Source organism: Pseudoxanthomonas indica (assembly GCF_900167565.1).
GTDB classification, from domain to species: domain Bacteria; phylum Pseudomonadota; class Gammaproteobacteria; order Xanthomonadales; family Xanthomonadaceae; genus Pseudoxanthomonas_A; species Pseudoxanthomonas_A indica.
This window is the reverse complement of the sequence record NZ_FUZV01000001.1, coordinates 1,411,448-1,467,713: the sequence shown is the minus strand read 5'-3', so window position 1 is coordinate 1,467,713 and position 56,266 is coordinate 1,411,448. Positions and strand designations below refer to the sequence as shown.

Annotated in this window: 52 protein-coding genes and 2 tRNA genes (1 of these 54 only partly in view); 33 read left to right on the top strand and 21 right to left on the bottom strand. The window is 65.3% G+C overall.

Features of this window, described 5'->3' with window-relative positions; translation table 11 throughout:
* Positions 1-1,291: the 3' portion of a sensor histidine kinase gene (locus B5X78_RS07075; RefSeq protein WP_079723718.1), read on the top strand. It extends 89 nt beyond the left edge of the window; 1,291 of the gene's 1,380 nt are visible here — the last part of the coding sequence; its start codon lies beyond the left edge, outside the window; its stop codon occupies positions 1,289-1,291.
* 45 nt (positions 1,292-1,336) lie between these two features.
* Here B5X78_RS07075 and B5X78_RS07070 read toward each other — a convergent pair whose 3' ends face one another.
* Positions 1,337-1,549, bottom strand: coding sequence for a hypothetical protein (locus tag B5X78_RS07070; protein ID WP_079723717.1), 213 nt, complete (start codon positions 1,547-1,549; stop codon positions 1,337-1,339).
* Between the two features lie 135 nt (positions 1,550-1,684).
* Positions 1,685-2,308: an arylesterase gene (locus tag B5X78_RS07065; protein ID WP_280522563.1), complete on the bottom strand. Its 624-nt coding sequence runs from the start codon at positions 2,306-2,308 to the stop codon at positions 1,685-1,687.
* 136 nt (positions 2,309-2,444) lie between these two features.
* Between B5X78_RS07065 and B5X78_RS07060 the strand changes: the two genes are divergently transcribed.
* Both B5X78_RS07060 and B5X78_RS07055 read left to right on the top strand, forming a co-directional pair.
* Positions 2,445-3,149 (top strand): ABC transporter ATP-binding protein, encoded by a 705-nt coding sequence (locus B5X78_RS07060; RefSeq protein ID WP_079724462.1) that lies wholly within the window; start codon positions 2,445-2,447, stop codon positions 3,147-3,149.
* Positions 3,146-5,641, top strand: coding sequence for an ABC transporter permease (locus B5X78_RS07055; RefSeq protein ID WP_079723715.1), 2,496 nt, complete (start codon positions 3,146-3,148; stop codon positions 5,639-5,641). The genes B5X78_RS07060 and B5X78_RS07055 overlap by 4 nt, the downstream gene beginning before the upstream one ends.
* A gap of 12 nt (positions 5,642-5,653) precedes the next feature.
* On the opposite strand, the gene B5X78_RS07050 is transcribed toward B5X78_RS07055, so the two are convergent.
* From B5X78_RS07050 to B5X78_RS07030, 6 genes are all read right to left on the bottom strand, one after another.
* Positions 5,654-5,941, bottom strand: coding sequence for a hypothetical protein (locus tag B5X78_RS07050; RefSeq protein WP_079723714.1), 288 nt, complete (start codon positions 5,939-5,941; stop codon positions 5,654-5,656).
* Between the two features lie 163 nt (positions 5,942-6,104).
* Positions 6,105-7,322 carry an RtcB family protein gene (locus tag B5X78_RS07045; protein WP_079723713.1) on the bottom strand — a complete coding sequence of 406 codons (1,218 nt, stop codon included), beginning with the start codon at positions 7,320-7,322 and terminating at the stop codon, positions 6,105-6,107.
* A gap of 90 nt (positions 7,323-7,412) precedes the next feature.
* Entirely contained in the window at positions 7,413-8,534 is a 1,122-nt protein-coding gene (locus B5X78_RS07040; protein WP_079723712.1) for a slipin family protein, read from the bottom strand.
* Positions 8,535-8,876: 342 nt separating this feature from the next.
* Positions 8,877-8,943, bottom strand: a tRNA-Ile gene (locus B5X78_RS07035).
* A 3-nt stretch (positions 8,944-8,946) separates the two neighbouring features.
* Positions 8,947-9,014: transfer RNA gene (locus tag B5X78_RS18610), tRNA-OTHER, on the bottom strand.
* A gap of 712 nt (positions 9,015-9,726) precedes the next feature.
* Entirely contained in the window at positions 9,727-10,008 is a 282-nt protein-coding gene (locus B5X78_RS07030) for a hypothetical protein (RefSeq protein WP_079723711.1), read from the bottom strand.
* Between the two features lie 221 nt (positions 10,009-10,229).
* Here B5X78_RS07030 and B5X78_RS07025 point away from each other — a divergent pair, with 221 nt between their 5' ends.
* The 5 genes from B5X78_RS07025 to B5X78_RS07005 all read left to right on the top strand — a co-directional run bounded on the left by B5X78_RS07025 (position 10,230) and on the right by B5X78_RS07005 (position 13,718).
* Positions 10,230-10,538, top strand: coding sequence for a hypothetical protein (locus B5X78_RS07025; RefSeq protein ID WP_079723710.1), 309 nt, complete (start codon positions 10,230-10,232; stop codon positions 10,536-10,538).
* Positions 10,539-10,573: 35 nt separating this feature from the next.
* On the top strand, positions 10,574-11,023 hold the full coding sequence (locus B5X78_RS07020) for a hypothetical protein (RefSeq protein ID WP_217698643.1): 450 nt from the start codon (positions 10,574-10,576) through the stop codon (positions 11,021-11,023).
* Between the two features lie 341 nt (positions 11,024-11,364).
* A complete protein-coding gene (locus B5X78_RS07015; protein WP_079723708.1) occupies positions 11,365-12,420 on the top strand; it encodes a class I SAM-dependent methyltransferase in 1,056 nt (351 codons plus the stop codon).
* Entirely contained in the window at positions 12,417-13,127 is a 711-nt protein-coding gene (locus tag B5X78_RS07010) for a pseudouridine synthase (RefSeq protein ID WP_079723707.1), read from the top strand. The genes B5X78_RS07015 and B5X78_RS07010 overlap by 4 nt, the downstream gene beginning before the upstream one ends.
* A gap of 111 nt (positions 13,128-13,238) precedes the next feature.
* Positions 13,239-13,718 (top strand): REP-associated tyrosine transposase, encoded by a 480-nt coding sequence (locus B5X78_RS07005; RefSeq protein WP_139381434.1) that lies wholly within the window; start codon positions 13,239-13,241, stop codon positions 13,716-13,718.
* An 8-nt stretch (positions 13,719-13,726) separates the two neighbouring features.
* Here B5X78_RS07005 and B5X78_RS07000 read toward each other — a convergent pair whose 3' ends face one another.
* Together B5X78_RS07000 and B5X78_RS06995 are read right to left on the bottom strand one after the other, a co-directional pair.
* Complete coding sequence (locus B5X78_RS07000; RefSeq protein WP_079724461.1) at positions 13,727-14,260, bottom strand: DUF1415 domain-containing protein; 534 nt, start codon at positions 14,258-14,260, stop codon at positions 13,727-13,729.
* 34 nt (positions 14,261-14,294) lie between these two features.
* Positions 14,295-14,777: a YajQ family cyclic di-GMP-binding protein gene (locus B5X78_RS06995; RefSeq protein WP_079723705.1), complete on the bottom strand. Its 483-nt coding sequence runs from the start codon at positions 14,775-14,777 to the stop codon at positions 14,295-14,297.
* Positions 14,778-14,884: 107 nt separating this feature from the next.
* Here B5X78_RS06995 and B5X78_RS06990 point away from each other — a divergent pair, with 107 nt between their 5' ends.
* On the top strand, positions 14,885-15,763 hold the full coding sequence (locus B5X78_RS06990; RefSeq protein WP_079723704.1) for a DMT family transporter: 879 nt from the start codon (positions 14,885-14,887) through the stop codon (positions 15,761-15,763).
* Positions 15,763-16,365: a CcdC protein domain-containing protein gene (locus B5X78_RS06985; RefSeq protein ID WP_079723703.1), complete on the top strand. Its 603-nt coding sequence runs from the start codon at positions 15,763-15,765 to the stop codon at positions 16,363-16,365. The genes B5X78_RS06990 and B5X78_RS06985 overlap by 1 nt, the downstream gene beginning before the upstream one ends.
* A 24-nt stretch (positions 16,366-16,389) precedes the next feature.
* Here the strand turns inward: B5X78_RS06985 and B5X78_RS06980 are convergent, their stop codons facing one another.
* Positions 16,390-17,028, bottom strand: a complete 639-nt coding sequence (locus tag B5X78_RS06980; RefSeq protein ID WP_425478693.1) for an OmpW/AlkL family protein — start codon at positions 17,026-17,028, stop codon at positions 16,390-16,392.
* Positions 17,029-17,329: 301 nt separating this feature from the next.
* On the opposite strand from B5X78_RS06980, the gene B5X78_RS06975 reads away from it, so the two are divergent.
* From B5X78_RS06975 to lpdA, 12 genes are all read left to right on the top strand, one after another.
* Positions 17,330-17,779 carry a DUF1801 domain-containing protein gene (locus B5X78_RS06975; RefSeq protein WP_079723702.1) on the top strand — a complete coding sequence of 150 codons (450 nt, stop codon included), beginning with the start codon at positions 17,330-17,332 and terminating at the stop codon, positions 17,777-17,779.
* Positions 17,780-17,783: 4 nt separating this feature from the next.
* A complete protein-coding gene (locus B5X78_RS06970; RefSeq protein WP_308933134.1) occupies positions 17,784-18,872 on the top strand; it encodes a LacI family DNA-binding transcriptional regulator in 1,089 nt (362 codons plus the stop codon).
* Positions 18,873-19,119: 247 nt separating this feature from the next.
* Entirely contained in the window at positions 19,120-22,134 is a 3,015-nt protein-coding gene (gene pgmB / locus B5X78_RS06965) for a beta-phosphoglucomutase (RefSeq protein WP_176140792.1), read from the top strand.
* Between the two features lie 68 nt (positions 22,135-22,202).
* On the top strand, positions 22,203-24,740 hold the full coding sequence (locus B5X78_RS06960) for a TonB-dependent receptor (protein WP_079723699.1): 2,538 nt from the start codon (positions 22,203-22,205) through the stop codon (positions 24,738-24,740).
* Positions 24,741-24,865: 125 nt separating this feature from the next.
* A complete protein-coding gene (locus B5X78_RS06955) occupies positions 24,866-26,116 on the top strand; it encodes an MFS transporter (RefSeq protein ID WP_229730844.1) in 1,251 nt (416 codons plus the stop codon).
* Between the two features lie 14 nt (positions 26,117-26,130).
* Entirely contained in the window at positions 26,131-28,179 is a 2,049-nt protein-coding gene (locus tag B5X78_RS06950) for a hypothetical protein (protein ID WP_079723698.1), read from the top strand.
* 14 nt (positions 28,180-28,193) lie between these two features.
* The gene (locus B5X78_RS06945) at positions 28,194-29,258 is read left to right on the top strand and encodes an alpha/beta hydrolase (RefSeq protein ID WP_229730842.1); all 1,065 of its coding nucleotides are present in this window, start codon (positions 28,194-28,196) and stop codon (positions 29,256-29,258) included.
* 71 nt (positions 29,259-29,329) lie between these two features.
* Positions 29,330-29,797: a DMT family transporter gene (locus B5X78_RS06940; RefSeq protein ID WP_079723696.1), complete on the top strand. Its 468-nt coding sequence runs from the start codon at positions 29,330-29,332 to the stop codon at positions 29,795-29,797.
* Positions 29,776-30,327, top strand: coding sequence for a DNA-deoxyinosine glycosylase (locus tag B5X78_RS06935; protein ID WP_079723695.1), 552 nt, complete (start codon positions 29,776-29,778; stop codon positions 30,325-30,327). The genes B5X78_RS06940 and B5X78_RS06935 overlap by 22 nt, the downstream gene beginning before the upstream one ends.
* Before the next feature lie 81 nt (positions 30,328-30,408).
* The gene (locus B5X78_RS06930; protein ID WP_139381433.1) at positions 30,409-31,173 is read left to right on the top strand and encodes a DUF2884 family protein; all 765 of its coding nucleotides are present in this window, start codon (positions 30,409-30,411) and stop codon (positions 31,171-31,173) included.
* A 113-nt stretch (positions 31,174-31,286) separates the two neighbouring features.
* Complete coding sequence (locus B5X78_RS06925; RefSeq protein ID WP_079723694.1) at positions 31,287-32,735, top strand: dihydrolipoyllysine-residue acetyltransferase; 1,449 nt, start codon at positions 31,287-31,289, stop codon at positions 32,733-32,735.
* Between the two features lie 14 nt (positions 32,736-32,749).
* Entirely contained in the window at positions 32,750-34,576 is a 1,827-nt protein-coding gene (gene lpdA, locus B5X78_RS06920) for a dihydrolipoyl dehydrogenase (RefSeq protein WP_079723693.1), read from the top strand.
* 138 nt (positions 34,577-34,714) lie between these two features.
* Here the strand turns inward: lpdA and B5X78_RS06915 are convergent, their stop codons facing one another.
* Together B5X78_RS06915 and B5X78_RS06910 are read right to left on the bottom strand one after the other, a co-directional pair.
* Complete coding sequence (locus B5X78_RS06915) at positions 34,715-34,921, bottom strand: DUF2061 domain-containing protein (RefSeq protein ID WP_079723692.1); 207 nt, start codon at positions 34,919-34,921, stop codon at positions 34,715-34,717.
* A gap of 97 nt (positions 34,922-35,018) precedes the next feature.
* Positions 35,019-35,834, bottom strand: coding sequence for a hypothetical protein (locus tag B5X78_RS06910; protein WP_079723691.1), 816 nt, complete (start codon positions 35,832-35,834; stop codon positions 35,019-35,021).
* Positions 35,835-36,308: 474 nt separating this feature from the next.
* Here B5X78_RS06910 and B5X78_RS06905 point away from each other — a divergent pair, with 474 nt between their 5' ends.
* The 9 genes from B5X78_RS06905 (at position 36,309) to B5X78_RS06865 (ending at position 43,437) form a co-directional block, all read left to right on the top strand.
* Entirely contained in the window at positions 36,309-36,677 is a 369-nt protein-coding gene (locus B5X78_RS06905) for an ATP synthase subunit I (protein WP_139381432.1), read from the top strand.
* 9 nt (positions 36,678-36,686) lie between these two features.
* Positions 36,687-37,511, top strand: coding sequence for a F0F1 ATP synthase subunit A (atpB, locus tag B5X78_RS06900; RefSeq protein ID WP_079723689.1), 825 nt, complete (start codon positions 36,687-36,689; stop codon positions 37,509-37,511).
* 58 nt (positions 37,512-37,569) lie between these two features.
* Complete coding sequence (gene atpE / locus B5X78_RS06895) at positions 37,570-37,857, top strand: F0F1 ATP synthase subunit C (RefSeq protein WP_079723688.1); 288 nt, start codon at positions 37,570-37,572, stop codon at positions 37,855-37,857.
* A gap of 102 nt (positions 37,858-37,959) precedes the next feature.
* Positions 37,960-38,430, top strand: a complete 471-nt coding sequence (locus B5X78_RS06890) for a F0F1 ATP synthase subunit B (RefSeq protein ID WP_079723687.1) — start codon at positions 37,960-37,962, stop codon at positions 38,428-38,430.
* Positions 38,431-38,445: 15 nt separating this feature from the next.
* Entirely contained in the window at positions 38,446-38,973 is a 528-nt protein-coding gene (locus B5X78_RS06885; RefSeq protein WP_079723686.1) for a F0F1 ATP synthase subunit delta, read from the top strand.
* Between the two features lie 72 nt (positions 38,974-39,045).
* Entirely contained in the window at positions 39,046-40,593 is a 1,548-nt protein-coding gene (gene atpA / locus B5X78_RS06880) for a F0F1 ATP synthase subunit alpha (RefSeq protein WP_079723685.1), read from the top strand.
* A 43-nt stretch (positions 40,594-40,636) separates the two neighbouring features.
* Complete coding sequence (atpG, locus tag B5X78_RS06875) at positions 40,637-41,500, top strand: F0F1 ATP synthase subunit gamma (protein WP_079723684.1); 864 nt, start codon at positions 40,637-40,639, stop codon at positions 41,498-41,500.
* A gap of 95 nt (positions 41,501-41,595) precedes the next feature.
* Positions 41,596-43,002, top strand: a complete 1,407-nt coding sequence (atpD, locus tag B5X78_RS06870) for a F0F1 ATP synthase subunit beta (protein ID WP_079723683.1) — start codon at positions 41,596-41,598, stop codon at positions 43,000-43,002.
* 9 nt (positions 43,003-43,011) lie between these two features.
* Positions 43,012-43,437, top strand: a complete 426-nt coding sequence (locus B5X78_RS06865) for a F0F1 ATP synthase subunit epsilon (RefSeq protein ID WP_079723682.1) — start codon at positions 43,012-43,014, stop codon at positions 43,435-43,437.
* A gap of 55 nt (positions 43,438-43,492) precedes the next feature.
* Here the strand turns inward: B5X78_RS06865 and B5X78_RS06860 are convergent, their stop codons facing one another.
* The gene (locus tag B5X78_RS06860; protein ID WP_079723681.1) at positions 43,493-43,876 is read right to left on the bottom strand and encodes a GtrA family protein; all 384 of its coding nucleotides are present in this window, start codon (positions 43,874-43,876) and stop codon (positions 43,493-43,495) included.
* 116 nt (positions 43,877-43,992) lie between these two features.
* On the opposite strand from B5X78_RS06860, the gene glmU reads away from it, so the two are divergent.
* The gene (glmU, locus tag B5X78_RS06855) at positions 43,993-45,357 is read left to right on the top strand and encodes a bifunctional UDP-N-acetylglucosamine diphosphorylase/glucosamine-1-phosphate N-acetyltransferase GlmU (protein WP_079723680.1); all 1,365 of its coding nucleotides are present in this window, start codon (positions 43,993-43,995) and stop codon (positions 45,355-45,357) included.
* Between the two features lie 62 nt (positions 45,358-45,419).
* Here glmU and B5X78_RS06850 read toward each other — a convergent pair whose 3' ends face one another.
* The 7 genes from B5X78_RS06850 to B5X78_RS06820 all read right to left on the bottom strand — a co-directional run bounded on the left by B5X78_RS06850 (position 45,420) and on the right by B5X78_RS06820 (position 53,999).
* Positions 45,420-46,760 (bottom strand): sensor histidine kinase, encoded by a 1,341-nt coding sequence (locus B5X78_RS06850; RefSeq protein WP_079723679.1) that lies wholly within the window; start codon positions 46,758-46,760, stop codon positions 45,420-45,422.
* Positions 46,757-48,094: a sigma-54-dependent transcriptional regulator gene (locus tag B5X78_RS06845; RefSeq protein WP_079723678.1), complete on the bottom strand. Its 1,338-nt coding sequence runs from the start codon at positions 48,092-48,094 to the stop codon at positions 46,757-46,759. Before B5X78_RS06845 ends, B5X78_RS06850 begins: the two co-directional genes overlap by 4 nt.
* A gap of 2 nt (positions 48,095-48,096) precedes the next feature.
* A complete protein-coding gene (locus B5X78_RS06840) occupies positions 48,097-49,371 on the bottom strand; it encodes an ABC transporter permease (RefSeq protein WP_079723677.1) in 1,275 nt (424 codons plus the stop codon).
* Positions 49,371-50,597 carry an ABC transporter permease gene (locus B5X78_RS06835; protein WP_079723676.1) on the bottom strand — a complete coding sequence of 409 codons (1,227 nt, stop codon included), beginning with the start codon at positions 50,595-50,597 and terminating at the stop codon, positions 49,371-49,373. Before B5X78_RS06835 ends, B5X78_RS06840 begins: the two co-directional genes overlap by 1 nt.
* Positions 50,598-50,614: 17 nt before the next feature.
* Positions 50,615-51,916 carry an ABC transporter permease gene (locus B5X78_RS06830; protein ID WP_079723675.1) on the bottom strand — a complete coding sequence of 434 codons (1,302 nt, stop codon included), beginning with the start codon at positions 51,914-51,916 and terminating at the stop codon, positions 50,615-50,617.
* Between the two features lie 10 nt (positions 51,917-51,926).
* Positions 51,927-52,661 (bottom strand): ABC transporter ATP-binding protein, encoded by a 735-nt coding sequence (locus B5X78_RS06825; protein WP_079723674.1) that lies wholly within the window; start codon positions 52,659-52,661, stop codon positions 51,927-51,929.
* Positions 52,662-52,727: 66 nt separating this feature from the next.
* Positions 52,728-53,999, bottom strand: a complete 1,272-nt coding sequence (locus B5X78_RS06820) for an efflux RND transporter periplasmic adaptor subunit (protein ID WP_079724458.1) — start codon at positions 53,997-53,999, stop codon at positions 52,728-52,730.
* Positions 54,000-54,196: 197 nt separating this feature from the next.
* Here B5X78_RS06820 and glmS point away from each other — a divergent pair, with 197 nt between their 5' ends.
* Positions 54,197-56,023, top strand: a complete 1,827-nt coding sequence (gene glmS / locus B5X78_RS06815; protein ID WP_079723673.1) for a glutamine--fructose-6-phosphate transaminase (isomerizing) — start codon at positions 54,197-54,199, stop codon at positions 56,021-56,023.
* The last annotated feature ends 243 nt before the right edge of the window (positions 56,024-56,266 follow it).

The following is a 56,266-nucleotide window of genomic DNA, read 5'->3' as shown; positions in this document are numbered from 1 at the left end:
GGTGTACTTCACCGTGTCATCGCTGCTGTATGCCGATGCACGCGAGGTGATCCGGGTCGACGCCGCCGGCCTGGCCGATGTGTATCAGCAAGGCGGCGAGGAAGCACTGATCGCCGAACTGCGCCAGCGCCTGGCGCAACCGGCCGATGCCGACGCGTTGTATGGCTTGCGGCGCTGGCCCGCGGGCGAAAGCCTGGCCGGCAACATCGCGGCCTTGCCACGCCTCACCCGCGCCAAACCCGTGTGGGAACGCCTCCGCGTGCCGGCCGATCCGACCGATGCCAATGCGGGCGCCGACGACGCCAACGTGCCCAGTCTGCTGCTGCGCCAGCGCCTGGGCCCAAACCTGGAATTGATCACCGGCCTGCGCCTGCGCTCGGAGTCCGGCTTCCTGGCGTTGGGCATCCGCACCATCTGGATCGCCTTGCTGCTGGCGGCAGTGCTGGGCGTGCTGCTGGGCGGGGTGATCGCGCGCTGGGTCTCGCATCGGCTGCGCCGGATCGAAGACACCGTGGCGCGGGTGGGTGAAGGCGACATCGATCGACGGGTGATCAGCGATGGCAGCGGCGACGCCTTCGATCTGCTGGCGCTGCGCTTCAATCGCATGCTGGATCGCATCCAGGTGTTGTTGTCGGGCGTGCGCGAAGCCACCGACCATATCGCCCATGACCTGCGCACTCCGCTGACCCGTTTGCGTACCCGGCTGGAAATGCTGCGTGCCGACTCGCCGTCATCCGCCGCGGCGCTGGAACCAGCCATCGCCGAGGTCGATCAGCTGCTGCAATCCTCGCAGGCGCTGTTACGGCTGGCGCGGGTGGAAGCGCAACCGCCAGCCAGCGACGATCCCTTGCGCGACCTGGAACCGCTGGTGCGCGATGCGATGGAGCTGTATGAGCCGATTGCCGCCGAGCGTGGCATCCGCCTGGGCGCGCAGTTGGAGCCCGTGCCGGTGCAAGGCGATGCCGATCAGTTGTTCCAGATGCTGATCAACCTGCTCGACAACGCGGTGAAGTATTCACCCGCGGGGCAGCAGGTCACCGTCAGCCTGGCGCTGGACGCCGGCGGCGCGCGGCTGGAAGTGGCGGATCAGGGCTCGGGTATTCCGGTCGAGGATCGCGAACGGGTCTTCGATCGTTTCCATCGCCTGGAAAAGCACCGCGGTTCGCCCGGCACGGGCCTGGGCTTGAGCCTGGTGCGCGCGATTGTGCTGCGCCATCGTGGCCAGATTCGCTTGGCCGACAACCAGCCCGGACTCAGGGTGGTGGTGTGGCTGCCGCGCGCACGTGGCTAGCGGGGTGAGTCAATCGTGACGGGTCAATCGTGAAATCGTGACGGGTCAGCCGTGACGGGCCAGCACCACGGCTTCGCGTCCGGCCATGTCCATGACCACGGCGGTGGGGATGCCGTGGTGTTCGAACAGCGTCGCCGCCAGCAGCTTGGCATTGTCACGCGCGTCGCTGAGGGAATCGAACGAGGACCGGCCATGCTCGCCCTCATACAACTGCCAGCCCTGGTGCGAGGCGGCGATGGTGAAGAGCAGGCGTGGCATGGGAGGACTCCGCGAGCGGCAACGGCGCATGGCTGCGCGACACCTGCAGAGTGCCCGTTTGCGCCACGCAAAACACTCGGGAGACTCCGCCTTGTCGTGTAGGAAAAACCCTACACGAGCCCTTCACGCGATCCGCTATTTCAGTAGCGGCGCCAACGCCGTCCACACATGATCACGCAGCTTGGGCTGTGCACTGGCGATGGGATGCAGGTTGTCGTCCTGGAAGTTGGCCCGATCGCGGGCGATGGGCTCCAGCAGGAACGGCAGCAGCGCCACCTTGTACTGCCTGGCCAGGTCGCTGTAGTTGGCTTCAAAGCCACGCGTGTAGTCCGGCCCGTAGTTGGGCGGGATGCGCATGCCGATCAGCAGCACCTTGGCCTTGGCTTGCTGCGCGGCGCGGATCATCTTGTCGAGGTTGGCGCGGGTCTGGGTCAGCGACAGGCCACGCAGGCCATCGTTGGCGCCCAGTTCGATCACCACCACCGCCGGCTTGTGCCGCTGCAGTTCGGCGGCGATGCGCGAAGCGCCGCCCGCGGTGGTCTCGCCACTGATGCTGGCATTGACCACCCGCCAGCCGGGTTGGGTCTTGTTGACCCGATCCGCGGTCAGCGCCACCCAGCCCTGCGCAGTCGACAGGCCATAGGCGGCGGACAGCGAATCGCCCATCACCAGCACCGTGCGTGTCGCAGCGGAGGGCGAGGTCGAGGCTTTCGCAGGCGCCTGCGCGAACACCGGCACGGCGGCCGTGAATAGCAGCAAGACCCACGCCATGGCAGAGTGCAGGGACAGCGTGAAGCGTGCGCGGACAGACTGACGCGTGAACGCAGGGCGAGAAGTTTTAAGAAACATTTAAACCCGGCTCCAGAAGATGGAGGACACCAGCATAGAGATGATCATGGCCGATTCCAGCGCAGACCGTATTTCCACCACAGAGACGCTTCAGGTTGAAGGCCTGGGCAAACGCGTGAAGCTGCCCGATGGCGAGCTGACCATCCTGGAGGACATCGGCTTCCGCATCCGTCGTGGCGATACCGTCGCCATCGTCGGCGCCTCGGGTTCCGGCAAGAGCACGCTGCTGTCGTTGCTGGCCGGGCTGGATACGCCGTCCAGCGGTCGCGTGTTGCTGGATGGTGCGCCACTGTCGGAACTGGACGAGGACGGCCGCGCGCGGGTGCGTGGCGAGAAGGTCGGCTTCGTCTTCCAGAGCTTCCAGCTGCTGCCGTCGCTGACCGCCTGGGAAAACGTGATGCTGCCGCTGGAACTGCGCGGCGATGCGCAGGTGGAAGCGCCGGCCCGGCAAATCCTGGAAAAGGTTGGCCTGGGCGAACGCCTGGGCCACTATCCGCGCCAGCTGTCCGGCGGCGAACAACAACGCGTGGCACTGGCGCGCGCCTTTGTCACCGCGCCGTCGCTGCTGTTTGCCGATGAACCCACCGGCAATCTCGACACCCATACCGGCCAGGCGATCATCGACCTGCTGTTTGCGCTCAATGCCGATGCCGGCACCACCCTGGTGCTGGTCACCCACGACGAACACCTGGCCTCCCGCTGCACACGCCTGCTGCGCCTGGACAGCGGCCGCCTGGTCGATCAGGCATGAAGATTCTGCGCATGGCCTGGCGGCAGTTGCGCCGCGATCTGGCCGCCGGCGATATCCGCATCCTGTTCGCCGCGCTGGTACTGGCGGTGGTGGCGGTGACGGCGGTGGGCTTCGTCACCGATCGCGCCGAGCGTGCGCTGGCCATCGAAGCCAATCGCCTGCTCGGCGGCGACGTGGTGATTCGGGGTGATGCCGTGATCGATCCGGCGCTGTTGAAACTGGCCGACGATGCCGGCCTGCAACGCACCGGCACAGTGGAAATGCAGAGCATGATCCGCGTCGGCGAGGAACTGAAACTGGGCGACCTGCGCGCGCTGCAACCTGGCTTCCCGCTACGCGGCAGTTTCCTGATCACCGATGACGGCGGCCACGAGCGCGCCGCCAAGGCGATTCCGGATCCCGGCAACGTGTGGATGAGCCAGGCCGGCGCGGAAACCCTGGGCGCCAAGCTGGGCGATGCCATCGCCATCGGCAACAGCCAGCTGCGGTTGAGCGCGCTGGTGGTGCAGGAACCGGATGCGGCGCTGGACTACTTCAATGTCGCGCCCAAGGTCTTCTTGAATGTCGCCGACCTGCCCGCCACTGGATTGGTGCAGGAAGGCAGCCGCATCCGCTATCGACTGGTGGTCGCCGGCGATGCCGCGGGCGTGGAGCGTTTCACCAACGCCGCACGCGAACAACTCGCACGCGGCCAGCGCCTGGAAACCATCCAGGACGCGCGCCCGGAAATCCGTTCCGGGCTGGATCGCGCCGGGCGTTTCCTCGGTCTGGCCGCACTGGTGTCGGTGGTGCTGGCGGCGGTGGCGGTGGCGATGGCCGCGCGGCGTCATAGCGAGCGGCATTTGTCCGGCACCGCGGTGATGCGTTGCCTCGGCGCGAGCCAGCGCACGCTGGTGGGCGTGCACGTGGGTGAGTTGCTCTTGCTCGGCGTGATCGCCTGCACGGTGGGCGTGCTGATGGCCTTTGGCCTGCAATGGGCGATTGGCGACTGGCTGCAGTCGGCCATGGCCATCTCGATTCCGCCTGCGGGTTGGCTGCCTGCGGTGCAGGGCTATGCCGTGGGCTTGATCGTGCTGCTGGCCTTCGGCGCGCCGCCCGTGCTCGCCTTGCGCCGCGTGCCGGCACTGCGCGTGTTGCGCCGCGATCTGGACAGCACCGAGCCCAGCGCCTGGCTGGTAGCGATCACCGGCTTCGCCGGCCTGGCTGGACTGCTGTGGTGGAAAGCCGGCTCGGCCGCGCTGGGCACGGCCATGCTGGTGGGCATCATCGCCACGCTGGCGGTGCTGGCCGCGCTGGCCTGGCTGCTGATTTTCGCCGTGCGCCGCCTGCGTTCGCGCCTGCGCGGCAGCCTGCGCTACGGCCTGGCCAACGTCAGCCGCCGCGCCGGCACCAGCGTGGCGCAGATCAGCGCCATGGGCCTGGGCTTGATGGCGTTGTTGTTGCTGACCTTCGTGCGCACCGATCTGCTGGATCGCTGGCAGATGGCGCTGGCCGCCGATGCGCCCAACCGCTTCATCATCAACGTGCAGCAGGATCAGCTGGATCCCGTGCGCGACTTCCTGCGCGCGCAGGGCCTGGGCGAGGCGCAGCTGTATCCGATGATTCGCGGCCGGTTGACCGCGCTCAACGGCAAGCCCAGTAGAGCCGAGGACTATGCCGAGGCCGACGAGCAGACCCGCCGTCGCGCCGATCGCGAGTTCAACCTGTCGATGGCCGATCACCTGCGCGAGGACAACACCGTCACCGAAGGCACGTTCTGGGGCGCGCAGCCCACCGCCACCCCGGAACTGTCGGTGGAAGAAGGCTTCGCCGAATCGTTGGGCTGGAAAATCGGCGACAACGTCACCTTCGATATCGCCGGGCAAAGCTTCGAAGGCCGCATCACCAGCCTGCGCAAGGTGGATTGGGAAAGCTTCCGTCCCAACTTCTTCGTCATCGCCTCGCCCGGTGCGTTGGATGGCTACTCGGCCAGCTACATCACCGCGGTCAGCGTGCCGCCGCAGCGCAGCGCGTTTACCCGCGATCTGGTCAATGCCTTTCCCAACCTCTCGGTCATTGATGTAGAGGCGGTGCTCAAGCAGGTGCGCAGCACTGCCGATCAGGTGTCGACCGTGGTGCAGGTGGTGTTCTGGTTCTCGCTCGCCGCTGGCGTGCTGGTGTTGCTGGCCGCCGTCAGCGCCAGCCAGGACGAACGCCTGCTGGAAGGCGGCGTGATGCGCGTGCTCGGCGGCAGCCGTCGCCAGTTGCGGCTGGCGCAGGCATCGGAGTTCGCCGCCATCGGCCTGCTGTCCGGCCTGGTGGCGGCCGTTGCGGCCTCGGTGTTGTCCGGTGTGGTGGCCACGCAGGTGTTCGACCTGCCGTGGCGGGTGAACTGGCAACTGGCCGCCGTGGGCGGCGGCATTGGCCTGATCGCAGCCTTGCTGGCGGGCCTGTTCGCGACGCGGCGCGTGCTGGACGCGCCGCCCTCGGTGACCCTGCGCGAACTGAACTGAGGCGGCAGCGCCTCAGTTCGCCGCCGGCACGCCCGTGATCGCCGGCGGCCGCTTGGGCGTGGCATCGAAGCGGCGTGCATAAGCGCGTTCTTCGATCACACGCTCCACTTCGTCATCGGCCAGGTCCGGTGCGCCGTACACCGCAAACACTGCGCGGCCGCCGTCGCCTTCGCCGACAAAATGCAGCCGGTAGCGCGGATGGCCGCCGCCGCTGTTCTCCGGATAGTGGATGGGCGGGCGACCGTCCTCCAGGTCCACTTCCTTGTTGTCGATGACGCCGCCGACGAACAATGCATGCATGGGAACATCCTCACGTGCTGGGGGAATCGAAAGGCTGCCGCAAGCCATGTTGGCGTCGCGCGAAAGTTGGGCGCATTGCGTGGTAGCGGCTGCTGTGTCGCGGCTGAAGCCCCTCCCACAGAGGCCAGCAAGTGGCACGCATGAAAAATGGGGTGAGCCAGGCTCACCCCTTGATGCAGACCACCTGGCGCAAGGTGTGGACCACCTCGACCAGGTCGCTCTGCGCGGCCATCACCGCGTCAATGGACTTGTACGCGGCCGGTGACTCATCGATGACCCCGCTGTCCTTGCGGCATTCCACGTGCGCGGTGGCCTCGCGGTGCTGCGACAGCGTGATCTGCTGGCGCGCGGCGGTACGGCTCATCACGCGGCCAGCGCCGTGGCTGCAGCTGTGGAAGCTGTCCTCGTTGCCCTTGCCGCGCACGATGTAGCTGCGCGTGCCCATGCTGCCGGGAATGATGCCCAACTCGCCGGCACGTGCGCTGACCGCGCCCTTGCGCGTGACCAGCAGCGACTCGCCTTGATGCTGCTCGCGCTGCACGTAGTTGTGGTGGCAGTTGACCGCCATCTTCTCCAACTGGAACTTCGGCAGGCGGTGGCGCATTTCCGCCAGCACCCGCGCCATCATCGCCTCGCGGTTCTGACGGGCGTAGTCCTGCGCCCACGACACCGCCTCCACGTAGTCATCGAACAGCGGCTCGCCTTCCAGGAAGAACGCCAGGTCCTTGTCCGGCAGGTGGAAGCCCAGCACGCGGTGTTCCAGTTGCTTGCGTGCCTGCTCGATGAAGTAGGTGCCGATCAGGTTGCCGGTGCCGCGCGAACCGCTGTGCAGCATCACCCACACCGCGTCCTGCTCGTCCAGGCAGATTTCGATGAAGTGGTTGCCGCCGCCCAGCGTGCCCAGCTGGTTGGCCATCTTGTCGGTGCGGACGCGGCGGTGCTTGTCCTTGATGGCGTCCAGGCGCTCGACCAGCCCCGACTGCGCCATGCGCGTGTCGATGCTGTCCGGGCGCTTGCGATGCTCGCCGCCGCGGCCATTGCCCACCGGCACACTGCGCTCGATCGAGCTGCGCAGTTGCGCCAGGCTGTCCGGCAGATCCTTGGCGCGCAGGGTAGTGCGCACCGCCGCCATGCCGCAGCCGATATCCACGCCCACCGCCGCCGGAATGATCGCGCCGCGGGTCGGAATGACCGAACCCACCGTGGCGCCCTTGCCCAGGTGCACGTCGGGCATCACCGCCACCCACGGCCCCACGAACGGAATGGCCGCGATGTTGCGCAGTTGTTCATGGGCTTGTGCTTCCAGCGGCACGCCCTGCACCCAGCCCTTGATCGGCGTGGTGCTGCCCTCGGCGTGCAGCAGTTCGAATGAAGTGCTCATACGTTCCTTCCTTGATAGCACGGCCACTGTTGCGCGCCCGTGCGGATTCTCCTGAACCATCGCGGCCGCTTCCCTGCGGCCGCCATGGCTTTACTGCTTGATGGTCACCAGTTGCTTCAGCACGCCCTCCAGGCCGCCGAACACGGTGAGCTTGTCGATCTTCTCGGTCACCTTCTCGAGTGCCTCCAGTTCCTTCAAACGCATCAGGACCGGGCTCTCCTCGATCAGGCGGGCGGTGTTCAACAGCGAGCGGGTGGCGTTGGCTTCTTCACGACGACGGATCACATTGGCCTGGGCGGACTTCTCCGCCTGCACCACGCCGTTGAGGATGTCCTTCATCTCGCCCGGCAGGATCACGTCCTTCACGCCTACGCCCAGCATCTCCACGCCGTAGCCGGTCAACTGGCCACGCGCGTAAGCAAAGATGTCGGCATCCAGCGAGGCCTTGTCGCCCAGCAACTCGTCCAGCGTCTTGGCGGAGACCGCCTTGCGCAGGCCGAACTGCAGTTCGCGGTAGACGTAGTCGCTGATCTTGGCCACCTTGGTACGCGCCACCACGACATCGGTCACGCGCATGCTGGCGGCCAGGTTGACGCGCAACGAGACCTTGTCGCGCGTCAACAGCTCCTGGCCCGACACTTCGATGGACTGCACGCGCAGATCAAAGACTTCCACCGCCACGTTCTTCTGGAAATTCCAGAAGGCGTACGCGCCGGCCGGCAGCACCCGATCCAGCTTGCCGTCGATGAACACCAGACCGGCCGACTCTGCCGGCACATCGGCGACCACCGCCAGCTTGGACAACACGCCGAGCTGACGCAGACGACGCGCCACCGAGGCCTCCACTTCGAGCGAGGCCAGCGAGACCGCCTCCACCTCGACCTTGATCAGACCCTGCCAGTACAGGCGCCGCGTGGCCGGAGCCAGCACGTCCTCGAGCTTGCCGTTCTTGCTGACCAGGCCGACCTGGTCCTCGCCGATATCGACGAGCACGAAGTACGGCGCCAGCTTTCCGCCGAGGCGCTCGATCAGCACATCGGCATCGTTGCCCTGGTACTCCGGGCGGGCGATGTTGTGCACGGCGATTTGCACGCGGTTGAGCGGGTCGAAGAACGTGTACACGCCCGGCAGCAACACCTGCTCGATTTGACGGTTGCGATACACCAGGCCGCGCTCGCCGTCTCCGATCACGACCCTCTTGGTCCAGAACATTGGTCTACTCCTTGTAGTGGATGGGCTCTGGTGATCCGTTCCCTTGGATTTGCACAGGTCGTGGCGGAACGGTTGCCGCGACCTGCGATAAGAAGAAGGTGGAAACGCCCGTGGACAGCCACGAGGCGGGAAATCGGCGCTGGCGAAGGCGAGTCAGTCGGCGGCGTCATGCGTTCCCTGCATGAGCGCAACCGACGCAGGCCTTCGTCAGGGCGCGCGTCCGGCACACGTGGCCGCTGCGTTGCACCTCGCCGCCCTTCCTGGCGAATCGATGTGCAGTGCACCGGGCGTTTCCGGTGTTGGGACTTGCGTCCCGACAGTTCATGACGTGAAAGGTCATGTTTCAGAGCGGGAATCGAACCCGCAACCTTCGGTTGATTAGACCGATGCTCTACCCAATTGAGCTATCCAAAGCGACGAGCCGGAATCGAACCGACCTTATGCCGCCGAAGCGGTGCCCTCTCCAGTGGGCGCTCGTCGTGGTGGAGATGCTTGCTTTCCACGCCTCGGCATACGCCACGGCAAAGCCGCGCGCACCAGATGGGTTGCACCCCATACCGCTGTGACGTGTTCCAAAAGCATCCCCGATTGCGGACTGTCGCCAATCCGCAATGTCGTCAGGCGCAAGGCGCCTTGTTCGTTGTTCCCTTTCCGTGCGCCGCCCGCGTTGGAGCATCACCACGCAGCGCACATGCGCCGGTTGCAGTCGCGCCCCCGCAACGGGCGCGCGCCAGCGCTACCCGGATGCTCCTGGGCGAAGAATGGAGGTCTTCGAATTGAAAGAGACAAAACCTGGTCGATGCATGAGCATCCTTGTGCGAACGCCAGAAACAAAACGCCCCCGGGACTTGCGACCCGAGGGCGTTCGCGTTGCCTCGGGAGATCGGGGTGGCCGATCTCCCAGGGAGAATCGACCGTTAGTGGGGGTACCGCTTGCTTTCGAAGCGCGCATCACACGCGCGCAGATCCGCGCCGCGGGTTGGCCGCAGGGCAAGCAGATTGGCGTGGGTGGCGGGGCGGTTCATTGGAATTCGTTGACTCGAAAAAATGCGGAACAAGGTCCGAAGGCCGCGCACGATACGCGGGTTGTTTTCAGGATGCAACAACTTTTTTACAAAGATTTTGAGGCAGAAGAAACAGTGCCACCGGGTTTTGAAACCCGGCATGCGATGCCGGGTTTCGACGTGCGGTATCAGGCGGGCACAAGATCTTCGCCCCCCTCCTTGAGTGCCTCGGCCAGCTGGCTGCTGAGCAGGTGCAGGCAGCCACTCCACTGTTCGGGCGCGATGATCGGGTCATCGTCGCGGGCGAGGGTCAGCAGGTAGAGCAGGTGCAGCGTTTCCTGCACGGTCCAGAGTTTGTCGCGCGGCGACTCCTTGCCGGGAGTGGGCGCCGGAGGGAAGGGCGGGAGGAAGTGGAAGTTGCCGTCGGTGGATGGCTGAGGCGTGGTGCTTGTAGGATGGAGGCTAGCCATGATTGGTACCTTGCTTACTGGTTGTGGTTAGCGGGCCGTTTGAGGTGCTAGCTCAGACGGTCCGCGCTTTTGCCCTGCAGCTGGGGAATGGAGCGGGGCGCTGCGGGGTGAGATGCCCTGCAGGAAAACCTAGAACCTGTTGGCTGGAAATGCACCTATATCGTGGGTGATTCTTCAGGCGCTTCATTGTTGGTTGTGTTGGAGCAGAGCGAGGGGAGTCGATGGGCATCACTACACAGGCAATCGGAACGCTCACCTTGGATCGCACGGATTCCGCCGGGGAGCCGGGGCGTGAAGTGCGTATAGAGCATCGGCTGATGGCGAAAGCTCCTGATGAAGAGCTTTGGTTTGGATTCGTCCTGACGACGTCGAGTCAGCAGGTGATAAGTCCCGGCGGCGAGAGTCAGGTCGGAGTTGCATTCTTGAACGACGTGGAAGCCAGAGCCACGTTCAAGGCGCGAACGCCCATGCGGTTCGGTGATGGCGTGAGGGTGCGCGGGACTCTGGTGCTTGAAAAATACATCGACTGACTCGCATCGCACGCACGTGAGGGTTCCGGATGGCTATGAAGATCGCCATGAGGTTGGTTTCGGGTGGATGCGCTCTCCTGGCATGCACGACGTGCTCCGGCAGCCGTTCGGAGGATGCCTACTGCAAGGCAGTGCTATCCGGCTCGCCCAGTCTCGGCGTCCCGGTCAAGGATCTTCACGTGTACGGCACCTTGCATCACGGAGTGATGGCGCTGTCCTCGCAGTGCATACGGCCGGTGTTCTACTTTTCAAGCATTGATAACCCTGGAGAGGGAAGTGAAGCCGCTGCGCGCATGACGGCATTCAATCGCGCCATGTTCATGACGCCCTCCAAGTACAGCGGGATGTTCGCGCTTGAAGGGCGGGTCGACGTTCGTCCCGGCGAGAATTTGGTGGTCCTGGTCGATGTGCACGACTTCCATGAGGTCAGCGACGCCGAGACCGACAAGATTCTGGACGCGGTGCATGCAAGCAAGGGCCAGTAGAATGAGAAGGAATGCGCAGGGGCACCGACCGGGAGTCAACCAAAGCAGGATGCTGCTGATGCGCGGCTTACATCTCGAAGGCGCGGGCCTTGCAAACGGAGACGTTAATCCGTGACTCATTATTTTCGGCCGGGAGATTTGGTTTGGGTTCGGGCCGCCCTCGCTGAGGAAAGCAGCCTCGTACCTCATCTCGTTCGGCTGTGCATTGGTTGCGATGTATGTCCTGTTGGTACTCACTGATCCGCGCATTGCGTAACCCATGCGCTGAGCCCTGAAAGTTTCCAAAGGGCGCGGGCACGCAGGGAACGGTAGAATCCCCACCCGCCTCCGGTACCACCCCGATGTCCACCCCCCACCACGACCCCGCCCTCGACGCCCTGCTGCTGCCCTTCAAGCGCGGCGATCTGGCTTGGCCTGCTGCCGGCATCCACTTCCTGCGCGCACGTGACGGCGCGGCGCTGCGGCAGTTCCCGCTCGCCCCGCTGACCTGCGAGCAGAGTTTCAAGCCCGAGGCCGAGGCCCTGCAGCGCGCCGGCCTGCGCGTCTCCGATGGCGTGGATGAGGCATCGCTGGCCAACTCCGCGTCTCTAGTCTTGTTGCTGCCGCCGCGCCAGCGCGAGGAAGCTCGCGCGCTGATGGCGCGCGCCTACGCCGTGCTGGAAGCGGGCGGCACGCTGGTCTGCAGCGTGCCCAATAACGAGGGCGCCAAGAGCTGCGAGCAGGATCTGGCTGGGTTGGCCGGACTGAGCGGCAGCCTCACCAAATTCCATTGCCGGGTGTTCTGGACCACGCGCGGGGCGAATCCGGTGGATGCGGACCGCCTGGCGAAGTGGCAGGCGCTGGATGCGCCGCGTCGCATCCTGGGTGGGCAGTACCTCAGCCGACCCGGTGTATTCGCCTGGGATCGCGTGGATGCGGCCTCGGCGCTGCTGGTCGAGCACCTGCCCACGGACCTGAAAGGCGAGGCGGCGGATCTCGGCGCCGGCTATGGCTACCTGTCGCGCGAGCTGCTCACGCGCTGCCCGGGCATCACCCGCCTGGATGCCTACGAAGCCGAGGCGCGTGCGCTGGCCTTGGCGCGCATCAATCTGGAAGACGCCCGCGTGCCCGTGACGTTCCATTGGCACGACGTCTGCGCCGGCATCAGCGCGCGCTACGACGTGATCATCACCAACCCGCCCTTCCACGCACAGGGCCGCGGTGATCGCCCGGATATCGGCCAGCAGTTCATCCGCGTGGCGGCGGAAGCCCTGAAGCCCGGTGGCCGCTTGTGGCTGGTCGCCAACCGCCACCTGCCTTACGAGCACGTGCTGGATGGTCGCTTCGCCAGCGTGCGCGAAGTGGCCGCGCGCGAAGGTTTCAAGGTTGTCGAAGCGGTGAAGAGCGCACGCCGATGAAAATCGTCAAGCACCTGGCCAACCTGGGTTACGGCAGCCGCAAGCAGGTGGCGATGATGTTCCGCGAAGGTCGCGTGACCGATGCCGAAGGCGAGGTGCTGTACGCCGACGATCCGGTGGACCACGACAACATCCGAGTTGATGGCGAACCGCTGGACGCCGCGCCCGGCCTGCTGCTGATGCTCAACAAGCCGACTGGCTACACCTGCTCCACCAAGGACATCGGCCGGCTCATCTACGATCTGTTGCCGCCGCGTTATCGGCTGCGTTCGCCGGTGTTGTCCAGCGTCGGCCGGCTGGATCGCGATACCTCCGGCCTGCTGCTGATGACCGATGACGGTGGCTTGCTGCACCGGATCATCTCGCCGCGCGCACAGCTGCCCAAAATCTACGAAGCCGAGCTGGCCCATGACCTGCGCGGCGACGAGGTGGCACTGTTCGCCAGCGGCACGCTGATGCTGGAATCGGAAACCACGCCGCTGGCCCCGGCCGGGCTGGAGATTGTCGATGCGCGCCATGCCCGCATCACCCTGATCGAAGGTCGCTATCACCAGGTGCGAAGGATGTTCGCCGCCGTCGGCAATCACGTGAACACCCTGCATCGCAGCCGGATGGGCGGGATCGCGCTGGGCGATTTGCCGTCCGGTCAATGGCGCGCGTTGAACAATGCGGATCAGCAGCTGCTGTTCCGCACCGACATCAGCTGAGTGGCGCCGACGTTGCGCGATTGAGCCAGCCACCGGCATACGGAACTTTCCTACATCCACGCGCGGAGTCGCCTGATATCCGCGCCCAGGCCGGCAGCGCATCCTGTCGGCATGAACCCTTCAGTACACGATTGCAGTGGGCGCGAGTACGCGCCGCTTTACATGGGCCGCTACGCGGTGGAAGGCCAGGTCTATCTGGTCAGCTTTTCCACGGCAGGCAAGCGCAGCTTGTTCTGTGACTACCTCACCGCCTCCACGGTCTGCCGGTGCATCGTGGATCCGCGTCTGTGGTATCGCTCGCGGTTGCTGGGCTGGATGTTGATGCCCACGAGCTGGCATGGGCTGATCCGGGTGGCGCACTTCGATGACCTGGCCATTCTGGTCCAGCGCATCAAGACCCACACCACGCGGGGCTTGCGCCGCGAGCGCCCGGGCCTGGGGCGCATCTGGGAGACCGGTTTCGAAGATCGCCAGTTGAAGACCGAGCACGAGCTGCTACGGACGGCGCGCAGCGTGATGGCGCAGCCGGTCCGTGCCGGCATCGTGGCGCAGGCAGGTGACTATCCGTATTGGAATGCCGAATGGCTGTGAAACCCCGCTCAGTGTTCGAACAACGCCCGCCAGCCGGCATGGCCCAGGCGTTCGAGCGTCTGCAGGTTGCGCTCCACGATCACGTCTGGATCCGGGAACGCCGCCACCGCGCGCTCGACACTGTCTTCGCGCAGCAGATGCAGGGTGGGGTAGGGTGAACGGTTGGTGTAGTGGCCGATGTCGTCGGCCGCGGCGCCGGCAAACTGGTAATCCGGATGGAAGCTGGCCACCTGCAGGATGCCTTGCAGGTCCAGCGCCTCTACTGCGGCGTCGGCATTGTCGAGGAAGTCGTTGTAGTCCAGGAAATCGGTCAGCACATCCGGGTGGATGATCAAGGTGGTGTCGATCTGCTCCGGGTCGGTGTCGCGCAGCAGCACCAGTTCTTCCACCAGTTGCTCAAGCAGGGCTTCGGAGGTGCTGGCGTCGCTGAGGACGAAGCGGACTTGCTCCTTCACGTATACCGCCTTGGCGAACGGGCACAGATTCAGGCCAATCACCGCGCGTTCGATCCAGCGGCGGGTGTCGGCCACGGGATCGTGCAGGTCGCCGGACGCGCCAGCGACGTCGGGGCCGGACTCAGTCACGGAAGTTGTCGTACTGCAGCGGCAGTTCGAAGTCGCTTTTCTTGAGCAGGGCGATGACGTCCTGCAGATCGTCGCGCTTCTTGCTGGTCACGCGCAGCTTGTCGCCGTTGATCTGGGTTTCGACCTTGATCTTGGCGTCCTTGATGGACGCGGCAATCTTCTTGGCCAGCTTCTGCTCGATGCCCTGCTTTACCGTCACCTTCTGCTTGGCCTGGGCCAGGTTGGTTTCGATATCGCCAAACTCCAGGCAGCGCACGTCGATGCCGCGGGCGATCAGGCGGGCGCGCAGGATGTCGGTCATCTGCTGGACCTGGAAATCGCTGGGTGCGGTCTGGGTGATGACCTTGTCTTCGAGCACGAACTTGGCATCCACGCCCTTGAAATCGAAGCGGTTGGAGAGTTCGCGGTTGGCCTGGTCCACGGCATTGGTCAGCTCGTGGGCGTTGACTTCGGAAACGACGTCGAAGGAGGGCATGGGGAATTCCGTAGTGCGGGGTGCGGCCTATTCTAATTGCTGCGGCTGGCCGGCGCGTGTGCAGGGTGCAGGCGACATGCGCCCGTGGGCGACAGGTACCATGGCGCATGCCCAGCCGCCATCCCTCTTTCGCCGCCGTCATGATGCTGCTGGCGGTGCTGTTGTTCGCACTGATGGACGCCGGGCTCAAGCTGCTGTCCACCCGCTATCCGCCGCTGCAGGTGGCGGCGCTGCGCGGTTTGTCGTCATTGCCATTCGTGCTGCTGTGGGCCGGCATGACCGCGCCCTGGCGCAGCCTGCTGCGTGTGCACTGGCCGTTGCAGTTCCTGCGCGGGGCGCTGGGCGTGGCGATGATGGCCGGCTTTGTCTACGGACTGCGCGGGATGCCGCTGTCCACGGCCTATGCCATCACCTTTGTCGCGCCCTTGCTGGTGACGGCGATGGCCGGCCCCATCCTCAAGGAAAAGGTCGGCCCCGGCCGCTGGCTGGCGATCGTCATCGGCCTGATCGGCGTGCTGGTGATCCTGCGCCCGACCGGGCAGGGCATGTTGACCCTCGGTGGCCTGGCGGTGCTGGTGGCGGCGATCTGTTATGCCGCCGGCGCCATCGTGGTGCGCCTGCTGTCGCAGCGCGACAGCACCCAGGCGATGGTGGTGTGGTTCATGCTGCTGCTGTCGCTGGGCGCGTCAGTGCTGGCGTGGCCGAGCTGGCAGCCGCTGCGCGGCGAGGACATCGCCATCATCGCCGGCGTCGGCCTGGCGGGGTCGCTGGCGCAGGTCGCGCTGACCGAAGCCTTCCGCCGTGGCGAAGCCTCGCTGATTGCGCCGCTGGAATACACCGCGTTGATCTGGGGCGTGCTACTGGATGTGAGCCTGTGGGGCGTATTGCCCGACGGCATGACTTGGGCAGGTGCGGCGATCATTGTCGCCAGTGGCATCTACCTGTTGCGCCGTGAGCGCGTGCATGTGGAAGCAGAACATCCCTGATGCCGTTCCTGATCATTCCCCTGGCATTGCTCCTGATCCTGCTGCTGGCGGTGATCCTGCTGCCGGTGTCGCTGGTGCAGCGCTTCCGCTACGGCCGCGCGCGGCGCCGGGCCTGGCCCTGGCTGGTGTCGTTCAATGCGTGGTTCCTGCTGGGCGCCAGCGCGGTGTTCCTGCTGGTCAGTGCACTGATGCAGTGGTGGTTTCCGCACAACCTGATGCAGGCGGGCCTGGGTTGGCTGGCCGGGGTGGCGCTGGGCATCGTCGCGCTGTGGCTCACCCGCTATGAGCGCGCCGTTGACGGGCTGTATTACACGCCGAATGTCTGGCTGGTGCTGTCGCTGACGTTGCTGGTAGCCGGGCGACTGCTGGTGAGCGTGGTGCAGATTTTCCGCCAGGGCTCGGCGTGGTGGTCGGGCCAGCACTTGACGGGCGATTGGCATGCGGGCCTGGTCGCAGTGGCAGGCCTGTTGCTGGGGTACGCGCTTTCCTATCAGTGGGGCCTGCGGCGCCGGCTGCGTCGGCTGGCGCCCCCCTTCAGCAGCAAGCCGTTCACCGACAAGGCGACAACAAAAACGAAGGGCCCTCGCGGACCCTTCGTCTGAGCTGTCACTTGTGGAACGGGACGCTTAGAAGCGTGCGCCCAATCCCACGCCCACGACCCACGGATTGAGCTTGGCTTCTTCGCCGCTGCTCTGGCCGTCAAAGGTCACGTCGCTCTTGCCGTGCATGTAGCGGGCATCGGCACGCGCGAACCAGGACGGGCTGATGTTGAAGTCCACACCCACCGTGCCCATCGCACCCTTGCCGTTCTCGAAACCGATGTGCTGGCCGAGATCATTGCGCACGTTGTTGCCACCGCTGTAGTTGGTCTCGTAGTAGCCCAGGCCCACGAACGGACGGATCGGGGCATTGGACTGCAGGAAGTGATACTGCGCGCTCAAGGCCAGCGGCTGGGCGTCGATGTTGCCCTGCTTGCCGGCGTCGGTGCGCACGCGCTGCTCGAACTTGTCAGCCGCACCCCACAGTTCCACCGCCATGTTGGGCGTGGCGTACCAGCTGGCACTCAACGTGGCAGCCGAGCCGCCATCCAGATTCATGCTGCTGTTGTCGACGGGGTTGGAATCCACCTTCTGCACGGCATAGCCGCCCACCACCGCGAAACGCTTGGCATCGGTGTTGGCAGTGTCATTGGCATCCTGGGCAAAAGCCGCCGGCGCGATGGCCGTCAGCGAAAGGGCAAGCATCAAAGGGCGCATCTTGTTCATTCGAGATCTCCTCGTTGTAAGTATTTCCTGCCCCGTTTCTGCGGGGCGTGCGCAAGGTAGCGTTCAACGAATGAACGCGGACACGTACACGAAATGAATCAAACACAACGTCGTCCAATTCGACATTGCGTTCACGACTCGCGACAGCAAGCGCGTCTACAGCGTGTTGCCCGCATGCAAGGTCGTGATACGACGTGGGCATCGATGAACTGCTGGTACAGCCTGCGGGTGGAACGGCGCAGGTGGCGCGCGACACCGTGATGCCCTAAGGTGTCCACCGCGAAACGCGCGGGAGCGGATCATGGTCCAGAGCAAGGCGACCACGGTGGAGCAATACCTGGCGGAGTTACCCGCGGACAGGCGCGAGGTGATTGCCTCGGTGCGCGCGCTGGTCAACCAGCACCTGCCCGCCGGTTACCAGGAAGCCATCCGCTGGGGAATGATCAGTTGGGAGGTGCCGCTGGCGCGTCTGCCCGACACCTACAACGGCCAGCCGTTGGCCTTTGCCGCCCTCGCGGCGCAGAAGAACTACTACGCCCTGTACCTGAGCTGCGTGGATGCGGATTCGCAGACCGAACAGCTCCTGCGCAATGCCTACGCCGAGGCCGGACGCAAGCTGGATTTCGGCAAGAGCTGCCTGCGCTTCAAGCAACGGGCGGATCTGCTGGACGCGGTGGTGGGCCAGGTGATTGCGGCCACGCCGGTCGACGCGCACATCGCCCACTACCAGGCCAGTCGCGTGAGACACTGAAGGCATGAGTCCCCGACCTCCCCGAACCGGCAGCGGCAACACGCGTGGCGCGAGCACGCGGCAGGGCAGGTCGACTTCGGCCGCCGGCCGTGCTGCCTCGGCCGCACCGCTGACGCCCGGCGAGAATCCGACCATGGCCGATCTGGCCAAGATCGCGGGCGTCTCGGCGATCACCGTCTCGCGTGCCTTGCGCGAGAGTCCGCTGGTCAATGCCGAAACCCGCGAGCGCGTGCGCGCGGTCGCACAGGAATACGGCTACGCCTTCAATGTCAGTGCGCGCAACCTGCGCCTGCGCCGCAGCATGACCGTGGCGGTGGTGGTGGAGATGAAGCCCACCCTGGAGCGGCAGATGTCCGGGCCGTATCCGCTGGATCTGCTGGGCGGCATCACCCAGGAACTGACCACCACCGGCTACAGCGTGCTGCTGACGTCGTTGCAGGGCGGCGCCCTGCCCAACGTGCAGGCGGCCGACGGCGTGATCCTGCTGGGCCAGGGCGCCAACGAAGACGCCATGCATGCGGTCCAGCGTTGGGGCCGGCCGATGGTGGTGTGGGGCGCGGTGAGCCGGCACGAATCGCAGGTGGTGGTGGGCAGCGACAATCGCCGCGGCGGATCGCTGGCGGCGGATCGCTTCATCGCGCTGGGTCGCAGTCGGCCGGTGTTCCTCGGCGATCCCGCGCACGGCGAGTTCGCCGAGCGTCTGGAAGGCTTCGCAAGCACGCTGCGCAAGTACGGCATCGAGCCGATCGTGCCGGCGGTGGAAGGCTTCACCGTCAATGCCGGCGCCGAAGTCGTGCATGCGCTGTTGCAGAAACATCCGCAGGTCGACGCGCTGTTTGCAGCCAGCGATCTGCTGGCCATCGGCGCCATCCGCGCCTTGATCGAGCGCGGCCGGCGGGTGCCTGACGATGTCTCGGTGATCGGCTATGACGACACCCCGCTAGGGGCCACCTATGTGCCGCCGCTGAGTTCGGTGCACCAGAATTTTGTCGACGCCGGGGTCCTGCTGGCGCGCAAGATCCGCGAGCTGATCGACGGCCAGGCCACCGCCTCCGAGACCCTGCCGACCCATCTGGTCGTGCGCGCCACCTGAGCGCAAAACACTGCTGCGGCGCAGCGTGAATCCGGCCGCTGTGCCGACCCGGGCGGGGGGCCTCCTCCAGCCCGCTTTGCGCCTGCAAGTGCTTGTCCGGGAAACGAATGTTTAACTTTGAACAAGCCCCTCGCAGGCCTGGCTCCCGCCAGGCCGAGGCCGGCTGTTATCGATAACTTGACATCGATAACATCCGCTTCCTAGTTTGCCGCCGACGCCTACGGGCACAGGACAGGAGCAGGCCGGCGTGGCGGATTGGCAGGACAACGGCGCGGGCCGTGGCGGCGACCGGCCGCATACGGATTCCTCTTGGCAGCTCAGTCAGACGGCCTATGACGCCGATCGCCGGGCGCGCGATGAAACCCTGTTCGCCCTGGCCAATGGCGGCCTCGGCGTGCGCGGCGCCTTCGAAGAGCAGGACAGTCCCAGCGATGGCAGCTTCCTGGCCGCGGCGTTCGAGCAGAGCCCGATCCACTACCACGAGCGCCTGGCCGGTTTTGCGCGCAGCACCGACACCCGCGTGCCGGTGGCCGAAGGCAAGCGCATCCGCGTCTGGCTGGGACGCGAGCGGCTGGATCCGGATGCCAGCCAGTGGCTGGCGTTCGAGCGCGCGCTGGACCTGCGCCACGGTTTGCTGCATCGGCGCCTGCGCCTGACCACGCCGGCCGGCCATACGGTGGAAATCCAGGCCGAGCGCGTGGTGCCGTTTTCCGAACATGCGCTGCTGGCCATTCGTTTTCGTCTGACCTCCATCGACTACAGCGGCCCGATCACGCTGGTGTCATCGCTTGAAGCCGGCGCGCGCGCGGTGGCGCAAGGCGACGATCCGCGGATTGGCGCGGGCGGCGGCGAAGGTCTGCAGACGCTGGGCTGCGGTGGCCATGACGACCTGCTGTGGCTGTCGCAACGCGCGCCCCATCGCGGCTTCGAACTCAGCGCCGGCCAGCGTCATCGCGTCGGTGACGGGCTGCGTGCCGATGGGGTGGAGACCGGCGATGAGCAGGTCTCGCAGCGCTATTGCGCCGACCTCAGTCCGGGCCAGTCAGTGCAGCTGGAGAAGTTCGTCGCCTACGTGCAGGACGCCGACCTGACGGCACGCGCGAACCAACTGGACAGCTTGCTGGCGCGCGCCATCGAAACCGGCTTTGATGGCTTTGCCGCCACCCAGTCGGCGGCGATGGAACGGTTCTGGCAACGCGCGGCCATTGCCGTGCAGGGCGGCGCCGATGCCGAACTGGCGCTGCGTTTCAACCTGTTCCATCTGCTGCAGTCGGCCGGCCGCAATGGCCATGACGGCACGGCCGCCAAGGGCCTGACCGGCGAAGGTTATGAAGGCCATTGTTTCTGGGATACCGAGGCCTTCGTGCTGCCGGTGATGGCATTCACCGCACCGGAAGTGGCGCGGGCGATGCTGCATTACCGCTATCGCACGCTGGAAGCGGCGCGCACCCATGCGCGCGAAATGAATCACCCGGTGGGAGCGCTGTACCCCTGGCGCACCATCGATGGCGGCGAATGCTCGGCGCACTACCCCAGCGGCTCGGCGGCGTACCACATCAATGCCGCGGTCGCTTACGGCATCGGCCTGTATCTGGACGCCAGCGACGATATCGAGTTCCTGGTGGACGCCGGCGCGGAAATGCTGTTCGAGACCGCGCGCATCTGGCCGCAGGTGGGCCACTTCAACGCGCGCAAGGGCGGCGCGTTCTGCATCCACGAAGTGACCGGGCCGGATGAATACACCACCCTGGTCAACAACAACTACTACACCAACCGGATGGCGCAGCGGCACCTGGAATGCGCCGTGCGCGCATGGCACCGCTTGCGCCAGAGCCATCCGCAGGCGCTGGCCGCGCTGGCGCAACGCCTGCAGCTGACCGACGAAGAAGTGGCGCTGTGGCATCGCGCCGCGCGTGCGATGTACCTGCCGTACGACCAGGACTACGGCGTGCTGGCGCAGGACGATGAGTTCCTCGACAAGCCGCGTTGGCCGTATCCGGCGCCGGTCGGCGAGCATCGTCCGCTGCTGCTCGATTTCCATCCGCTCACCCTGTACCGCCACCAGATCTGCAAGCAGGCCGACGTAGTGATGGCGTTGGTGCTGGCCGGCGACGGCGTGGATGTGCGCGCCAAGCGCCGCAGCTTCGACTACTACGAAGCAGTGACCACGCACGATTCCACACTGTCGGCGCCGGTGTTCGGCATCCTCGCCAACGAAGTGGGTCACCCGGGCAAAGCCTGGCGCTACTTCGACGCCAGCCTGCGCGTGGACCTGGACGATCTGCATCGCAATACCGATCACGGCGTGCACATGGCGGCGATGGCCGGCAGCTGGCTGGGGCTGAGCCAGGGCTTTGCCGGTCTGCGCGTGCGCCAGGGCCAGCTGGGCTTTGCACCGACCCTGCCCGACAGCTGGCAAGGCTACGGCTTTGCGATCCGCTGGCGCGGTTGCGTGCTGCGGCTGGAAGTGTCCGCGCAAGGCGTGCGCTATCACCTCGAAGAAGGCACCGAGCTGGCCATCCAGCATGTTGGCGAGGAACTGATCCTGTCGGCGGACGCCTCGGCCTGGCAGCCGCTGGCCGAACCACGCGAGGCGGTGCGGGCGATCTTCCCACGCGCCGCGCGCGCGCTGATCTTCGATCTGGACGGCGTGCTCACCGATACGGCGCACACCCACTATGAAGCGTGGAAGCAGCTGGCCGACGAGATCGGCGTGTACTTCGACCGCGACATCAACGAGCGGCTCAAGGGCGTGGACCGGCTGGCCTCGCTGCGGATCATCCTGGAGCGCGCCGAGCGCAGCTACAGCGCCGAAGAACAACTGGAACTGGCGACCCGCAAGAACAGCTACTACGTCGAAGCAATCCAGCGGACGTCGCCAAAGGACTTGTTTGCCGGCGTCGATCGGGTGCTGGCCGATGCGCGTCAAGCGGGCTTGAAAATCGGCCTGGCCTCGGCCAGCCGCAATGCGCGCACGCTGCTGGACAAGCTGGGCATCGTCGATCGCTTCGATTACATCGCCGACGCCGGCGCCATCCGGCATGCCAAGCCGGCGCCGGACATTTTCCTGGACGTGGCGGCGGCATTGGGAGTGCCGCCGTCGCACTGCATCGGCGTGGAGGACGCCGCTGCCGGCATCACCGCAATCCATGCCGCCGGCATGGCCGCGATCGGCATCGGCGATGCGCGCGCGCTGGCGCAGGCCGACGTGGTACTGCCGGACATTGCCGCGCTGCGGCTGGGAGACGTCGTTTCATCGTGACCGCATGCGGCTCGTCAGAAGCCGCGGCGGATTCTTGTCAACCTGTTGAACACACGTGGAGGGAACACATGCAACAGAACAACCTGATTCGCTACGCCTTGTCCGTAGCGATTGCCGCGGCCCTGGCGCCAGCGGCCTTGGCCCAACAAGCCCCGGAACCATCAACCCCGCAACAGACGGCGCCTGCCCAGGCCACCCCCGCGGCGCAGCCGCAGGCGCGGCAGAACCAGGCGACCACGCTGGACACGGTGGTGGTGTCCGGTACGGCCACCGCCGGCGGCGTGAAGAAGCTGGAAGCCAGCTTCAACATCGTCACCGCCAACGCCGAACAGATTAAGCAGGCCAATCCCAAGAGCACGGCTGACTTGTTGAAGATCTCGCCCGGCATGTGGCCCGAATCCACCGGCGGCCAGACCGGCGCCAACATCGAAATCGCCGGCTTCCCCGGCGGCGGCGATGCGCCTTATTTCTCAACCCTGTTGATGGGCTCGCCGTTGTACGGCATGCCCACGTTGTCGTTCTTCGAAACCACCTCGATGTTCCGCCTGGATGACACGGTGGAGTCGGTGGAAATCCTGCAGGGTGGCCCGTCAGTGGTGTTCGCCGATGGCCAGATGGGCGCCAGCGCCAACTTCTTCCTCAAGACCGGCACCGAAGAACCGACCGGCAGTGTCGGCCTGACCTACGGCGATGAAGGCCTGTGGCGGCTGGACGGCTTTGCCGGCTTCAAGGTGGCCGAGGGTTGGTACGGCAGCATCGGCGGCTTCTGGCGCGAGTCCGACGGCGTGCGCGATCCGCAGTTCAAGGCCGACAAGGGCGGCCAGCTCACCGCCACGCTGTCGCATGACTTCGATGCCGGCAAGCTGACCCTGTACACCCGCTACTTGAACGACAAGAACCAGTTCATCACTCCGATTCCGCTGATCCAGCGCGGCACCGACAGCTTCAGCGCCTATCCGGGCTTCGATCCGCTCAAGGACACCTACTACAGCAAGGCGATCCAGCACGTTTACCTGCCCTCGTATCCCAACGGCGGCAAGAACGCCGACCTCGCCGATGGTCGCGGCGCCAAGATGTTCTTCCTCGGCGGCAACTTCGACTACTCGTTCGACAATGGCTGGTCGATCAGCGACCGCTTCCTGTTCGACGAAGGCGACATGGACACCAATGCGCTGTTCTCGGGCAACAACCCGGCCACGCTGGAAGATCAGCTGTATACGGCAGGCACCCCGGGCGGCTTCCAGTTGCCGGCCGGTTCGGCCACCGCCACCTACGTGGGCGGCGGCGCGGTGCCGCTCAGCCAGAGCGTGATCCAGCAGGGCTGGTGGTCCATCCACAAGCACCTGAAGAGCTTCAGCAACGACTTCCGCCTGAGCAAGGATCTGTTCGAGGGCAACACGCTGACCGTGGGCTTGTATGTCAACAACTACTCGATGAGTGACAAGTGGTCGCTGGGCAACCAGATGCTGATGACCAACGAGCCCAACGCCCGGCCCATCACGGTCTCGTATGACGACGCCGGCAACACGATCTACCGCACCGACGCCCAGGGCTTCAGCGACTTTGGCGGCTTCCACATCGCGCAGTACGGCAGCGCCACCAACATCGCCTTCTACCTGTCCGACTCCTGGCGGGTGGGCAAGTGGCTGTTCGATCTGTCCGGCCGCGTCGAGAACCAGGACGCCACCAACAACGTCTGCAATCTGGAAAATCGTGATCTCGACGGTGACCCGGACACCCTGTATGACAATGCCGTGCCGGTCTGCAACGGCACCTTCCAGAAGATCAATTACGACAAGACCCATCCCACCTGGACGGCGGGCGCCAACTACTCGTTCACCCCCAACATGTCGATGTACGGACGGGTCAACACCGGCGGCCACTTCCTGGACTTCGACAACGGCATCCGCGGCACCAGCAACGAGAACTTCCCGCCGATGCAGAAGGTGCGCAACTACGAGATGGGCTTCAAGTACCAGAGCGACCTGCTGTACGCCGATATCAGCGGCTACCGCCGCGTCTTCAGCGGCCTGCTGTACCAGCCGACCGACGGCGCCGGTACCCCGGTGGGCGATCCGCGCGTCTATGGCTCGGAGTCGTACGGCGTGAACTTCATCGGCGCGCTGACGCCGGTGGAGAACCTGCGCCTGCAGCTGGTGGCCAACTACCTGGACGGCGAATACACCGACTATGACGCTTGCCTGCCGTACATCGACATCAACGACCAGCCCAACTGCGCCAGCATTGAAGGCCAGCAGCTGCAACGCCAGCCGAAGTTCCGCGCCATGTTCACCCCGAGCTACCGCTTTGTGATGGATTGGGGCGACCTGATGCCGTACATCACCTACACCTACGTGGGTGATCACACCCAGGATCAGTCGGGTCTGCAACAGCTGGGTTCGTACCACACGCTGGACTTCGGCATCACTTCCAACGTGGGCGACAACTGGCAGTTCAACCTGCGCGGCACCAACGTGACCAACGAGCTGGGCCTGACCGAAAGCAACTCGCGCATCTTCGGTTCGGCCACCACCGCCGGCGGCGTACTGCTGGCGCGGCCGCTGGAAGGTCGCGAAATCAACCTGCAGGCCAAGTACAGCTGGTAAAGGCGTCGGCTCGCAGTGCGGGCCGATGCAGAATCCGGGCCATCGCCGACCTCTCCCCGGCGATGGCCCGGCGGCGGGCGCAGGCTTGCCGTTATCCTCCTTCCCTACTTCGGAGCGTTGACTGCATGCCCAGCCGCAGCCGCATGATCCTGGCGCTGATCCTGACCTACATGATCTTCGCCATGCTGTTGAATTCGGTGGGGGCGGTCATCCTGCAGGTCATCCAGGGCTTTGGCGTGACCAAGGCGCAGGCCAGCACGCTGGAAGCGTTCAAGGATCTGCCGATCGCCATCGCTTCCTTCCTGGTCGCTTCCACCCTGCCGCGGCTGGGCTACCGCCGCGCGATGATGCTCGGCCTGGCGCTGGTGGGCATCGCCTGCACCGCGATGCCCATGCTGCAGTCGTTCTGGGCCACCAAGCTGTTGTTCGTCACCGTGGGCGTGTCGTTCGCGCTGGTGAAGGTGTCGGTGTATTCCAGCATCGGCCTGCTGACCGACACGCCGCGCGCCCATGCCGGCCTGACCAGCACCATCGAAGGCTGGTTCATGGTCGGCATCCTCGGCAGCGCCTGGTTGTTTGCCGCCTTCATCGATCCGGACCAGCCCGGCAATCCGGTCTGGCTCAACGTGTACTGGGTGATTGCGGTGCTGTGCGCGCTGGTCATCGCATTGCTGGCGGTCACGCGCATGGATGAGAGCCAGGCGCGCGATGGCCATGCGGTGGGCGAATCCTTCGCCGACATGTTCCGCCTGCTGGCGCGGCCGCTAGTGGTGGTGTTTCTGGCGTCCGCCTTCCTGTACGTGCTGATGGAGCAGGCCATCAACACCTGGCTGCCCACTTTCAATCGCGAAATCCTCCACCTGCCCACGGCCCTGAGCGTGCAGGCGGCGGGCATCTTTGCCGGCTCGCTGGCGCTGGGACGGCTGGGCGGCGGGGTGATCCTGCGGCGCGCGCCGTGGTTCTGGGTGCTGTCCACCTGCGTGGTGGCGATGGGCGTGCTGGTGCTGCTGGCCTTGCCGATGGCTGCCAACGTGCAGCCGCGTGCCGACCTGCATTGGTGGAACGCGCCGCCGGCCGCGTTCGTCTTCCCGCTGATTGGCTTGTTCATGGCGCCAATCTATCCGACCTTGAATTCGGTGGTGCTCAGCGCGCTGCCCAAGGCACGGCACGCGGCGATGACCGGCTTGATCGTGGTGTTCTCCGCGTTGGGCGGCACCACCGGTTCGTTCATCACCGGCCAGCTGTTCGCCCACTTCGATGGTTCCCGCGCCTTCTACTTGTTGTTGCTGCCGATGCTGTTGCTGCTGGTGGCGCTGGTGCTGTTGAACCGTTCCACCCAATCCGCGTCCGCGCCTGCGGTCGCCACCGGATCCTGAGGTCACTGCCTGTGATGCATCGACGCCTGCCCTGGTCACGTCTGTTGTTGCTGCTGGGCTTGTGGCTGCCACTGGCCTTGCCTCTGGCCGCGCGCGAATCGGCGCCGCTGCAGTTCCGCATCAGCGAAGGGCGCACCGAAAACGCTTTCTACCAGCACGGCGCTACGGCTGCGCACCTGCTGCTCACTTCCGGCGACAAGCCGCGCGTGCTGGTGGCGTTTCCGGCCGGCAACAGCGGGGTAGGACTGTGGTTCGAAGACGCAGCGGCCACCCTGCACTGGGATCTGGCCAGCGTCAGCGAGCGGGTGGAAACCCTGCAAGGAAAACCTTGGCGCGGTATCCGCGCCGACGCCAGCGTCAATGCCCCTCGCCTGGTGGTGCGTGACGCGGTACTGGGTAGCGTGCGTGTGTTGCGCGACTACCAGTTGCTGCAGAAGTACCCGCCGGAAACCGCGGCCACGCCGCGCCTGCACGGGCGCAGTCTGCGTTGGCAGCGACAACGGCTGGATGGCGCGCCGGGTTATGCGCTGGAGGTGACCGCGCTCAACGGCAGCTGGCGGCAGGAGGGGGATCGCTGGACGCTGCAACCCGAGCAGACGGGCCAGCCGCTTCGCCTGCGTATCGATGCGCTGACCGGCGAAACGCCACTGACGCCTTTTGCGGCGACGCATCTGTTGAATGACCAGGCAAGCAATGACCTGCGCAGCCGGCAGGCGCTGCAGTTCCTGAGCTATCACGAAAAATTCCTCGCCGGTTCCTGGCGCTTCGACACCTACTTCGGCCGCGACACGCTGATGTCGCTGCGCCTGTTGATGCCGGCGCTGCAACCGCAGGCGGTGGAATCGGGACTCGGCTCGGTGCTGGCGCGTCTGTCGGCAGGCGGTGAAGTGGCGCACGAGGAAGACATCGGCGAATTCGCCGTGCTGCGCCATCGCAAGGAGAACGGCGGTAATTCGGCTACGCCGGTGTTCGACTACGCGATGGTCGACGACGACTTCATGTTGCCGCCGGTGACCGCCGCCTGGTTGCTCGAAGACCCACGTGGCCGCGCGCGCGCCGCGCAATTCCTGGCCACGGGTCTGGGCGGTGAGCGGCAAGGCGATGCGTTGGTGCGCAACCTGCTGTTCGTGGCCGGCGCCAGCGCCGACTTCGCCCGCGAACCGGTCGCCAGACACTTGATTGCGCTCAAGCCGGGCCGCGACGCGGGCCAGTGGCGTGACAGCAACGAGGGCATCGGCCGCGGCCGCTATCCGTATGACGTCAATGCGGTGTGGATGCCGGCTTCGCTGCGTGCGATGGCCGGGCTGCTCGACAGTGGTCTGCTCCAACCTTACCTGAGCGCATCGCAACAGCAGACGCTGCGTGAGGCGGGCGCGCGCGCAGCGCTGTGGGAACGCGAAGCCAGCCGGCTGTTTGCGGTCGAGCGTGGTGTCGCCACCGCTCGGCATCAAGTCGGTACCTACGCCGCTTCGCTGGGCGTGCCGGCGCCGGCACCCGCGACGCAATCGCTGCGCTTCCATGCGATTGCCCTGGATGGCGAAGGCAGGCCGATTCCGATCCTGCATTCGGACGAGGGCTTTCGCCTGCTGTTCGGCCAGCCCGATGCGGCGCAGGTCGGCGCTGACGTCGCTGCGTTGTTGCAGCCGTTCCCCGCGGGCCTGATGACCGATGCCGGCATGGTCGTGGCCAATCCTGCCTACGCCGACGCAGGCGTGTGGCCGCGCTTCAGCGCCCACGCGTATCACGGCACGGTCATCTGGGCCTGGCAGCAAGCGGTGATGGCCGCGGGCCTGCAGCGACAGCTGGCACGCACGGACCTTTCGCCCGCGACGCGCCAGCAACTGCAGACCGCGCAGAGCACCTTGTGGCGCGCGATCCACGCGGCCGATGCGGTGCGCACGTCGGAGCTGTGGTCATGGACCTACCGCGATGGGCGCTATCAGGTGGAACCATTTGGCGCACAGGGCGCGCATGAAGACGAGTCCAACGCCGCCCAGTTGTGGAGCACGGTGTTTCTGGCGCTGTCGCCGCCGCCGGAAATCAAGACCGAGGCAACACCATGAGCAGGTGCCCGAGCTTGCGCGCCCGTTTGCTGCTCTGCCTGGCCACGGCGGCGACCAGTGCCGGTGTGCACGCGCAGCCAGCACAAGCGCCGGCGGATACGGCGACCACCGCGATGCCCGCCACCGATTTGCCCTACAGCGGCTTCGCCAGCGACGCCGCCAAAGCGAAGTTCGCCGAATTGCTTGCGGAAGTCCGCGCCGGCAAGGCGCCCAATCCCACCGACATCGCCGACCAGCGCCAGTTCTACCAGCGTTACAACGATGCGCGCCTGCAGGAAGTGCAGCGTCGCTATCCGGCCAAGGTCAGCGAACTGACGCTGGCGGGCGTGTCGGTGCACAGCGTCGAGCCGGCCGGTGGAATTGCAGCGGCGCAACGCCAGCGTGTGCTCATCAACCTGCACGGCGGTGCCTTCATGTGGGGCGCCGGCAGCGGCGCACTGGTGGAGGCCATCCCGATTGCGACGGTGGCCGGCATGCGCGTGGTGACGGTCGACTACCGGCTGGCGCCGGAGCACACCTATCCGGCGGCGGTGGACGATGTGGAAGCCGTCTACCGCGAGCTGCTCAAACACTATCGGGCCGAGAACATCGGCATCTATGGCTGTTCGGCCGGCGGCGTGCTTACCGCGCAGGCCACCGCACGCCTGCTGCAACGCAAATTGCCGGCGCCCGGCGCCATCGGCATGTTCTGCGGCACCGGCCTGCTGTTCCGCGGTGACTCGGGCACGCTCGGGCAACTGGCGGTGGGCCAGGCGCCGATGGGCAGTGATGGCGGAGCGAGCCTGCCGTATCTGAGCACGGCCAAGGCCGACGATGTCGTGGCCTATCCGATGCAGTCGCCCGAGCTGCTGGCGCGGTTTCCACCTTCTTTGCTGCTGGCGGGCGGACGCGACTTCGCCCTGAGCGCGCTGACCACCGCGCAGCGGCGTTTGCTGGCCGCCGGCGTGGATGCGCGGCTGATCGTGTTTGACGGGCTGTGGCATGCGTTCTTCGTGTTTCCCGACCTGCCCGAGTCGCAGGAGGCCTACGCGCGCATCGGCGAATTCTTCGACCAGCAGCTGGGACGCGCGCAACGCTGAATCGCAACGGCGTTGATCTGGAATTCGCCGCGCTCGCGTATCGTGTCGGCCTTTCCCAGGGAATCGTGCGCATGAATGCTTGGTCGGGTGCCTTCGGGCTGGGATTGGCGGTGCTGATCGGCATGCTGTTGCCGCTGCAGGCGCTGATCAACGCGGCCCTGGGCCGGCAGACGTTCGGCCCGGTGTTCGCCGCGCTGGTGTCCTTTGGCGTGGGCACGCTGGTGTTGCTGGCCTGGTGGACGCTGGCGCGGCCCACCTTCGCGCTGGCGCCGCTGGCCAAGGTGCCGTGGTGGGCCTGGACCGGCGGCATCATCGGCGCGGTGTATGTGGCTTCAGCCACCTTGTTGATCCCGCGCATGGGTGCCGCCCCGCTGATCTGCCTGGTGGTGCTGGGCCAGCTGCTCGGATCGCTGGTGCTGGATCACTTCGGCGTGCTGCATGCGCGCCAGCCGGTGGATGCCAGCCGCATCGTCGGTACCTTGCTGGTGGTGTTCGGCGTGCTGCTGGTGGTGCGGCCGTGGCAGTCAGCCGCGGCGTGACTGTCGATGGGCCCTGGCTGCAGGGCTTGCCGGCGCAGGTGGGCGAGGACTGCCGGGTGCTGGTGCTGGGCTCGATGCCCGGCGACGCGTCACTGAGCGCGGGGCGCTATTACGCGCATCCGCGCAACCGGTTCTGGCCGGTGATGGCCGAGATGTGCGGCTTCGATCCCGCGTTGGACCATGGACAACGGATGGCGGCGCTGACACGGGCGGGTGTGGGCGTGTGGGATGTCATTGGCCGCTGCCAGCGGCGGGGTAGCCTGGACACGGCGATCGTCGCCAGCAGTGAAGAAGTCAACGATCTACCGGGCCTGCTGGCGCGCTTGCCGTCGCTGCGTGCAGTGGCGTTCAACGGCGGCAAGGCCGCACAGAGCTTCCATCGGCATGTGCAGGGCAGGGTGCCTGAAGCCACGCATGCGGCGCTGGCCTGGCTTGCATTGCCTTCGACCAGTCCGGCCAATGCCGGCTGCTCGCTGCCGCGCCTGTTGGAGCAGTGGCGCGTACTCGTGCCCTGGCTGCGCCACCCCTGACGAAGGTCATGGCATCCTCCGGCAGGTGAAGCCACCGCGCCGCTGCGGCATGCTGGTTCCGTACCCACCCAGGAGAACGACATGCGCCGACTCCCTCTCTGCCAATCCTTGCTGTGCCTGGCGCTGGGCGCGCTGGCGATGAATGCGCAGGCCAAGGAAATCCGTTGCGACATGACCAGCGATTACGACCTGACGGTCAACGATCGCAGCGTCATCTTTACCCGCGAGAGCGGCGTGCCCAAGGCAGTGGTCATGCGCCAGGGCCGGTTGTTCGTCGACGACCGCTGGGTCAGCCTGAGCAGCGACGACAGCCAGCGCATCCGCGAGTTCGAGCAGGGCGCACGCAAGGCGATGCCGCTGGCTCACGAGATTGGTCGCGATGCGGCCGACATCGCATTCACCGCGCTGGGCGAAGTCGCGGCCGGCATCAGCAACCATCCGGACAAGACGCGCCAATCGCTCGATCGCGCACGCAAGGCCATTGATCGCAGCATTGGCCAGTCGATCAGCGCCAACCGTTTCAACAGCGCCGATCTCGAGCGTGGCATCCAGACAGCGGTGGAGGAAGTGATGCCGAGCGTGATCGGCGATGTCGTCGGCGGCGCGTTGACCGCTGCATTGACGGGCGACACGGCGCGCCTGGAGCGCATGGACAAGTTGGACCAGCAGGTGGAAGCGCGCATCCAGCCACGTGCCAAAGCGCTGGAAGCACGCGCGGAAAAACTCTGCGCACAGATGCGCGAACTCGACCGCCTGGACGATGCGCTGGCGTATCGTCTGCCCGCTGGCGGCGCACTCAATCTGCTTGAAGAGAAGCCCGACCAAAGCCATACCAGCGAGGATTGAGCGCGTTCCTGTCGTGGCGCTGACAAAATAAATGGTCGCAAGGCGTGGCGCGACGGGCCTCGGATGGCCACAATAGGGGTTCCCCTATTGGCAAGTGATTGCTGGAGTTCCCCATGGCCGACCTCAAGGAAGCACGTGTACCCGACATCGGTGGCTACGATGGCGTACCCGTCATTGAAGTACTGGTCGCCGTAGGCGACACCGTCAGCAAGGACCAGGGCCTGGTCACGCTGGAATCGGACAAGGCGACGATGGAAGTGCCGTCGCCGTTCGCCGGCGTCATCAAGGAATTGAAGATCAAGCTCGGCGACGAGTTGAGCGAAGGCTCGGTGGTGGCGCTGATTGAAGTGGCCGAAGCCGCCGCTGCCTCGACGCCGGCCGCGCCTGCGGCACCGGCCAAGGCCGAGGCCGTCAAGCCGGCCGCCGAGACCGGCACCAAGGTCGAACCGGTGGCCGTGGCCGCGCAGCCGGACAAGCTGGCCCAGCGCGAGATCGCGCAGGAGCAGGCCGCACCGACCGCAGCTGCAGCCAGTACGCCGCGCGCGCTGGATGACAAGCCCGGCCTGGATCCGGAAGCCGTGCCGCCGCGTACGCCGCCGGTGGATTTCAACGCCGACAGCGTGCTGCCGTCCAAGGTCGCCTACGCCAGCCCGACCGTGCGCGTGTTCGCGCGCGAGCTGGGCGTGGATCTGGATCAGGTCAAGGGCAGCGAGCGCGGCGGCCGCATCAGCAAGGAAGACGTGCAGCGTTACGTCAAGGCCGCCCTGTCGGGCGGCGTGGCCAGTGCCGGCGCTGCGCCGGCGGCGGGCGGTAGCGGCGGTGGCCTGAACCTGCTGCCCTGGCCGAAGGTGGACTTCAGCAAGTTCGGCGAGATCGAAGTCCAGCCGCTGTCGCGCATCAAGAAGATTTCCGGCGCCAACCTGGCGCGCAACTGGGCGATGATTCCGCACGTCACCCAGCACGATCACGCCGACATCACCGACCTGGAAGCGCTGCGCGTGGCGCTCAACAAGGAAAACGAAAAGGCCGGCATCAAGCTGACCATGCTCGCGTTCCTGATGAAGGCCAGCGTGGCGGCGCTGAAGAAATTCCCGGACTTCAACGCCTCGCTCGATGCGAGCGGTGAGAACTTGACGCTGAAGAAGTACTTCCACATCGGCTTTGCCGCCGATACCCCGAACGGCCTGGTCGTGCCGGTGGTGCGCGACGTCGACAAGAAGGGCGTCAACGAAATCGCGCAGGAATCGGGCGAGCTCGCCAAGAAGGCGCGCGAAGGCAAGCTGGGTCCGGCCGAGATGTCCGGTGGCTGTTTCTCGATTTCCTCGCTCGGCGGTATTGGCGGCACGGCGTTCACGCCGATCGTCAATGCGCCGGAAGTGGCGATCCTGGGCGTGTCCAAGTCCTTGATCCAGCCGGTGTGGGATGGCAAGGCCTTCCAGCCGCGCCTGCTGCTGCCGCTCTCGTTGAGCTATGACCATCGCGTGATCGACGGCGCCGCCGCCGCGCGCTTCACCGCCTACCTGGCGCAACTGATGGGCGACCTGCGTCGCGCCGTGCTGTAAGCGAGGACGAGACGATGGCAAACACGATTGAAGTCAAAGTCCCGGACATCGGCGATTACACCGATGTGCCGGTGATCGAAATCCTGGTGGCCGTGGGCGACACGGTGAAGAAGGACCAGGGACTGGTCACGCTGGAATCGGACAAGGCCACGCTGGAAGTGCCATCTTCGGCCGCCGGCGTGGTGAAGGAATTGAAGGTCAAGCTGGGCGACAGCCTGTCCGAAGGCAGTGTGGTGGCGATACTGGAAGCCGAGGGCGCCAGCGCCTCCGCCCCGGCGGCTGCACCGGCGGCGCCGGCCAAGGCCGAAACCGCTGCGGCTCCGGCCAGCAAGCCGCCAGTGACGCCGTCGCCGCGTGCACCTGCCGAACCGGCCGCGCCCAAGCCGGCGCTGGGTACCGGCAAGCAGGCGGACATCGAATGCCAGTTCGTGGTGATTGGTTCGGGTCCGGGTGGCTACACCTCGGCATTCCGTGCCGCGGACCTGGGCTTGGATACCGTGCTGATCGAGCGTTACGAAAGCCTGGGCGGCGTCTGCCTCAACGTGGGCTGTATTCCGTCCAAGGCACTGCTGCATGCAGCGGCGTTGATTGACGAGGCCTCGCACTCGGCCGACATCGGCATCGAGTTCGCCAAGCCCAAGCTCAACCTGGACAAGCTGCGCGACTTCCAGCAGAACCGCGTGGTCGGACAGTTCACCAAGGGCTTGGGCGGCATGGCCAAGCAGCGCAAGGTGCGCACGGTGACGGGCGTGGCGAAGTTTGTCTCGCCCTACGAGCTGGAGATCACCAGCGCCGATGGCAAGACGCAGCTGCTGCGCTTCCAGTTCTGCGTGATTGCCGCCGGTTCGCAGGCGGTCAAGCTTCCCAATTTCCCGTGGGACGATCCGCGGGTCATGGATTCCACCGACGCGCTGCAGCTGCAGGACGTGCCGGGCAAGTTGTTGGTGGTCGGCGGCGGCATCATCGGCCTGGAAATGGCAACGGTGTACCGCGCGCTGGGCAGCGAAGTGACCGTGGTCGAGTTCATGGACCAACTGATGCCGGGCGCTGACAAGGATCTGGTCAAGCCGCTCGCCGATCGTCTGAAGAAGCAGGGCGTGGCCGTGCACCTGAAGACCAAGGCCGCCAAGGTGGAAGCGGGCAAGAAGGGCATCACGGTGTCGTTCGAGAGCGCCACCGAAGGCCAGAAGCCGGAGCTGGAATCGGGTACCTGGGATCGCGTGCTGGTGGCCGTGGGTCGTTCGCCCAATGGCGGCAAGCTGGATGCGGACAAGGCTGGCGTGACGGTCACCGATCGCGGTTTTGTTCCGGTGGATCGGCAGATGCGCACCAACGTGCCACATATCTTCGCCATCGGTGATCTGGTCGGCCAGCCGATGCTGGCGCACAAGGCCACGCACGAAGGCAAGCTGGCGGCAGAAGTCGCGGCCGGCGAAAAGAAGGAATGGGTGGCGCGGGTGATTCCGTCTGTCGCTTACACCGATCCGGAAGTGGCGTGGGTGGGCGTGACCGAAACCGAAGCCAAGGCCAAGGGCTTGAAGGTCGGCATCGGCAAGTTCCCGTGGGTGGCTTCGGCGCGCGCTGTCGGCATTGGCCGCGGTGAAGGCATGACCAAACTGATCTTCGACGAGGAAACCCATCGCATCATCGGTGGCGCCATCGTCGGCGTGCATGCCGGTGATTTGATCAGCGAAGTGGCGCTGGCGATCGAGATGGGCGCCGAAGCCGGCGACATCGGCAACACCATCCATCCGCACCCGACGCTCAGCGAGACGGTGGCGATGGCGGCCGAAGCGTACGAAGGCACCATCACCGACTTGTACATTCCCAAACGGAAGTAGGTCTTCGCTGGATATGGAAACGAGAAAGGCGCCTGAGGGCGCCTTTCTTCGTTTTGCGAACCCCTTCGGGCTGCTGCGCTTGCCCGGTTCTGGCGGCATAAGGCCAGGCTGGCTGGCGCCGCTGTCGAGCCTGTGCGATTAGACGGACAGCGCCATGGCCTGCCTGGCCGCGCGCCGCTGCTCAATCCGCTTCCACACCTTCTCGTGGAAATGGAAGACCACCGTATTGCAGGCCGGCTCCACCAGCGCCAGGGCGCCACCGACCAGCCAGCTGCCGGTAAACGCCCAGCCGACCAGAAAGGCGACGGTAAAATGCAGTGCGGCAAAGGTGAAGGTCTTGGTCATGGGAAGGCCCCCGATAAGAATGGCTCTCATCGTGGCCGCGCCGCCGGGAGCCGTCCAATGAATCTTTCCGGGACAATTTGATAGCGTTTGGCTATTGTCAGAAGGCGAGGGTCACGCCAGCAATCGGGCCCTTGAAGCGTTGGTCGAGGCCGAGAATGCCATCGCTGCCATCCCGCTCAACGTCCAGCTTGAACCAGTCGTAGCCGGCAAAAATGCCGAAGTTGCGCGTGAATCGGTACTCGATGAGCGCATTTGCCCGCGTGATGCTGCCGTCGTAGTTGCCGAAGTCTCCCCATTCCGCGTCCAGGTACTGGCCCTGCACATTGAACAGCCAATGCTCGGACGGCGTGGCGGTCATGCGTAGACCCACCATCGGGGCATAGCCATCGTCACTCGTGCGGGCGTCATAGACATCGGCGCCGGCTTCGGCATGCAGGTGACCCTCGAGCTTGGCCCACTCGGCGCCAATCTGCAGGCCGAGATTGAACGTGTCGGTATCCACCACCGCATAGTCGTACATCAGGCTGGCCAGCTGGAACTTGGCCTTGCCGGTGGCGAAGCTGCCGGCCGGTATCGTGACGTCGTCATACGACAGGTCGCTGCCCAAGGTCGCACGGCGATCCTTGTCGTACTGGAAGTAGTCGAAGATCAGCCGCTGGCGCTGGCTGATGCGGAACACGCCGTCCAGACGCGGCACGACTTCCTTGCTGCCGAAATCGAAATCCTCGGAGAAGCCGAAGTCCTGGCCCAGGAATTGAGTGCGGCCACTCAGTTCGCCATCCGCATCGACGTCCATGGCACCCAGTCGAAGGGTGAAGCGATCATCGGGTGTTTGTTCCTGCGACCATGCGCTGGCACTGGCAGCCACCAGGCCGATGAAAAGCAGGGAAGGGGCCGCGTTTGTCACTTTCATGTGGGAGATTCCTGTAATGAACAGGCCTTCACCCTCCCGGTTTAGCAGTGCAAAAATAGTGAAATCTCGGTTCTCCCATTGCTTCGATCAGGATTCCGTGACCCCCTTGGCTTGGGTCGGCCAGAAAAGGCGAAGCCCCGGGCCAAGGGCCGCGGGGCTTCAGCAGGCCTGCGTCGGAGCATCGGACGAGGAAGTTTGTGGCAGACCTGGCACAGGGACTGACCGGGGTGCGTTCGTCAAAGTTCCGCAAATTTCCCGATAAAATTCTGAATAGGGGAAGAGACGCTGCGAAGTGCAGTCGCAGGCTGTAACCGGTTCCGCCCGGTCAGCGGCGCCGCGGTCCAAAAAAAACCCCCAGGAGAGTCACTTTGCGACCTTCGGCGGTTGTCCCGGAAAACGCCCCCCTGCTATACTTTTGCGGCTCGGCGAGGCGCTTCCAGGCCTTGTTCCCCGCCCAATCCCGCAGGTCTAACCGTGTTGAACTCCGTCGCCGCGGGCCGGCGGCTGGCATTGCGCGCCACGGCTTTCCAGCTGGGGGCTGCGGCGCTGGTCGCTCTGGCCTTCCTGTTCCAGGGCGTGACCTCGGCAGCGGCCGCGGGTCTGGGGGGCTTGGCGGTGGCGCTCGGCGGCCTGGTCGCTGGCTGGATAGCTTTCGGCAAGGGCGTCAGCCCGGCCACCGGCGCGCTGGGGCGCGTGGTGGCGGGGATGTTGCTCAAGTGGTGCGTGGTGATCCTGGTCGTGGCGCTTGCGCTGGCCTGGTTCAAACTTCCGGCGCTGCCTCTGTTGGCGGGGCTGGTGACCGTCACGCTGGTGTTTGTCGTGACCAATTCGATTCAACGATAGGTGTCTTTCGTGAGTGAACCTACCAGTTCTGGCGGCCTGAACGAGTACATCAGCCACCATCTGACCCACAACACCGGCGAGGTGTTGGGTGGCGCTTTCCATTTCGACTCCTGGATCGTCGCGCTGGTGCTAGGCCTGGTCTTCATCACCTGGTTCGGCCTGTATGCGCGCAAAGCGACGTCGGGCGTTCCCACCAAGGGCCAGGCCTTCGTCGAAATCGTCGTCGAGTTCATCGACGGCCAAGTCAAGGACACCTACCACGGCGATCGTCGTTCGATCACGCCGCTGGCACTGACCATCTTCATGTGGGTGGTCTTCATGAACACGATGGACCTGCTGCCGCTGGATCTGCCGGGCTGGCTGATCCAGACCTTCGCCGGTCATGAAGTCGCGCACCACACCTATGCACGCATGGTGCCCACCGCCGACCTCAACACCACCGCCGCACTCTCGGTCTCGGTGTTCTTCATCCTGATTGGCCATGCGCTGGCCGCCAAGGGTGGCCTGGGTTTCGGCAAGGAACTGCTGACCGCCCCGTTCCATGCACACGGCTTCATGGCCGTGGTGATGGCGCCGGTCAACCTGGGCATGAACATCATCGAATGGCTGGTCAAACCGGTTTCGCTGGCCATGCGACTGTTCGGCAACATGTACGGCGGCGAGCTGGTCTTCATGCTCATCGCCGGCCTGATGGCCAGCTGGGTCACCTTCGCGCCGGGCATCATCGCCAACGCCGCGTGGGCGATCTTCCACATCCTGATCATCCTGCTGCAAGCCTTCATTTTCATGATCCTCACGGTCGTCTACATTGCCGGCGCCCGCGAAGGCCATTGAGTTTCCGCTTTACCCTTCACCTTTCATCAATCACCACGTTTATCCCAGGAGAAACACCATGGAATTCATCGCCCAAGTCCAAGGCCTGACCGCCATCGCCATCGGCATCATCATCGGTCTGGGTGCGCTCGGCGCCTGCCTCGGCATCGCCATCATGGGTTCGAAGTTCCTTGAGTCCGCTGCCCGTCAGCCGGAACTGATCCCGGTGCTGCAGGGCCGTATGTTCCTGCTGGCCGGCCTGATCGACGCAGCGTTCATCATCGGCGTCGCCATCGCTCTGTACCTGGCCACCGGCAACCCGCTGATCGGCGCCGTGCAGGCGGCTGGTCAGGCGGCTGGCGCCTAATCAGACGAGCCGCGACCGCGGTCGGCAACGACCGCGGTCACACCGGACGCCGCTGCCTGTTGAAGGCGGCGGCGCCTTGAAGAATTCCGTCGAGGACCCGTCATGAATCTCAACATGACTTTCTTCGGCCAGATGATCTCCTTCGCGATCCTCGTGATCTTTACGATGAAGTTCATTTGGCCGCCGCTGAACGCGGCGCTTGAAGAACGCCAAAAGAAAATTGCCGAAGGCCTGGCAGCTGCCGATCGCAGCCAGAAGGATCTCGCCGTGGCCCAGGAACGGGTCAACGAGGCCCTGAAGGACGCGCGCGTCAAAGCCAACGAAATCATCGATCAGGCGCATGCACGCGCCAACCAGATCGTTGATGCGGCCAAGAACGAAGCGATCGCCGAAGCCAACCGCCAAAAGGCGCTGGCCGAAGCGGAAATTGACGCTGCCGCCACCCGTGCCCGCGAGGAACTGCGCAAGCAGGTCTCCACGCTGGCCGTGTCCGGCGCCGAAAAGCTGCTCAAGCGCGAAATCGACGCCAACGCCCACAAGGCGCTGCTCGACGAACTCGCCGCGCAGATCTGACAGGACCGCTGAACGATGAGCCAGGCACTTACTGTCGCACGTCCCTACGCCCGCGCCGCCTTTGCGACGGCGCGCGACGAAGGCAAGCTCGCCGCATGGTCGGAGGCGCTGGCCTTCGCGGCACGCGTTGCCGCTGACCCGCGCGTTGCGGCGCTGCTGCCCAACCCGCAGCTGGGCCAGGACGACGCCATTGCACTGTTGGCCCCGGAAGGCGCCGGCGAATCGTTCACCCGTTTCCTGTCGCTGCTGGCTGACGGTCGCCGTCTGCCGCAGCTGACCGAGATCGCGGGCCTGTTCGAAGAGCTGCGTGCCGAGGCCGAGCATGTCGTGCGCGCGAAGGTCACTTCCGCGGTGGCGTTGCCGGCCGGTGAGCTGGACGTGATCAAGGCCGCGCTGAAGAAGCGTCTGGGCCGCGAGATCGTCGTGGAGACCGCCATTGACGAGTCGCTGATCGGCGGTGCCGTGATCGACGCCGGCGATGTGGTCATCGACGGTTCGCTCAAGGGCAAGCTCTCGCGCCTGCAATCCGCGCTGACGCACTGACAAGAAACGTAGGGTGGGCTTCGGCCCACCGAACATGATGGCGGGCCACGGCCCGCCCTACAGGAAACCAACATGGCTACCACGCTCAACCCCTCTGAAATCAGCGACCTGATCAAGAACCGCATCGAGAAGGTCAAGCTGGCCGCGGAGTCGCGCAACGAAGGCACCGTGACCAGCGTGTCCGACGGCATCGTGCGCATCTTCGGCCTGGCCGACGTGATGCAGGGCGAAATGATCGAACTGCCGAACAACACTTTCGCCCTGGCGCTGAACCTGGAGCGCGACTCGGTCGGCGCCGTGGTGCTGGGTGACTTCGAGCACCTGCGCGAAGGCGACGTGGCCAAGACCACCGGCCGCATCCTGGAAGTGCCGGTCGGTCGCGAACTGCTGGGTCGCGTGGTCAATGCGCTCGGCGAGCCGATTGACGGCAAGGGCCCGATCGACGCCAAGCAGACCGCGCCGGTGGAGCGCGTGGCTCCCGGCGTGATCTGGCGCAAGTCGGTCGACCAGCCGGTGCAGACCGGTTACAAGTCGGTCGACGCCATGATCCCGATCGGCCGCGGCCAGCGCGAGCTGATCATCGGTGACCGCCAGACCGGCAAGACCGCGATGGCCATCGACGCCGTGATCAACCAGAAGGGCACCGGCATCAAGTGCGTGTACGTGGCGATCGGCCAGAAGGCCTCGACCGTCGCCAACATCGTGCGCAAGCTGGAAGAAAACGGCGCCCTGGCACACACCGTCGTGGTGGCCGCCACCGCGTCCGAATCGGCGGCGATGCAGTACATCAGCGCCTACTCGGGCTGCACCATGGGCGAATACTTCATGGACCGCGGCGAAGACGCGCTGATCGTGTACGACGATCTGTCCAAGCAGGCCGTGGCCTACCGCCAGATCTCGCTGCTGCTGAAGCGTCCGCCGGGTCGCGAAGCCTACCCGGGCGACGTGTTCTACCTGCACAGCCGCCTGCTGGAACGTGCGGCCCGCGTCTCGGAAGAGTACGTGGAGAAGTTCACCAACGGTGAAGTGAAGGGCAAGACCGGTTCGCTGACCGCGCTGCCGATCATCGAAACCCAGGCCGGCGACGTGTCCGCGTTCGTGCCGACCAACGTCATCTCGATCACCGACGGCCAGATCTTCCTGGAAACCGACCTGTTCAACGCCGGCATCCGCCCGGCCGTGAACGCCGGTATCTCGGTGTCGCGCGTCGGTGGCGCCGCCCAGACCAAGATCATCAAGAAGCTGTCCGGCGGCATCCGTATCTCGCTGGCGCAGTACCGCGAGCTGGCTGCGTTCGCGCAGTTCGCCTCGGATCTGGACGAAGCCACCCGCAAGCAGCTTGAGCGCGGCCAGCGCGTCACCGAGCTGATGAAGCAGAAGCAGTACCTGCCGATGTCGATTGCCCTGCAGGCCCTGTCGATCTACGCCGTCAACGAGGGCTACCTCGACGACGTGCCGGTCAACAAGATCGGTGCGTTCGAAGAAGCCCTGCACGCCCACTTCAACAATACCCAGGGCGAGCTGATCGATTCGGTCAACAAGTCCGGCAACTGGAATGACGAGATCGAAGGCGCCTTCAAGAAGGGCATCGCCGAGTTCAAGCAGACCGGTAGCTGGTAACCAGCAGTAAAGACTCCTTTACAGCGATCAGAGCGAGCGAGAAATGGCAGGCGGACGCGAAATCAAAACCAAGATCAAGAGCGTGCAGAACACCCGCAAGGTGACGCGCGCGCTCGAGATGGTCTCGGCCTCCAAGATCCGTAAGGCGCAGGAGCGCATGAAGACCTCGCGTCCTTATGCGCGTGCGATGAAGCAGGTGATCGGTCACCTGGCCCAGGCCAATACCGATTACCAGCATCCCTTCATGGTCGAGCGCCCGGAAGTGAAGCGCGTGGGATACATCGTGATCTCCTCGGATCGCGGTCTCGCCGGCGGCCTCAACAACAACCTGTTCCGGCGCATGCTGGGCGAGGTGCGCGGCTGGCAGGACAAGGGCGCCGAAATCGACGTGGTCACCATTGGCCAGAAGGCCTCGGTGTTCTTCCGTCGAATCAAGGTCAACCTGCTGGGCAGCGTCTCGCACATCGGCGACAACCCCAAGCTGGACCAGCTGATCGGCGTCATCAAGGTGATGCTGGACGCCTACACCGAAGGCAAGCTGGATCGCGTGTACGTGGTCTACAACGGCTTCGTCAACACCATGACCCAGCGCGCCAGCTTCGATCAGCTGCTGCCGCTGCCGGCCGCGGAAACGCAGGTGGCCCATCACGATTGGGACTACATCTACGAACCCGATGCCGCGACCGTGCTCGATCACGTGATCACGCGCTACATCGAGTCGCTGGTGTACCAGTCGGTGCTGGAGAACATGGCCTCCGAGCATGCCGCGCGCATGGTCGCGATGAAGGCGGCCAGCGACAACGCCACCAAGCTGATCGGTACCTTGAACCTGGTCTACAACAAGGCCCGCCAGGCCGCGATTACCCAGGAAATCTCGGAAATCGTCGGCGGCGCCGCCGCAGTTTGATGAATTGAATGTGGGAGGGGCCGTGGCCCCGACTACACCCGGTCGCGGCATTGCCGCTCCCACACAAGCAGATTAAAAGTTCAGAGGAAACCAACATGAGTCAGGGCAAGATCGTTCAGATCATCGGCGCAGTGGTTGACGTCGAATTCCCGCGCGGTGAAGTGCCGAAGGTGTACGACGCGCTGAAGGTGGACAACACCGCCATCACGCTGGAAGTGCAGCAGCAGCTCGGCGACGGCGTGGTGCGCACCATCGCCCTCGGTTCCACCGACGGCCTGAAGCGCAACCTGGTCGCCACCAACACCCACCGCGCCATCTCGGTGCCGGTCGGCGCTGGCACCCTGGGCCGCATCATGGACGTGCTGGGCAACCCGATCGACGAAGCCGGCGACGTGCAGGCCAGCGACCATTGGGAAATCCATCGCGCCGCTCCGTCGTACGAGGATCAGTCCTCGACCAACGAGCTGCTGGAAACCGGCATCAAGGTCATCGACCTGATGTGTCCGTTCGCCAAGGGCGGCAAGGTCGGTCTGTTCGGCGGCGCCGGCGTCGGCAAGACCGTCAACATGATGGAACTGATCAACAACATCGCCAAGGCGCACTCGGGTCTGTCCGTGTTCGCCGGCGTGGGCGAGCGTACCCGCGAGGGCAACGACTTCTACCACGAGATGAAGGACTCCAACGTCCTGGACAAGGTCGCGATGGTGTACGGCCAGATGAACGAGCCGCCGGGCAACCGCCTGCGCGTCGCGCTGACCGGCCTGACCATGGCCGAGTACTTCCGCGACGAGAAGGACGCATCGGGCAAGGGCAAGGACGTGCTGCTGTTCGTCGACAACATCTACCGCTACACCCTGGCCGGTACCGAAGTCTCGGCGCTGCTGGGCCGCATGCCGTCGGCCGTGGGTTACCAGCCGACCCTGGCCGAGGAAATGGGCGTCCTGCAGGAACGCATCACCTCGACCAAGTCCGGTTCGATCACCTCGATCCAGGCCGTGTACGTGCCCGCCGATGACTTGACCGACCCGTCGCCGGCCACCACGTTCGCGCACTTGGACGCCACCGTCGTGCTGTCGCGAAACATCGCCTCGCTGGGCATCTACCCGGCCGTGGATCCGCTGGACTCGACCAGCCGCCAGCTGGACCCGAACGTCATCGGTCACGAGCATTACGACACCGCCCGCCGCGTGCAGTCCACCTTGCAGAAGTACAAGGAACTGAAGGACATCATCGCGATCCTGGGCATGGACGAGCTGTCGGAAGAAGACAAGCAGGCCGTGTCGCGCGCCCGCAAGATCGAGCGCTTCTTCAGCCAGCCCTTCCACGTGGCCGAAGTGTTCACCGGCTCGCCGGGCAAGTACGTCTCGCTCAAGGACACGATCCGCGGCTTCAAGGCGATCGTCGATGGCGAATACGACCACCTGCCGGAGCAGGCGTTCTACATGGTCGGCAGCATCGAAGAAGCCGTCGAGAAGGCCAAGAAGATCGCCGAGAAGGCATAAGGGTTCCCCATGACCAGCACCATCCGTTGCGACATCGTCAGTGCCGAGCAGGAAATCTTCCACGGTGAAGCCACCCTGGTCGTGGCTACTGGCGAACTGGGCGAACTGGGTATCGCGCCCAAGCACGCGCCGCTGATCACCCGCCTGAAGCCAGGCAAGGTGGTGGTGACGCTGCCGAGCGGCGAACACTTGGACTTCGCCATCTCCGGCGGCATCCTGGAAGTGCAGCCGCAGGTGGTGACGGTCCTGGCCGACACCGCCATCCGCGCGCAGGACATCGACGAAGCCTCGGTCTGCAAGGTCAAGGAAGAAGCCGAACGCGTGCTGGCCAACAAGGATCCGAAGATGAGCGCCGAGGAAGCCCAGGCGCAGCTGGCGATGTCGATCGCCCAGCTCAGCGCCCTGGAGCGTCTGCGCAAGAACCTCAAGCACTGATCCAACGTGCCAGGTTCACCCACGAAAACGCCGGCCCAGCCGGCGTTTTTGTTTTTCAGCGATACACCACGTGGCGCCACAGGAAGAACGCCAGCACCGCCAGTGCCGCCTCGACCAGCGGCTTGGCCAGCCAGGCCTGCGACAGCCCCAGGCCATCGGCAATCAGGCTGACCAGCAGCGTGCTGGCCGCGGTCAGGGCCAGCCACACCACCGCAAAGCGCAGCAGGCGCTGCCAGCCCAGGCGCGCCTGCCCCTGCTCGGCGAAGGTCCAGCGCCCATGCAGCCAGAAACCCAGCAAGGCGCCGCAGACGCGTCCGGCGAGATTGCCGGGCGCCACCGGCAATCCACACGCCGTGGTGGCGACAAACACCAGCCAGTCCAGCAGCAGCTGGGCCAGGCCCACGAGCAGATAGCGCGGTCCCTGCCGAAGCACACTCATGTGGGGCGATCGTCGGTCAAAAGGAACGGCTGGCATCTGGCGGACATCATGGCCGGACATGCTACCGGCACTCGTGTCATAGAATCGACTCCCGCATCTGGCACGGCGACATCTCCATGACCCAACCCCTGCACGTGATCATTCTGGCCGCTGGCGAAGGCAAGCGCATGAAGTCGGCGCTGCCGAAGGTGCTGCAGCCCATCGCCGGGCAGCCGATGCTGGCGCATGTGATCGCTGCGGCCCGCGCGCTGCAGCCGCAAGGCATCCACGTGGTCTACGGCCACGGTGGCGAGCAGGTGCGCGCGGCCTTCGCGGATCAGGCGGGGCTGGAATGGGCGGAGCAATCGCAGCAGTTGGGCACCGGCCATGCCGTCGCCCAAGCGATGCCGCAAGTTCCCGACGCCGCCACGGTACTGGTGCTCTACGGCGACGTGCCTCTGACCCGTCCGGAAACGCTGCAGCGCCTGCTGGAGGCGCCGGGTCGCCTGGCCGTGCTGGTCGCCGAGCCGGAAGATCCCAGCGGCTACGGCCGCATCGTGCGCAACGCCGAAGGGCGCGTTGCCGCCATCGTCGAACACAAGGATGCCGACGACGAGACCCGCCGCATCCGCACCATCAACACCGGCATCATCGCCGCCGAATCCACCGCGCTGCGTCGCTGGTTGTCGACGCTGTCCAACAGCAACTCGCAGGGCGAGTACTACCTCACCGATGTCTTCGCTTCCGCCGCGGGCGAATTCAGTCCGGCCGAGATGGTGCTGGTGGCCGATCCGATGGAAGCCGAAGGCGCCAATGACCCGTGGCAACTGGGCCAGCTCGAACGCGCCCATCAGCTGCGCGCCGCGCGCGCGCTGTGCGTGCAGGGCGCGCGCCTGCTGGACCCGGCCCGCTTCGATCAGCGCGGCACGGTGACGGTCGGCCGCGATGTGGAAATCGATGTGGACGTGGTGCTGGAAGGCACCGTCGTCTTGGGAGATGGCGTGCGCATCGGCCCCTTCAGCCGCCTGAAGGACGTCAACCTGGGCGCCGGCACGCTGGTGCGCGCGCATTGCGATCTGGAAGGCGTGGTGGCCGAGGGCGCCGCCTTGATTGGTCCCTATGCGCGACTGCGTCCGGGCACCGTGCTGGCCGATGGCGTGCACGTGGGCAATTTCGTCGAAACCAAGAAGGTCAGCCTGGGCGTGGGCAGCAAGGCCAACCACCTCACGTACCTGGGTGATGCGGTCATCGGCAGCGGCGTGAACATCGGCGCCGGCACCATCACCTGCAACTACGACGGCATCAACAAGTTCGTCACCACGATAGGCGATGGCGTGTTCGTGGGCTCCAACTCTTCGCTGGTCGCGCCGGTCACCCTGGGTGACAACGCCACCATCGGCGCCGGCTCGATCATCACCAAGAACGCCCCGGCCGATCAGCTGACGGTGGCGCGTGCGCGGCAGATGAGCATCGAAGGCTGGCAGCGGCCGAAGAAGAAGTAAGCGAAGGTATCGCGCGGGTACAACTCAGGCGCTGTCCCGCGTCAGCCCACTGCATCCGACCTTCAACCGGCAGCGCCCGTTTCCGGCAACTGGATCGACACGCACAGCCCACCGCCTTCGCGATTGTGCAGCGACAGGCGGCCGCCATGCGCCTCGACAATCTCGCGGGTCAGCGCCAAGCCCAGGCCGGTGCCATTGCGCTTGGTCGAATAGAACGGCACCAGCGCATTCTGCAGCACCGCGTCATTCATGCCGCTGCCACGGTCCATCACTTCCACCCGCAACCAATCGGGCAGGCGGGTGATCTTCAGCGTGACCCCATCGCTGCTGGAGCCGGATTCGTGGGCGTTCTTCAGCAGATTGAGCAGGGCCTGCTCGATCTGCGCCGGATCAATCCTGCTGCTCACCTCGCCGGCAGGCAGATCCAGTTCGAAGCCGATCTGCCGCTGCAGGCCGGCGAGGAAGTTGGCCCAGTGCACGGTCTGCAGCTGGGGCTGCGGCAGTTTGGCGAATCGTGCGTAGCCGCGGATGAAACCTTCCAGGTGGCGTGCGCGTTCTTCAATGGTCGAGAAGATTTCTTCGAGCCGCTCATGACGGCCGCGCCGCACGAGTTCGCCACCGGAGTGCGCCAGTGATGCCACCGGCGCCAACGAGTTGTTCAATTCGTGGCTGATCACGCGGATCACCTTCTTCCAGGTGTTCACTTCCTGCCGGCGCAGTTCGCTGGTCAGCAAACGCAGCAGCAACAACTCATGGCGACGGCCGTTGAGACGGAAGTTGCGGCGTGCCAGGTGATAGACCTGTTCTTCCTCGTCATTGTCCTCATGGCCGACCGCAAACAAGCTGTCGCCGCCGCGCGCCATCGCCTCGCGCATTTCCAGCGGAGCGGCTTGCAGCAAGGTATCGAAGTTCTGGCCTTCCAGCTTCCAGCCGCCATGCAGCAGCTTGCGCGCGGCGACATTGGCGAACACCACCCGCCGGGTGCCGTCATTGGCGCTGGACAGCAACAACATGGCGACCGGCGTGTTCTGCACCATGGTGTCCAGCAGCAGTTCGCGTTGCACCAGGCCTTGCCGTTGCTCGCGCAGTACATCACCCAGTTCGCTGTGCGAACGCACCAGGTCGCCCAGTTCGTCGGCGCTGTCCCAGTGGATGCCGAAGTTGTACTCACCGTCGCGGTAGCTGTTGACGCTGCCGGACAAGGCGCGGAACAACGAGTTCATCGGTACGAGCGCGCGGCGCACCGCCAGCATCACCAACGGCAGCGCCACCGCCGCGGAGATCAGGAAGGCCAGCCGCCGATCCGACAGCCACTGATCCAGCAGCAACGGCAGGCCGATGGCGGCCGCCAGCGACGGCAGCAACCACAGCAACATGCGGCCAGCGAGCGAACGACGGATCATTCGCGCGGAATACCGTAGCGATCCATGCGCCGGTACAGGGCCTGGCGGCTCAGGCCCAGCTCCGCCGCCGCCTGCGCAATCACGCCGCCGGCGCGGGCAAGTGCAGACTCCACGGCGGCGCGATCCGGTTCATCGTGGCCATTGCTGCGCGGCGGTGCCGCGCGCGGCAGGTTCAGGTCGCCTGCTTCGATGCGTGCGCCCTGGGCGAGCAGGCCGGCACGTTGCATGACGTTGCGCAACTCGCGCACGTTGCCTGGCCACGCATGCCGCACCAGCGCACTGCGCGCCGAATCGGCGAGCGGCTTGTCGTCGGGGCGGAAGTGCTCGGCCAGCGGCAGGATGTCGCCCGGGCGATCGGCCAGCGGCGGCAGCGTCAGCTCAATCGCATTGAGCCGGTAATACAGATCCTCGCGGAAACCGCCATCGCGGATCATGCCCGGCAAGTCCGCATTGGTGGCACTGATTACGCGTACCTTGACCTGCCGTTCGCGGTTGGAGCCCAGGCGCTCGAAGCGTCCGGTCTCCAATACCCGCAGCAATTTCATCTGCCCGGCCAGCGGCAGGTTGCCAATCTCGTCCAGGAACAGCGTGCCGCCGTCGGCGGCTTCGAACTTGCCTTCGCGCGCCTTGTTGGCGCCGGTGTAGGCGCCGGCATCGGCGCCGAACAATTCGGCTTCGATCAGTTCGGCCGGCAAGGCGCCGCAATTCAAGGTGACAAACGGTCCGCGCTGCACGCTGGAGTTGGCCTGGATGATCTCGGCGATCTTTTCCTTGCCGCTGCCATTGGGGCCGGTGATGAGCACGGGCAGATCCGAGCGTGCCACCTGGCAGGCCAGCGCGATCATGCGCTCGCTGGCCGGATCCTCGAAGACCAGGCCACGCAGATCGTAGCGGGAGGTGAGCTGCTCGCGGCTGCGTCGCTCACGCTGGCGCCGACGATCCAGTTCGCGCCGCGCTTCGGACAGTTCGATCAAGTTGTTGACCGTGGTCAGCAGCTTGCGGTCATCCCAGGGCTTGGCGATGTAATCAATGGCCCCGGCCTTGACCAGGTTGACCGCCGCTTCCAGATGCGTCCATGCGGTCAGCAGGATGACCGGCAGATCCGGATGCTGCGCGCGGATGGCCGCGAACAAGGCTTCGCCTTCGGCGCCGGACGTCGTGTCGGCACTGAAGTTCATGTCCTGGATGACCAGGTCCACCTGCTCCTGGCGCAACAGGGTCAACCCTACTTCGGGGGATTCCGTGTGCAGGGTGTTGATGTCGTGCAGCGAGAACAGGACTTCCAGCGCCGTGCTGACGGCCAGGTTGTCGTCAATGACAAGAATGGTGGGCATGCCTATAGCCTAACCCAGGGCTTGCGGGTGACATGGTGCGGCGCGACGGCGGCGGCGCGCCGCGCTGGCCAGGTGGCGAGGATTTGGCCGGCGACCAACGCGACCAGCACCAGGCCCACGACGAAGACCGGCGAAGGCGATTCCACCTTCCACGGCAGATCCAGCCGCGGCGCCAACAGCATTCCGCTGACCACGCCGACCAGGCAGCCTGCGGCGACCAGACGGCACAGATCCCAATGCACCGACCCGCGCACCTGCGCACGGCTCGCACCCAAGGCACGGTGCAGACTGATGCGCGGGGCACTGCGCTGTACCCAGAGCATTTCGGCAGCGGCCAGACTCAGCAGGGTCAGCGCGGACCACGCCACGGCGCAGAGGGACCACGTCCAGGCGCATCGACGTTCGCCCAGCAGGGTCGCGGGGCGCAGGTCAGACAGGCGCTGCGGCAGCGAAATGGGGCGGTCGGCAAAGCGCTGCACCAGTTGTTGCTGGATGGTCGTGGCTACTTCCGCCTCGTGTCCCGGCGCGACACGCACCAACAGGCTGGTATAGCCCGCGTCATCGGCAATGGCCGGCATGATGATGTGGCTTTGCGCTTCGACGCCCAACTGGCGACTGCCCTTGGGAATGGGCAGGGCCGCGACCACGCCCACCACGCGCAGTGGGCGCGTGGGCCCACTCAGGATCCGGCCCACGGCGGATTGTCCGGCGAACACCCGATCCGCCAGCGCCCGGGTAATCACCACGGGCAACTCGCCGGGCTGCTGCCATATCGTGTCGGGATGCTCGTACTCCCGCGCAAGCAAGGCGCGTCCCTCCTGCACGCGCAGGCCCAGCGTCGCGAACAGGGAGGCATCACCAAAACTGGTTGCCACTTCAATTCGCTCCGTCCCCGTCAGCCCGCGACGAACTACCGTATTCCACGAATTGTTTCCGTAGGGCACCTGATTGATCCGCGCCACGCGCTCGACACCTTTGACGCCGGCGATCAGCTGCATGCCCGTGGCCAGCGCCTCCGGATCGCTGCGGCTTCTGCCCAGCGGCGCCACCACGAGCACGCGCTGCTCATCGATGCCACTGTCGGCCGTCAGCTGTTGCTGCCATTGCGAGATGGCTTGCCAGGCCATCTGCCACAGCAGGCAGGCCACGGCAATCTGCAGCACCAGCACCCAGGACAGGCCGGCATGTGGCGCGATCAGATGATAGGGCGGGCGCCGATGCAGCCAGGAAGTACCCGCGCGCCCCGCACTTTTGGCTGGGGCGCGCGCGATGTCCATCAGGCGCTGCGCGTCGCCACGGCGGGCGGCACCGCTGCCGCACGAATGGCCGGACCCAGTACCGACACCTGGCCCAACAGCCACAGCAGCACGGCGCCGACCGGCAGGTAGTACAACGGCAGGCGCGGCAACTCGTACTTGCCCATCAGCATCTGGTTGATGCCGTAGGCCAGCGCCATGCCCAGCACGATGCCCAGCGATGCGAGCAGGAAGTTCTCGGTCTGGAAGTAGCGCAGGATCTGCCTGCGCGTGGCGCCCAGTGCACGACGCACGCCAATCTGCTTGGAACGCTGCTGCACCCAGAAGCTGGCCAGGCCGATGATGCCCAGCGCCGTAACAATCAACAGCGCCACGCACACCGCCACCAGCAACCAGGCCATCGAACGATCCTGGCGGTAGAAGTTGTCGCGCAGCTCTTCCATGGTCTGCTGTTCCAGGATGATGCGGTTGGCGTTGTTCTTCTGCAGCGTGTCCACCGCGGTCTTCAGCACCTCGGCGCGCCGCTCCGGATCCGTGCGCAGCAGGTAGTTGCCACCCATGCTGAAGGGCACGCGGATCGGGAAGATCATCGAGTACTCGTACGCACTGGGGCCTCCTTGCTCATTGGGACGGACCAGGTGATCGACGATGCCGACGATTTTGATCGGCTCCTCGCCCCAGCTGTAGAAGACCTTGCCCAGTGCGTTCTCGCCCGGGAACATCTTCTCGGCCATGCTGCGGGTGATGATGGCCGCCGGAATGTTGCCGACCGCACCGGGCGTATTGAGCGCCGTCCAGGACAGGAACTCGTCCGGGGTGAACTGGCGTCCGGCAATCAAACGCAGACCCAGCGTGTTGACCAGCTGTTCGTCGCCCAGATAGGTGGTGGCGTTCAAGGTGGCGTGGGTCTGATCCTTGCTCAACTGCACGCTGCTGTTCCAGGAGCCGTTGCCGAAGGTGACCTGGTTGGTCGAGGTGGCGAACTTGACGCCGGGAATCGAACGCAGCGCCGCCAGATCGGACTGGGTCAGCGCATCGGCATTGTCATCGCGGCCAATGCCGGTCAGCTGCACGCGCACGATGCCTTTTTCATCCAGGCCGCTGACGCGATCCATGCGGTCCAGGCGACCGTTGATGAGGAACAAGGCGTTGCAGATGATCGCGCAGCTGAGCGCGATCTCGATGACGATCAGCGCGGCGGCCGTCTTGTGCCGACGCAGTGCTGAAAAGATGGGGCGGATTTCCATGATCGGGCTCCGTCGGGTTATTGGGATTTCAGCTGGATGGCCGGGGTGACCTGGCAGGCGCGCCAAGCGGGCAACAGGCCCGCCAGCACGCTGGCCAGAATCGCCAGCAGGAAGGTCGTCGCCAACATCACCGGATCCAGATGCGCCAGTTCGGCGTAACTCGCCGGCTGCTGGCGCACGGCCCACAGACCCAGCAAGGCCAGACCCAGGCCCAGCACACCACCGGCCAGGCCGACCGTGCCGGCTTCCACCAGCGCCTGGCTGAAAATCGCGGCTTTGGACGCACCCAGTGCGCGACGCACGCCGATCTCGCTGCTGCGGCGCATGAACTTGGCCAGCAGCAGGCCCACCGTATTGATCAGGCACACCAGCAGGAAGCCAAAGGCCAGCCAGGTCTGCAGACGCACGTCGTTGGGCACCACGCGCTTGAACTCCAGCCATTCCATGATGTTGCGCAGGCGGATGTTGGTGGGGCGTTCGAAACGGCCGGCGCGACGCTGCTGGTCCGAGTAGTTGGTCAGGTACTGCTTGTACGCGTCGAACTTGGCCGAGTCATTCAGCTGCACCCAGTACTGCATCCAGGTGCACGGCGCGTTGACGCCGGTCTCGTCGCCCTGGCTGTCGCCCCAGCAGTTCATCGAACCGTTGCGGCCCATCTTCAGGCCCACTGCGGTGGAGAAGGGCAGGAACACCTGCTCAACTTCGCCGTAGCGATCACTGTTCAAATCGTAGAAGCGCGGCGTCGGGCGCCACTCGTCGAGCACGCCGATCACGCGGAACTCGGTTTGATCCATGCGGATCGACTTGCCGACGCTGTTGCCGCCGTCGAACAACTTCTCGTTGAGCTTCTTGGAGATGACCGCAACCCGGCCCTGGCCTTCATCCTCGTTGCCGGTCCAGCCCTGGCCAAAGGCGAAGGGTGCATCGAACATCGGGAAGAAGTCCGCCGAAGCGTAGCGGGCGTCCACCACGAACGGCGACAGACCCTGCTTCTCCGGCTCGATGCTGACGCCACCGCCGGTCATCAGCGCCTGGCGGTCGCCCTTCTTCTCGCGCAGCAGCGCTTCGGCGTCGAAACGGGTCACCTGTTCCTCGGGTTCCTCGCCGGCGGTATAGCCGTCCATCGACTGCGGATCCATCTGCACATAAAACAACGTGTCGCTCTTGCCGGGCATCGGGTCGCCGGACAGGATGTAGAACACCGTCAAGGTGGTCATGCTGGCGCCGATGCCGAGCGCGATCGCCAGCACCATCAGCGCGGTGAGCACCTTGTTGCGCTTGAAGCTGCGCAGGGCCAACTGGAAGTAGTAGCCGAACATGGGCGTGACCTCAGGCTTGGGCGGGGGCGAGGTTCAGGGCGCTGTCGCTGTCACTGGCAGCGACCAGGCGCGGCTCGGTGGTCAGGTCGGTGGCGGCGCCGTCGACGATATGCACGTTGCGCTGCGCGCGCGCGGCCAGTTCCGGATCGTGGGTCACCATGATGATCGTGGTGCCCTGGCTGTTGATCTCCTCCAGCAGTTCCATCACGCCGCGCGCCATCTGCGAGTCGAGGTTGCCGGTGGGTTCGTCGGCCAGCAGCAGGCGCGGCGTACCGGCCAGTGCGCGCGCAATGGCCGCGCGCTGTTGCTGGCCGCCGGACAGCTCGGAGGGGTAGTGGCGCATGCGCGAACCCAGGCCGACCCGGCCCAGTGCGTCCTCGATGCGCTTCTTGCGCTCGGCCGCATTCATGCCGCGATAGCGCAAGGGCACGTCGACGTTGTCGAACAGGTTCAAATCCGGAATCAGGTTGAAGCTCTGGAAGATGAAGCCGATCTTCTGGTTGCGCAGCTGCGAACGCGCGTCATCGGACAGCCCGCTCACATCCTGGCCATCCAGCTGGAACGTGCCGGTATTGAAGGTCTCCAGCAGGCCGGCAATGTTGAGGAAGGTGGTCTTGCCCGAGCCGGAGGGACCGGTGACCGCGACAAACTCGCCCTCGCGGACATGCAGATCGAGTGAGCGCAAGGCATGCGTCTCGACTTGGGAAGTGCGGTACACCTTGGAAACCGAGCGCATGTCGAGCATGTCGTAATCCTCTTGGTAAGCGGGTTGCTGGTAAGGAAGCAGGAAAAGGGAGAGGGAGGAAAGGAATCAGTGGATGGAGACGCGTTCGGCATCGCCGAACTGATCGCTGCCCGAGACCACCACGCGGTCGCCAGGCTGCAATCCGCCCAGTACTTCGATCGCGCTCAGGCTGCTCACGCCCAGCTGCACCGGCTTGCGCACCGCCGAGCTGCCGTCCATGACGTACGCGTAACGGCCACCGGACTGCTCCAGGAACGGGCCGCGCTCGACCATCAAGACGTTCTTGCGGGTATCCATCAGCACGCGTGCGCTCAGGCGCTGGCTCTGGCGCAGGCCCGGCGGCTGCTTGTCGCTGAAGCGGATGCGTGCGTTGACTTCGCCGTTGACCACTTCCGGCGACACCGCGGAGATCTCGCCCGCATAAGGCTGGCCATTGCTGGTCAGCTGCGCCGGCATGCCAATGGCCAGATCCCGGGCGAAGCTTTCCGGCACCTTGATCTCCACTTCGAACTGCGACAGATCCACCACACTCATGACCGGTGCATTGAGCGCCACGTTGGAGCGCTGCACGGCCTGGACCTGGCCGACCTGGCCATCGAAGGGTGAGCGCAGGGTCAACGCATCCACCTGGCGCTGGACTTCGGCCACGATGGCGCGCTGGCGATCCGCCAGCAGGTGTTTGTTGCGCGCATCGAGCGTGGCGCTCTGGCCCTGCAGGCCTTCGTCGCGCTTGGCGTGGTCCAGCGCGATCTCGGTCTTGCGCAGTTCATCCTTGGCCTTGGCCACGTCGATCTGCGGCACCGCGCCGCCGTCGAAGCCGCGCTGATAGCGTTCCAGGTCGCGTTCGGCGGCGGTGCGGTCAACGCCGGCCTGATCCAGCATCTTGCGGGCATTGGCGCGGGTCACGGTGGCATCCAGCGCGGCGCGGCTGGCTTCGGCCTCCAGGCCGGCCAGGGTCGCCTGTTCCTGGGCCAGCTTGCTGCGCAGCTCGGGGCTGTCGATCTCGGCCAGCACCTGGCCCTTCTTCACCTGGTCGCCCGCAACCACTTTCAGCGTGACCACGCCGCCGGCGATGGCGTAGAGGGTGGGGCTGTTGGAGGCAATCACCCGGCCATCGGCGGCGATGTCGCGGACCAGGTCGCCACGCTTGACCTCGGCAATCCGCACCCGCGCCTCGTCAAAGGACTGCGAGCCGGACAACCAGCCGCGGGCGGCAAACACGATGCACAGCAGCAGCACCACGCCGCCGGCGACAGGCAGGGCCCAGCGCTTCCAGGGGCGGGCGGCAGCCTGCGTGTGGCTGAGGGGGCGGTCTTGCGCGGAGGTGTCCCGAATCATCTGCGGCATGCGTTCTGTGAAGAGTCGGGCTACTTCAAAGCACAACGCGTGCCAACACCAAGTTGTTGATTTGCAAGGTGGCCGGGGAGAAAAAGGGGTGTCCGGGTGTCCGCCCGGACAGGGGTCGGACACTCGGCCGTCCGGACACGGACGGTAGAATCGGCTCACACGAATACTTACAGGATGGATGACGGCCTATGTGCGGCATTGTGGGAGCGATCGCTGATCGCGACGTGGTTCCGGTACTGATTGAAGGGCTGAAGCGGCTGGAATACCGCGGCTATGACTCCGCCGGCATCGCCGTGGTGGAGCAGCAGGACGTGCGCCGCGTGCGCCGCACTGGCCGAGTCGCCGAAATGGAGTCCGCCGCTGCGTCCGAAGGGTTCAATGCCACCCTGGGCATTGGCCACACCCGCTGGGCCACCCACGGCGGCGTCACCGAAGCCAATGCCCACCCGCATATCAGCCACGGGGTGGCGCTGGTGCACAACGGCATCATCGAAAACCACGAGGAGCAGCGCGAGAAGCTCAAGGCGCTGGGCTACGAGTTCGAGTCGCAGACCGACACCGAGGTCATTGCCCACCTGATGCACCACCACCTGAAGGGCGGCGATGACCTGCTCGCGGCGCTGCAGCGCACGGTCAAGGAACTCACCGGCGCCTACGCGCTGGCGGTGGTCAGCCGCAAGGAACCCGAGCGCATGGTGTGCGCGCGCATGGGTTGCCCGCTGCTGATTGGGCTGGGCGAGGGCGAGAATTTCATCGCCTCCGACGTCTCGGCCATCATCCAGGCCACGCGCCGGGTGATCTTCCTGGAAGAGGGCGACACCGCCGAAGTGACCCGCCAGGCCGTCCACGTGTTCGACGGGCACGACCAGCCCATCGAGCGCGAAGTGCATGTCTCGGATGTCTCGCTGGCCTCGCTGGAACTGGGCCCGTACCGCCACTTCATGCAGAAGGAAATCCACGAGCAGCCGCGCGCCATTGCCGACACCATCGAGGCGGTGATTGATGGCGGCTTCTCGCCCGAATTGTTCGGCGCCAACGCCGAGGCAGTGCTGAAGGATATCCAGGGCGTGCAAATCCTGGCTTGCGGCACCAGTTACTACGCCGGCCTGACCGCGCGTTATTGGATTGAAGCGATTTCCGGATTGCCCTGCAGCGTTGAAATCGCCAGCGAATACCGCTATCGCGCCGCCTACGCCAATCCCAAGCACTTGGTGGTGACGATTTCCCAGTCCGGCGAAACCCTGGACACGATGGAAGCGTTGAAGTACGCCAAGTCGCTGGGCCATGAGCACACGCTCTCCATCTGCAACGTGCCTGAAAGCGCCATCCCGCGCGCCAGCGAATTGGTTTGTTACACCCGTGCCGGCGCCGAGATTGGCGTGGCCTCCACCAAGGCCTTCACCACCCAGCTGGCGGCGCTGTTCCAGCTCACCGTGGTATTGGGCAAGCTGCACGGGAATGTCTCAGCCGAGGATGAAGCAGGTTATCTGGAAGAACTGCGCTTCCTGCCCGGCAGCATCCAGCACGCCCTCAATCTGGAACCGCAGATTGCGCTGTGGGCGGAAAAGTTCGCGCCCAAGTCCGACGCGTTGTTCCTCGGCCGCGGCCTGCATTACCCGATCGCACTGGAAGGCGCGCTCAAGCTCAAGGAAATCTCCTATATCCATGCCGAGGCTTATCCAGCGGGCGAATTGAAGCATGGCCCGCTGGCGTTGGTGGATGCGGACATGCCGGTGGTGGTGATTGCGCCCAACGACAAATTGCTTGAGAAAGTAAAGTCGAACATGCAGGAAGTCCGCGCGCGCGGCGGCGAGCTGTTCGTGTTCGCCGACCAGGACAGCAACTTCACCGAATCCGAAGGCGTGCATGTCATCCGCACGCCACGCCATACCGGTGTGCTGAGTCCGGTGGTGCATACCATCCCCGTACAGTTACTTGCGTATCACACGGCATTGGCACGAGGAACTGACGTGGACAAGCCACGCAATCTGGCAAAGTCGGTGACGGTGGAATAGATAGCGCCAAAGCGGATCACAGTTCTTCCATCAAGGCGAGGCTCGCAAGGGCCTCGCCTTTCTTGTTTGTGCCAGAACCACGCATCCGGCGCGCCGATAATCCGAAGGGGCGAATTACCCCTTGTAGAGCAGGTCCCGCAAGGATTGCATAGTCATTTGATTGCCGGGAAAGGCATGAATTCAGACTCGGCATGGTGGCAGTTCCTGCCCGTAATGCGTCGGAAATGTCTGAATCATTAACTT

Bases quoted from the DNA above. Each gene is read 5' to 3' on its own strand.
- B5X78_RS07015 (WP_079723708.1), top strand. From the start codon at position 11,365: ATGTCCACCCCCCACCACGACCCCGCCCTCGACGCCCTGCTGCTGCCC.
- B5X78_RS06960 (WP_079723699.1), top strand. From the start codon at position 22,203: ATGCAACAGAACAACCTGATTCGCTACGCCTTGTCCGTAGCGATTGCC.
- B5X78_RS06835 (WP_079723676.1), bottom strand. From the start codon at position 50,597: ATGGAAATCCGCCCCATCTTTTCAGCACTGCGTCGGCACAAGACGGCC.
- B5X78_RS06830 (WP_079723675.1), bottom strand. From the start codon at position 51,916: ATGTTCGGCTACTACTTCCAGTTGGCCCTGCGCAGCTTCAAGCGCAAC.
- B5X78_RS06820 (WP_079724458.1), bottom strand. From the start codon at position 53,999: ATGATTCGGGACACCTCCGCGCAAGACCGCCCCCTCAGCCACACGCAG.
- B5X78_RS07005 (WP_139381434.1), top strand. From the start codon at position 13,239: ATGAACCCTTCAGTACACGATTGCAGTGGGCGCGAGTACGCGCCGCTT.
- atpG (WP_079723684.1), top strand. From the start codon at position 40,637: ATGGCAGGCGGACGCGAAATCAAAACCAAGATCAAGAGCGTGCAGAAC.
- B5X78_RS06970 (WP_308933134.1), top strand. From the start codon at position 17,784: ATGAGTCCCCGACCTCCCCGAACCGGCAGCGGCAACACGCGTGGCGCG.
- B5X78_RS06890 (WP_079723687.1), top strand. From the start codon at position 37,960: ATGAATCTCAACATGACTTTCTTCGGCCAGATGATCTCCTTCGCGATC.
- B5X78_RS06930 (WP_139381433.1), top strand. From the start codon at position 30,409: ATGCGCCGACTCCCTCTCTGCCAATCCTTGCTGTGCCTGGCGCTGGGC.
- B5X78_RS06975 (WP_079723702.1), top strand. From the start codon at position 17,330: ATGGTCCAGAGCAAGGCGACCACGGTGGAGCAATACCTGGCGGAGTTA.
- B5X78_RS06885 (WP_079723686.1), top strand. From the start codon at position 38,446: ATGAGCCAGGCACTTACTGTCGCACGTCCCTACGCCCGCGCCGCCTTT.
- atpE (WP_079723688.1), top strand. From the start codon at position 37,570: ATGGAATTCATCGCCCAAGTCCAAGGCCTGACCGCCATCGCCATCGGC.
- B5X78_RS07040 (WP_079723712.1), bottom strand. From the start codon at position 8,534: ATGTTCTGGACCAAGAGGGTCGTGATCGGAGACGGCGAGCGCGGCCTG.
- B5X78_RS06985 (WP_079723703.1), top strand. From the start codon at position 15,763: ATGCCGTTCCTGATCATTCCCCTGGCATTGCTCCTGATCCTGCTGCTG.
- B5X78_RS07055 (WP_079723715.1), top strand. From the start codon at position 3,146: ATGAAGATTCTGCGCATGGCCTGGCGGCAGTTGCGCCGCGATCTGGCC.
- B5X78_RS06925 (WP_079723694.1), top strand. From the start codon at position 31,287: ATGGCCGACCTCAAGGAAGCACGTGTACCCGACATCGGTGGCTACGAT.
- B5X78_RS06940 (WP_079723696.1), top strand. From the start codon at position 29,330: ATGAATGCTTGGTCGGGTGCCTTCGGGCTGGGATTGGCGGTGCTGATC.
- glmS (WP_079723673.1), top strand. From the start codon at position 54,197: ATGTGCGGCATTGTGGGAGCGATCGCTGATCGCGACGTGGTTCCGGTA.
- lpdA (WP_079723693.1), top strand. From the start codon at position 32,750: ATGGCAAACACGATTGAAGTCAAAGTCCCGGACATCGGCGATTACACC.
- B5X78_RS07045 (WP_079723713.1), bottom strand. From the start codon at position 7,322: ATGAGCACTTCATTCGAACTGCTGCACGCCGAGGGCAGCACCACGCCG.
- B5X78_RS07025 (WP_079723710.1), top strand. From the start codon at position 10,230: ATGGGCATCACTACACAGGCAATCGGAACGCTCACCTTGGATCGCACG.
- B5X78_RS07030 (WP_079723711.1), bottom strand. From the start codon at position 10,008: ATGGCTAGCCTCCATCCTACAAGCACCACGCCTCAGCCATCCACCGAC.
- atpA (WP_079723685.1), top strand. From the start codon at position 39,046: ATGGCTACCACGCTCAACCCCTCTGAAATCAGCGACCTGATCAAGAAC.
- B5X78_RS07070 (WP_079723717.1), bottom strand. From the start codon at position 1,549: ATGCCACGCCTGCTCTTCACCATCGCCGCCTCGCACCAGGGCTGGCAG.
- B5X78_RS06915 (WP_079723692.1), bottom strand. From the start codon at position 34,921: ATGACCAAGACCTTCACCTTTGCCGCACTGCATTTTACCGTCGCCTTT.
- B5X78_RS07060 (WP_079724462.1), top strand. From the start codon at position 2,445: ATGGCCGATTCCAGCGCAGACCGTATTTCCACCACAGAGACGCTTCAG.
- B5X78_RS06840 (WP_079723677.1), bottom strand. From the start codon at position 49,371: ATGGACATCGCGCGCGCCCCAGCCAAAAGTGCGGGGCGCGCGGGTACT.
- B5X78_RS06845 (WP_079723678.1), bottom strand. From the start codon at position 48,094: ATGCCCACCATTCTTGTCATTGACGACAACCTGGCCGTCAGCACGGCG.
- B5X78_RS06860 (WP_079723681.1), bottom strand. From the start codon at position 43,876: ATGAGTGTGCTTCGGCAGGGACCGCGCTATCTGCTCGTGGGCCTGGCC.
- B5X78_RS06825 (WP_079723674.1), bottom strand. From the start codon at position 52,661: ATGCTCGACATGCGCTCGGTTTCCAAGGTGTACCGCACTTCCCAAGTC.
- B5X78_RS06950 (WP_079723698.1), top strand. From the start codon at position 26,131: ATGCATCGACGCCTGCCCTGGTCACGTCTGTTGTTGCTGCTGGGCTTG.
- B5X78_RS06955 (WP_229730844.1), top strand. From the start codon at position 24,866: ATGCCCAGCCGCAGCCGCATGATCCTGGCGCTGATCCTGACCTACATG.
- B5X78_RS06990 (WP_079723704.1), top strand. From the start codon at position 14,885: ATGCCCAGCCGCCATCCCTCTTTCGCCGCCGTCATGATGCTGCTGGCG.
- atpD (WP_079723683.1), top strand. From the start codon at position 41,596: ATGAGTCAGGGCAAGATCGTTCAGATCATCGGCGCAGTGGTTGACGTC.
- B5X78_RS06865 (WP_079723682.1), top strand. From the start codon at position 43,012: ATGACCAGCACCATCCGTTGCGACATCGTCAGTGCCGAGCAGGAAATC.
- B5X78_RS06995 (WP_079723705.1), bottom strand. From the start codon at position 14,777: ATGCCCTCCTTCGACGTCGTTTCCGAAGTCAACGCCCACGAGCTGACC.
- B5X78_RS06980 (WP_425478693.1), bottom strand. From the start codon at position 17,028: ATGAACAAGATGCGCCCTTTGATGCTTGCCCTTTCGCTGACGGCCATC.
- B5X78_RS07020 (WP_217698643.1), top strand. From the start codon at position 10,574: ATGAAGATCGCCATGAGGTTGGTTTCGGGTGGATGCGCTCTCCTGGCA.
- B5X78_RS07050 (WP_079723714.1), bottom strand. From the start codon at position 5,941: ATGCATGCATTGTTCGTCGGCGGCGTCATCGACAACAAGGAAGTGGAC.
- glmU (WP_079723680.1), top strand. From the start codon at position 43,993: ATGACCCAACCCCTGCACGTGATCATTCTGGCCGCTGGCGAAGGCAAG.
- B5X78_RS06910 (WP_079723691.1), bottom strand. From the start codon at position 35,834: ATGAAAGTGACAAACGCGGCCCCTTCCCTGCTTTTCATCGGCCTGGTG.
- B5X78_RS06850 (WP_079723679.1), bottom strand. From the start codon at position 46,760: ATGATCCGTCGTTCGCTCGCTGGCCGCATGTTGCTGTGGTTGCTGCCG.
- B5X78_RS07010 (WP_079723707.1), top strand. From the start codon at position 12,417: ATGAAAATCGTCAAGCACCTGGCCAACCTGGGTTACGGCAGCCGCAAG.